A 49,408-nucleotide genomic window follows, 5' to 3' on the forward strand; every position below is an offset into this window, starting at 1 on the left:
TGATCGTCCCGGGCGGCAACCACGGGTGGAACCTCCGGGAGGGCAACCACGCCTTCGACCCCGCAAACCCCTACGAGTCGCCGGAAGAGGTGCCCCGGGTCGGCCGGCGGGGCGATCCCCTGGTCGGGGCGATCATCGAGTACCCGAACGCCAACCAGCCCGGGGGCATCGGGGAGGTCATTATCGGCGGATACGTCTACCGCGGCAGGGCACTCCCCGGACTCTTCGGGCGCTATATCTTCGGCGAATGGAACCGGGCGGGCGCCGACGGCGACGGGATCATCTTCGCCGCGACACCGCCGGAAAACCCCGGAGAGATGTGGGCGTTTGCGGAGGTCGAGGTGGTTGGGAGCCGAACCGTCGGGGCTTATATCCTCGCGTTCGGGCAGGACGCGGAGCGTGAACTCTACGTCCTGACCGCGGAGAACCGGGGGCCGGCCGGGAGGACGGGCCGCGTCTACCGGATCGTCCCCCCGCCGGAACCGACCCCGTCAACCTGGTCGGAGTGATCTTCCGAAACGCTCACGTCCGGGATTTCCATTACTTCGCGAGATCTCTCTGGAGATCCTGCATGGTCGCTCTAAAATCCCGCATCCGTGCGAAGTCCGGCGTGGTGAATACCAGGCGATACCAGTAGAGGTCACGCACCACGACGTCGCGGGTGTTCCAGGGGCGATTCACCGACCCTTTGAGGCTGCGGCCTCGGCCTGCGCAATCCGTTCGGCGAAGGCGTCGAGAGCAGTGCTCGTCTGCTTCCATGCGCGTCACTCTGTTCTCAATCGAACCATGCCCGGCACGTCAGGATGCGCCGGAGCACAAGGGGCGAAACCCCCTGAACTCCGTCGGTTTCCCGGCCGGTGCTCCCCGGTACGGTCGGCACCGGGCCGAACCACTCCGTCCTTTGCGTCACCTGGAACGGGATCGGTCCCCTAGGGTAGCACACCCGCGGTGTCGGAAACGTTCAGAGTGGTGACGTTTTAGTGTATGTTCGAAACTCTACGACCAAATTCCTCATACCGGCATCCAACGCCGCGATAGATTTCCAAATATTTAAGCCTGTATTTCAACAACAGACTCTCTGCAAAGGAGTATGTATTGTGACACAGCAGAGTATCCTGACCGGATTGATCATCGGCATTGTGGCCCTGGTCATCGTTGCAGCAGGGGTTATGGTTGTATTTACACCGGGAGAGACGGAACCGGCGCCCGGAACGACGGTTCCGATCTCGAAGACCCCCACGCTGGACGAGATGAAGGCCCTCGCGGCGGAGATTGCGGGCACGATCGACGGCGACGCTCTCGCCGCGCTCAAGCCGGGCGATGAGAATACATCGGCATATATCGCCATCCACGACCAGTTCAACGCCGCCCGGGCCGCAAACCCGAATATACTCTACATCTACACGATGCGGAAAGCCGGGAACGCCACCGAGTACGTCGTGGACGCGGACTACGGCAGTGGTAACGGAGTCCCGATAGGCTATGCCTACACCCCCACGGACGCGGATACCGCGTTTCTTGCCGGGTTTACCGAACCCTCCGCAGAACCGTATTATGTCGACGACTGGGGCGACACCGTCTACACCGCCACCTCCGGGTATGCCCCGATCAAGGACGCAAGCGGCGCCGTCGTCGGGCTGGTGGGTGTCGACGTGGGCAGCGTGATCACCGAAGAGACGCTCAAGGCCCTCGCCGCGGACGCTGCCGCCCGGATCGACGGCGACGCCCTCGCCGCGCTCAAGCCGGGCGATGAAGACACCCCCGGGCACATCGCCGTCCGCGACCAGCTCAGGGCCTTCAGGGCGGAAACCCCCGGGGTCCTCTACGTCTACACGATGCGGAAAGCCGGAAACGCCACCGAATACATCGTCGATGCCGACTACGGCAGCAGCATTGCGGCCGCGATAGGCGAGGTCTACGTACCTACGGAGGAGGACACCGCGTTCCTCGCCGGGTTTGTGGAGCCCTCCGCTGAACCTGGGATCTACACCGAAGAGTGGGGCAGCGAGATCGCCACTATTATCTCCGGGTATGCCCCCGTGAGGGATTCGACCGGCGCCATCGTCGGGATGGTGGGTGTCGACCTGGGGAGTGCGGAGACGATCGCGAAGACGCCGGCGGTGCCGAAAGTGCCCACGCTCGACGAGATGAAGGTCCTTGCGGCTGATATTGCGGCCCGAATCGACGGTGACGCTCTCGCCGCGCTCAAGCCCGGCGACGAGTCAACACCGGCGTTCACCGCCGTCCGTGACCGGCTCAACGCTTTCCGGGCATCCAACCCCGAGATCGTCTATGCCTACACGATGCGGAAAGCCGGGAATACCACCGAGTCCGTCGTGGATGCAGACTACGGCGAGAGGAGCGATGCATACGCGATTGGCGAGGATTACAGCCCTGATGACCAGGATACGGAGTTTCTCGCCGGGTTCGCGAGACCCTCCGCTGAAATAGAATCCTACATCTATGGGTATGCTCCGATCAGGGACGCGAGCGGCTCCGGCGTCGGGATGCTGGTGTGCATCGGGTCGGGAATCCCGATCGGACAGGAGAGAATGGAGGCCCTCGCTGTAGAGGTTGCAGGCACGATCGACGGCGACGCTCACGCCGCGCTCAAGCCGGGCGACGAGAAGACGCCGGCGTTCATCGCTATCCGCGACCGGCTCGCTGCCTTCCGGACGTCCAATCCCGAGATCGCCTACATCTACACGGTGCGGATGGTCGGGAACGACACCGAGTACGTCGTAGATGCAGACTACGGCAGCGATAACGGGGTCGCGATAGGCGGCGGGGATTACACGCCTACTGACCTGGATACCGTATACCTCGCCGGGCTCACGGAGCCTGCGGCCGAGATATACAGCCTCATCGTCGGGTATGCTCCCGTGAAGAATTCGGCCGGTGCCGGCGTGGGGCTCGTGTGTATCAACGCAGGCAACCCGATCACGCCGGAGAGAGCCTCCGCTCTCGCCGCGGACGCTGCAACCCGGATCGACGGCGGCGCTCTCGCGGCGCTCCGACCGGGGGACGAGAACGCACCGGCGTTCACCGCCATCCGCGACCAGCTCAGGGCCTTCAAGGCGGAAACCCCCGGGGTCGTCTACGTCTACACGATGCGCAAAGCCGGGGAGTCCGTCGAATACGTCGTCGATGCCGACTACGGCAGCGGCAACACGCCCGGGATAGGCGAGGTCTGCAACGACACGAGCACCGTGATGTTCGCCGGGTTCACGGAACCCTCCGCAGAGAGCAAATTCTACGTCGAGCAGTGGGGCAACGAGACCGCTACCGTCCTCTCCGGGTATGCCCCCGTCAGGGACTCGACCGGCGCCGTCGTCGGGCTGGTGGGTGTCGACCTGGGGATACTGCACTGATCTGTTTCCATTTTACGACGCAGCGGGGGCTCCTCCCCCCTCCGCCGCCCGCAGTCAGCAAGCCGCGGCATCCCGGAGGGCCCCTCTCACCCGCCGGTGGGGCGCCGGGCCTGCACGGGTACGGACAGGATGATCTGATATCCTCGCACGTCGATACCTGTATGCTGCACCGTGTGTGCACGGGCTGACGTGATCGAAACGACCTGGCAGGACATCGCTATAACCGTCATCACAATCCTCTTCGCGGTCATGCTCCTGCCGCAGCTCCGCGACGTGATCTCGCGCGGCGCCGTGCTGAACTTCTTCTCGGCGCTCTGCACGAGTCTCCTCAGCTACATCATGGCCCTCGTCTTCGCCACCCTCGAACTCTGGATGTCGATGGCCGGCCAGGCACTCGTCGCATCCACATGGATGCTGCTTGCATACTTCTCGCTCCGGAACGTGCGCGATCATATGTTCCCGGAAGAGACGCTTGCATTCGTCGTTCAGGACTTCTTTACGGTGTGGGTGCAGGGAGTGGCCTTCATCGTGGCAGGAAGCGTGAAGGGGATCTTCTCGCGGATCAAGCAGGATTGACTGTTGCCTCCTCGCACACCGGACCGGGCTTGCACCCTATGATGGCGAGCTTCTCGGCAGGGTCGGGTACATCAAATGAGGGATGCTCCCACCATGTCAGGCACCTGGAACCTGCCGCAACCTTCCGTGAGCGGTACCTCTACAGCAACGTCGGTTACTTCGTCGCCGGTGGGGGGGCGAACAGGGAGGTTGTAGTTTCCTCCCCCGGCAGGAGCGACCATCCGTAACTGTATCCGTTAGAATCGTCCTTTCCATTCCCAGAGTCTCGAATGGGTGTTGCCATCGGCGTCAACGGTATATTCGACCATGACAGCGGTCCCGTTGAGGCGGCTCCACTTCGGGGTGGACGAGCGGAACAGGATCATTCCGTGAAAACTGGTTTCAGGACTTCCCGGACCCCCTATGCCAATGCCGGATCCGGTGTACATGGCCATCTCGCCGTCTTTTGATGTGGTTACTCCGATACCCTCTGCATAGAAGATATCGGGAGAGCGCCACACACTCCAAGCGGTTGATACATCCTGGGATTCGATATCCAGCAATTTTCCGGTCGATTGGTCTGTCGTCTCGATCTTCGGGCCGGTCTCAAGAAGTTCGACGACTCTCGTGCCGATGATCTTCCCTCGCGACTCACCGATCAGTTCACCTGACATCTTCAACTCCTCCTGGTCTGCATCATGGTACACCCCGCACCTTGACAGGGGGTCAGGACCGTACCCGTTCCTGCCATGTGGGAGCACCGGCCCATCATACCCGTGATGAGATAAAAATGTACGAGATCGAGTCGTAGCGTGCAGCGACCCGGGGAGGGACTGAGGTTTTACGGCTTCAGGGCTGCGTAGAGCGTGCCGATGCCCTCGAGGGTCTTGTGGCCCTTCTCGGTGATGATATAGTCTCCCCGATCGTGCCGTTGCAGGATCATCCCGGCATCCTGGAGTTTCTTGAGGTGAAAGAGCAGGTTTCCCCCCCGGAGACCGGTCAGGTTCGAGAGAGCCGAGAACGTCTGCGTCTCGGCAGCGAGCGACTGCACGATCCGGAAGCGGTGCCGGTTTGCAAGCGGTTCAAGGATCTCCTCGACCACGATCTCGTCTGAGAGGTCTGCGACGGACGACGAAGCCTCCCGGCTGCTCCGGTAGATCCCGAGCGAGCGCATCAATTCGATCTGCTTCTCGAAGAGACGGTTCGTCTCGGAAAAGCAGGTGGAGCAGTTCTCGAGCTTCCCACCCTTGCGCATCGCTGCGAGCCGGTCGCGGTAGGACTGGATGACCTCTTCGCTCACCTCCCCGTCCCTGATATGCTCTGCAGAACTCTTGAGAAACTCATAGAATGCGGCATAACACCGCTCGCGCATCGGGCACTCCCGGATCATCCGCTCCTGGAGCCTCTGGTCGGCGTCGGAGAGGTGCTGCTCGACGAAGACCCCCCCATACTCCTTGCGGAGGCCGCCGAGGAGCGTATCGACATGCTGCTTGTTCGCCTGCTCGATGAATCGCCGGAGTTCATTCCTGAGGCCCGCAATCTCGGATTGGACCTCCCTGATATCCTGTTCGTAGTGTTCTGCCCTGTCAGCCATCGGATCTCCCTCATCTGTTTTATGGTCCGGTCGGGATCATACCTATTGCGGTTATAAGAGTGTAGCACGAGAACTATGTATAGTTTACTGACTGGAATCTATATTATTATGACTGTTCAATAGGATGATCGGTGAGATCCATGCCTGAATGGTGTTACACCGGAACGTCCGTATCGGACGAAAAGGTAGAGCAGGCGCTTACTGCAGTGAAGAGCGCCTGCTTCGGCTGTGCCGAGCACAGCAGCGACTGCCCGCTGGCGAAGGCCGCCGGGGATATCGCCCGGATGTTGGAGGAAAAACCATGACCGTTAAAGAAGAGATCCGTGCCCAGATTGTCGGCGCCCTCGCCGGCGCGAAGTTCCCGATCAAGACGCCTGAAGACCTCCTTGCCGCGTTCCCTGCGGGAGCCGCGACCAAATGCAAGGCAGGTGATGTGGAGATGACCGCCGGTGAAGCGGGAACCCTTCTGAAGCCGGAAGATTTCCCCTTCACAAGCGCGGGGCAGGTGGCCGATACCATCCTCTCCCGGGCGGGGATGTAACCTTTTGTGACTGCCGTCCCGAACCGGGGATTGGGTTCCTCAGGGATGAAGGTCGTCACCGGCCCCCGCTCGGGACCCCCCTCACCCCTTCCGCTTTCTCCCCACTGAGTCCATGATCGGTCCGGGCTTTCCGTCTACCGTCGTCTCCGACCGGATGCGGACGGTATCGGGGGATTCCCAGGTGGCCGTGACCGTCTCTTCGACCTTTCTTCCCCCCTCTCGGCCCCTCCAGTGGAGTTCCAGGGTGCCGGCATCCTTCCACCTGCCGGCGTGGTCGTGCACGGTCCCATCGGAACCCACCCCGATCATGTGGATCGTCTCCTCCCTGGGTTCATACCGCCAGTTATCCGTCTCCGTGTAGGGTTGCCCGTCGAGCGTGAACGCAAGATCGCTCTGGATGCCGTCCCCGCCGGCCGCCTCCCGTACCGTGGCCGTGCCCTGGCCCTTCATGGCGCTGCCGTCGGGCATAGAGAGGTTCACCTCGATATCCCATTCCCCCAGGAACCGGGCCCCGAGCCGGTCCATCTCCGTCAGTTGTTCCATGCCATACTCCCCCGGCAGGCTCCTGACAGGCACCGCGATCCCAAATACGTTTCCGTTCACCGCTTCACCACGCCCTTGAGAGGTCGATGGGGGCGGGAATACAGCATCCGGGAGTATAACTCCGGGGTCTACACCTACCGGAAGCGCGTCTCCTCCCACTACCACATCCTCTCCTACGAGAGGCCCGGTGCCGAGCAGGATCCACGGGATGAGGTGCCAGGCCGCCCCGGGAGGGTGGCTGCTGCCGGTTAATCGTGCCGGCGCCGCAACCTGCGAAACCGCCGGAGAAGAGTGTGGTTCAAGAGATCCCGGTCCCGTATTCCGGCTCGATGCCCGAATTTCGGGCGGAACCCGATCGGATAACCTTATGGTATCTTGCTCCGATCAGGCATAGTGTGGTGACAGACCATGCCGAAATGCTACAGTTGCGGTGCAGAGATAAACCCGAAGAAGACGCGATGCCCGAAATGCGGGGCGAAAGTTGAAGCAGGGAGCGGAGATCAGCCGAAAGCCGGAGTTACCGGGGGGCGACGGTAAAGATCCCGAATACCCCCTCCCCGGACTTCTCTTATCCTTCCTGCTCCTCTTTTACAGCCGCCCGGTAGCGCGATGACGTGCGCCGCCAGTAGTAGATCTCGTAGACGAAGAGCGCGAGCAGCACCGCGCAGGCGCCGAAGAAGAACCCCATCACCAGGTCATGGACCGGCGGCGCCCCCCCGGCGGCATCGAGGACAGGGCTCTTGAGCGTCGTGACCTCTTCGCCGACCCCCCCGGCGGTCCTCGATGCAGGCAGCATCTCGGGGGCCGGCAGGAGCAGCGGAAGAAACGTCGCAAGGCTGAGGCTTGCGAAAACGACGATCGCAAAGAGCGTCGTGTACTTCTTCAGCACCGACCGGAGGTCGCTTACCGGCGGTGCGATGATGAGCACCTGGTTCGCAAGGCCGTAGACCTTCACCTCGCGCCCTTTCTCGCTCCAGCGGGTCTCCATAACCTCAAGAAGCCCGGCGTCGAGGAGGTTCTCGATGTGGTAGGAGGCGGTGGTGATCGGGATCGCCATCCGCCGGGCAACCTCGGACGACGTCAGCGGCCCGCTGCCGAAGGCCTGGATGACCGCGTTCGCCGTCTGGCTCGCCATTGCCCGGGCGATCTTCTGTGCCCGCTCATCGCCCGGCTGGATAACTACCACATCGTCAGCCATGGAGTGCTACAAGGATCTCGTTACGTCCGTGCTCGAGCGCCTCATCGAGCCGGGAGGCGTCCGTTCCGGCGCCCTGCGCAAGCGCCGGCTTGCCACCGCCCTTCCCGCCGAGGATGCCGCAGACCGTTCTCACGATCTCGACGGCGTTCACCGCAGGCGTGCCGGAGGCCGCTACCACCCTCATGTTCCCGTCTCCCGAGACGAAGAGGGCCACGCCGCCTTCCTCCGAGACGCCGTTCGCAAGAGCGACGAGTTCTTTCTGGGCCGCATCCACCTGCCTGACGACGACCCTGACCCCGTCGACCAGCTCGCCCTCGAGGTGCTGCATCTGGAGATCGACCACGCTCTTCTGGAGCCGCTCGATCTCCTTCTTCTGCTCCTTCCATTCCGAGAAGAAGCGGGCTACCGCCGCCGGCAGGTTCTCGGGCTGGACGCTCAGCACATCGGCGGATGCCTGGAGGAGATCCGCCATATGCTGCACGGCATGCACCCCGGCGGTGCCGGCCGCAAAGACCAGCCGCTCAACGCCGTCCTGGATGTGCTCGATGCCGATGATCCGGATGAAGCCGATCTCACCGGTCGTTCGGACGTGCGTGCCTGCACAGGCCTGCACGTCGCTCCCCACCTGGACCGTCCTGATATCCCGGCCCGGCGGGACACCGCCCTGGTAGAGGTCGAACCCGTACTTCTGCTCGGCCTTCGTCCGCTCCTCGATATGGATGTAGACCGGCGTATCGGCCATGATCAGGCGGTTCGCCTCGATCTCGATCCGCTTGAGTTCGTCGGGCGTGATATGTTTGTAGTGCCGGAGATCCAGGCGCGATGTCTCGCTCCCCTTCTGGGCGCCCGCCTGGTGCACGTGGACCCCGAGCACCTTCTTTGCGGCGTGCAGGAGGACGTGGGTCGCCGTGTGGTGGCGCATCAGCGACCGCCGGCGTTCCTCGTCCACCATCCCCTTCACCCGCTCGCCGCGCTTCAGGGGGCCTCCCGTGACCCGGTGGAGGATCACCTCTCCGACTTTCGTCGCCTCCTCCACCCGGACCATCCTCTCGGACGCCACCAGAGTGCCGGTGTCGGACGGCTGGCCGCCGCCCTCCGGGTAGAAGAGCGTCTGGTCCAGCACAACCATGCCGTCGAAGTAGTCGAGGACCACCGCCTCGAACTCGACCTCACACGGCAGTTCGTAGAAGAGCTTCTTCGTCGGAGGGAGCGTCTTCGCCCGCTCACGGTATGGGGCAAGCAGGTCCTCTCCTTCCGCCGCCTTCTGCGCCTCCGAGTGGATGTCGGCGATCAGCGAGTAGAAGTTGTCGGGGATCTCCACGACCGCCCCTTCCGCGGCAGCGACGTCCTTTATCATCTCGGGCGGGATGCCGTGCGAGTCGTAGAGGGTGATCACCTCCGCGAGAGGGACGCGGGTGCTCTGCGCCTTGTAGTTCCGGGCAAGTTTCTGGACGATCCGGGTCCCGCGTTCGAGGGTCGCGGCGTACCGCTCCTCCTCGCTCTCCACGATCTCCCTGACCACGTCGACGCTCTGCCCGAATTTCTCGGTCCCGACGACCTGCATCTGCGCCTCGATCAGGTCGGCCAGGTCCTCGTCCATCGAGAGGTCGTTCATCATCCGGAGCGTCCTGCGAAGGACCAGCCGGGCGAGATACCCCTCGCGGACGTTTGAGGGGACGATGCAGTCGCCGAGCATATAAGCGAGGCAGCGGGTGTGGTCGGCGATGGAGTAGACCTTCTCGATCGGGACGACGATCCGTTCGAGCCGCTCGACCGGGACGTCGATCGCCTCGGCGACCTTCCGCCGCAAATTGTAGAGGTTCGTCCCGGATATGTCCATCACCCCGGCGAACCGGGCGCTGAGCCCCATGATCTTCGTGAACTCCGGGCTGTCCAGGAGATGCTCGAGGTGAGACGAGCGTGTCAGGCGGCTCACCATCTCCGGGAAGACCGCATCGTAGATCGTCGGCGAACCCTGCGAGGCCCAGACGAACCGCTCAAGCCCGTAGCCGGTATCCACGATCTTCAGCCGCATCGGGTAGTAGGTCTCGCCGTTCACATCGACGGGAGGCTGATCGGTCTTCTGCTTCCCGAGGTTCATGAAGACCAGCGTCGCGACCTCAAGGCCGCCGATCAGCACCTCGACAGAGGCCCCGGCGTTCCCGCCGCCGTACCAGGGGTGCTCTTTATAACTGACCTGGTTGAGGTCGCCGCCGATTGACGCGATGAACTCGTCGCAGTAGGCGAGCGTCTCCTCCTTCCAGTAGATCTGCTCTTCGGGGGTGTTGAAGGCGTGGTGGGCCATCATCTCAAAGAGCGTCAGGTGGCGTCCGGATCTCCCTACCGAGTCGAGGTCGTTCAAGCGGATGCAGGGCTGGGAGATGGTCAGCGGGTTTGCCGGCGGGGGGACGACGCCGCTCGTGACGAACGGCTGGAAGTCGGCGATGGAAGCTATCGTGAGGTAGATATCGTCTCTCCACCGGGCGGCTACGGGGTAGCGTTCAAGGCGTGTGTGGCCGTGCCGCTCAAAGAAGGAGAGGAACGCCTCTCGCATCTCATCAACGGTATGGGGTTTGAAGACCGGGTTGCCGATGAAGTTATACGTCACACACGGAGCGTCGCCGCAGAGTTCCTGTTCAGGGTCCCGGGTCCAGAAAGCAGCACCGCAACTCTTGCAGATCTTCCGCACAAATCCCTGAGATCGGAAATAATCGAGCGTATATTCTTCTTCGAGCATTGAAAATCACGCAGTATGATCAACGTATGACTGGAACCGATATAGTTGTTTGTGCTATACCGTTAACGTTTCCATACGTCCTGATACCAGAGGTCATAGGATTCATAGAATCCCGTTCGCTCGGCGATGCGTACCGCAAGAATGTGCCAGCATTCGCATCCCCGGAAGAGAAAGTCGTTGCAGGTGCAGAAATCTTCCTCCACGATGTACTCGTCGCTGTGGCCCACCACGACGAAGAAGTCCAGGTAGCGCTTCACCCGCCTCTCATCGACGGCTTTGAGCGCCTTCCTCCCTCGCTCCCCGTAGACCTGCTCGATGCAGGCGCGAAATTTCGGCGTCAGCGCCTCATCCTGCTCCACTTTCTGCCAGATGCCGCTCATGGAACTACCACTACGAGTGGGGGGTCGGGGATATAATGCCACCCCATGCGAGAGGAGAGCGCCTCCATCGCCGGGGCCTCGAGGGCGTAGTGGGTGGCCTCGAGGCAGGGGATGGGCGACGCACGGGCGACGTTGTGCTTCAGTTCCGCCGAGAGGAAGGCCTCCGCACCGAGGGCGACGGCCTCCTCGATCAGGTCCGGGTCAAACCCGCTCCCCCCCACGAGCGCCAGGCGCCGGATCGTCTCGATCTCACCGTAGACCCGTATCCCTCCGCCCGGGAGGCGGCGGGCGATCTCGGTCGCGTCGAGGGAGCAATCGCCGACGAGGCCGGCGGTCATCCGTTCGCACCGGAGGAGGCCGAGTTTCGCCGCCAGGACGTCGTTGACGCCGCCTTCGGCATGGTCGAAGTTCGTGTGCATGACGTAGAGGTTCATCTCGGCGGAGAGGACGGCCCGGAGCAGGTGGGAGATCGGGCCCCGGACCGCCGTGATCGGGTTCCAGATGGGGGGGTGGTGGACGACCAGCATATCCGCTCCGGCACGGACTGCAGCCTCCACCACCCTCTGCGTGGCGTCGAGCGCACAACAGACGGTCTCGATCTCGTCCTTTCCCTCGACGACGAGACCAATCTTGCCGGCGTCATACTCCTCGGCGAGTGTGGGTGGAGCGACCTGCTCCATTGCGGTGATGAACCCCTGGATATCCATGCAGTACTCATTGTCGTGCGGGGTAAAAGAGTCAACGAAGGTGCTCCGGAGGCCGGGAGAGAGTCCTTATCCCCGATCTCCATGCTTCGTTCCTGGCCCCGGGGTTTCCCCGCCCCCCTGCCGGGTTTGAGGATTCTCCACGGAAGAATCACTCATATCACTCAAAAACCCTGGATTTCTGAATTATATAATGGAAAGGGATAAATCCCGAAAAAAAGATATTCCAGATTGTTTTATCGGAGACAGAACATGCTGAGGAAATTAATCATCGGAATCGCGCTCCTCGTTCTCTGCGCCGGCATCCCGGCCGTCACTGCAATTGGAGGAGATGAAGGGTGGTACCGCGTTCACTGCAACGTCGACGGGGCCTCCGTTTACTTTGACGGGCAGTACCAGGGTGCCACGTCCGGGGGATCCCTCTATGTGCCGGTCTACAGCACCGGGACGCCCTACAGCACCATCCGGGTTGAGAGGAACGGCTACAAGGCCTACTCCGGCAGCCTGCCCTCGGGACCCGCGGCGGGCGAGACCAGAGACGTCTACGCGACGCTGCAGCCGGTCGAGACCTACGGTTCGATCTATGTCACGTCGAACCCCTCGAATGCGGCGATCTACCTGAACGGGAACTATCGTGGTGTGGCCCCGCTCACGATCACGGACCTCACCCCCGGCACCTACTCGCTCACTGCCGATCGGTCCGGCTACCAGTCCGACTATACCACCGTGACGGTCCGGGCGGGGCAGCAGTCGAACGTGCAGTTCACCCTGACGCCCTTCGAGCAGTACGGGTCGATCAAGGTCACCTCGAGCCCCTCCGGCGCGTACATCTACATGGACGGGGTCTACAAGGGCAGGACGCCCCTGACGCTCTCCAGCGTCTCGGCAAAGAACCACAACATCGAACTCGATCTTGCCGGCTACTATGACTGGAGATCGACCGTATCCGTCTCCTCCGGCGTGACCCGGTACGTCGACGCCCGGCTCACGCCCGTCTCCTCGACGACCACCGGGGCCATCGACGTGGTCTCCTACCCGGCAGGTGCGAACGTCTACCTCGACGGCGCCCTGAAGGGGCTGACCCCCTCGGCGGGAGTCTACACGATCTCGAACGTTGCGGTCGGCTCTCACACCATCAGGGTCGCTATGGACGGTTACCTGGACTACACGACCTCGGTCGAGGTCTCCGGGGCGACCACGAGCCACGTGACCGCGACCCTCCGGCCCGGCCAGGGGAGCACGACGGGCTTCATCGCGGTCACCTCCTCACCCGCAGGCGCTGATGTCTACATCGACAACGCCTACAAGGGCATCACCCCGCTGAACGTCGACGGCGTTGCCGCCGGCACCCATGCGGTCAGGGTGGCGCTCGCCGGCTACAGCGACTGGTCGACCAGCGTCCAGGTAGCCGCCGGAAGCACTGCCTCTGCCTCCGCCGTGCTCGCGGCAGCGCCGACCCAGGCACCCGCGGCGGGCATGGCGCCCTTTGCCGTGATGGGGGCGCTCGCCGCCCTCGGGCTCTTCGTGGGCCTGCGCAAGCGGGACTGAACCAAAAAAACCATCTTTTTTCGACCCGGCCACTCCGTTTCGGCAGCCCCTCCCTCCGGGCTGGATATTACTAAAAGTAATAATCAACACCTATAAATATTCCAAAATGAATATACGTTCATGGAAAAGTCCCTTGACCTCATCAATGCCCGGATACGCGACGGTAGTGCACGAGTTGTCACCGCCGACGAGATGCCGGGGATTGTCGACGAGTTAGGAGAGGAAGGGGCACTGGCGGAGGTCGACGTCGTCACGACCGGGACGTTCGGGGCAATGTGCTCCTCCGGTGCCTTCTTCAACTTCGGGCACGCCGACCCCCCCATACGGATGGAGCGCGTCTGGCTCAACGACGTGGAGGCCTACGGCGGCATCGCCGCGGTCGACGCCTACCTGGGCGCAACCCAGGAGGCCGAGTCCAGGGAGCAGGTCTACGGCGGCGCCCACGTCCTCGAGGAACTCGTCGCCGGCGGCACCGTCGAGCTGCGGGCAACCTCTCACGGAACCGACTGCTACCCGCGCCGGAGCATCACCACGGACCTGCTGCTCGAGGACATGAACCAGGCGATCATGGTCAACCCGAGGAACGCCTACCAGCGCTACAACGCGGCGACGAACGCCACTGATCGGACGCTCCAGACCTACATGGGCACCCTCCTCCCGCGGTGCGGCAACGTCTCCTACTCCGGCGCAGGAACCCTCTCACCGCTCGTAAACGACCCCGACTTCCGGGTCATCGGGAGCGGCGTCCCGATCTTCCTTGCCGGCGGGGAGGGCATGATCGTCGGCGAGGGGACCCAGCACTCCGCCGGAGGCGGATTCGGGACCCTGATGGTGACCGGGGACATGAAGCAGATGAAGCAGGAGTTCCTGCGTGCGGCGGTGATGAACGGCTACGGCGTGACGCTGTATCTCGGCGTCGGCGTGCCCATACCGGTGCTCGATACCGGCATCGTCCGGAGCACCGCGGTGCGGGACGAGGATATCCTGACCGATATCATCGATTACGGCACTCCGCGGCGTGACCGGCCGTCGCTTGCGAAGGTCAGTTATGCCGACTTAAAGAGCGGGTCTGTCGAGATCGGCGGTGAGACCGTCAGGACGTCGTCGCTCTCCAGTTACCGGCGGGCAAAGGCGGTTGCGCAGGAGTTGAAGACCTGGATCGAGGCGGGGAAGATGGAACTTGCCCTTCCCACCCGGAAGATCGATCCGGCAAAACGCGCAAAACCCATGCGGGAGACGGCCGTCGCCCCCCGCGTCCGCGAGATCATGAACCGGCAGGTGATCAGCATCACCGAGGACGAGGAGATCCGGGTGGCGGCAAAGCGGCTTCTCCGGGGCGAGACGAACCACCTCCCGGTCCTCGACGGAGACGGCATCCTGGTCGGGATCATCACCACCTACGACGTCTCGAAGGCGGTGGTGAACGACGGTAAACTGCGGCAGGTCAAGGACATCATGACCCGGAAGGTGATCAAGACGACCCCCGACGAACCGGTGGACATAGCCGCGCAGAAACTGGAGCGCAACAACATCAGCGCGCTCCCGGTGGTGGACGCCGCGAACCGGGTGGTCGGGATCCTCTCGGCGATCGATCTCGGGAAACTCTTCGGCGGGAGGCGGCGGCGATGAAACTCCTGCTCTCCTTCTCCCGGAAAGGGCAGCACGACCCGGGACGGGAGCCGGTGATCGCCCGGGTGGTGAAGGAGACCGGCGTCCTCATCAACGTGGAGAAGGCGAACATCGACTCGATGGCAGGTGAGGTGCTGATCGACGTTCCGGACAGGGACGCGGACCTCGTCCGGCGGCGTCTTGAGGAGATGGGGGTCGTGGTCGGCGTGATGGAGGACGCCGTCGCTCTTGACGAGGCGGAGTGCGTCGACTGCGGGGCCTGCATCAGCATCTGCCCGCAGGGGGTCTTCTCGTTCGATGATGAGTGGCGCCTCCGGGTGAGCGCCGAACGGTGCGTCCTCTGCGGCAAGTGCATCCGGGCATGCCCGCACGGCGCTCTCTCGCAGCAGGGATGATCCGGGAGCACTTCGAGTACCGGCAGACGATCGCGACCATCCTTGCCGGGACCCCTGACGAGGTCGCGGCGGCAAAGTCCGGGATGCTGGCCGCCCGGCAGGAGGTCGAGCGGCAGATCGCCCTCGACCCCTATTTTTCAGCCACCTTTGAGCCGTATACACCGGCGTCCCCGGGACGGACCGTCGGGCGGATGGCCCGGGCCGCAACAGGGGCCGGGGTGGGGCCGATGGCGGCGGTGGCGGGCGCGATAGCCTGGGCCGGGGTAGAGGCGATGGTCGCGGCCGGGGCAGCGTTCGGCCTCGTCGACAACGGGGGGGATATCGCTCTCGTGAGCGACCGCGAGGTGAAGATAGGCGTCTATGCGGGCACATCACCCTTGAGCGGGCATATCGCGTTCCTGCTCCCACCCCAGAGCGAGATCCTCGGGATCTGCACCTCATCGGCGACGGTGGGTCCGTCGATCAGTCTCGGCATCGCCGACGCCGTGACGGTCTTCTCCCCCGACGTCGCCGTCGCGGATGCCTGGGCGACGGCGATCTGCAACCGGATTCGACAGGACGACACCTCCGTCCTCGACGCCCTCCCCGGGACCGGGGTTACGGGCGTCCTCGCCATCATCGGGGACGCGGTCATCCGCTGGGGGGACCTTCCGGCGGTCGTGCGGGCGAAGGTGGACGAGCGGCTGATCACCGCCGGTCTAAAGTGACTCGTCCAGGTACCTGACCATAGCCGCGTATGCCCCCGGCCCCCGGTACCGGGCGAGCGTCGTCTCGCCGTCGGTGAGGAGAAGGAGAGGCTCCCCGTCGTCGAGCGAGAAGATCAGGTCGTAGATATCGACCTCGTCGACGGCGATCCCCCGGGCGAGATCCGATGCCGCATGGAGTTGCAGCCGCTCCATCACGAGGTCATCAGGCGTCTCCCGGAAGAAGTAGTAGAAGACCTGGTAGGCGTTGAGGAAGTCGGAGGAGATCAGCGCTCCCCGGGTCTCTTCATCAAGCGTGTCCAGCCTCTCCGCAAGAAGTTCGTCGTCATCGCCGCTTGCCTCGAAGAGGGCGTCGGCAAGGTCCGCCAGTTCTGTGTAACCACCCATCGCTTGGTTCCCCACGTTTTTGTCTATCGCCCTGCGCCTTCTTGAGATCCGCCCGGATAGCGGCGGGCGGAGCCGGAGCGGTGCAGGCGGCACATGAATAACTATATCGGTCTACCCGGAAAAAAGAATAGGGTGCGTGAGGAAGATCTGGATTGGGCCATATATCATCAGATTCCTGCAACCGACAGCATAACGGTCGAAGACCTGGCAACGGCCACCGGTCTTGAAGAGGGTGTTATCACGGGATCGCTTGAGCGGCTCGAGCACGCTCTTCTGGTCCGGCGATCCGGGGAGATGGTGCGCCTCCTCTCTATCCAGGAGTCGTTGATCGAGTGCCAGTGCCGGCATACCACGGAGGAACTTCCGTTCGTCATCGAGAACGGCGTTATCAGGGCGAAGAAGAGGGACGAGTGAGATGCCCGAAGTAGCGGTACTCAGGATAGGCCACCGGCCCGAACGCGACGCGCGGGTGACGACCCATGTCGGCCTCGCGGCGCGGGCGCTCGGTGCGCGGGGGATGTACCTCGCCGCGGACGACCCCGGCGTGGCCGCGAGCATCGAGGATGTGGCCGACCGGTGGGGCGGAGACTTCTATGTGGAGAACGACGTGAAGTGGCGGCGGTGCATCCAGGACTGGAAGGCCAGCGGCGGCAAGGTCGCCCACCTCACGATGTACGGGCTCCGGATGACCGACGTCATCGACGAGGTTCGAAGCCAGGAGCGGGTTCTCGTCGTGGTGGGTGCGGAGAAGGTGCCGGGCGAGATCTACGGCCTTGCCGACTACAACGTCTCGGTGACGACCCAGCCCCACTCCGAGATATCGAGCCTCGCCCTCTTCCTCGATCACCTCTTCGAGGGGAAGGAACTCAACCGGGAGTACCCGGACGCGAAGATCCGGATCGAGCCGACGAAGGTCGGGAAGAAGACGGTGGAGCGGTGACGGGTCGGGTGCTGGTTGCAGGGTTCGCCACGCGGCACGTGGCGCAGTCGGCCCGCCGGGCCGGCTACACGGTCTACGCCGTCGACCACTTCTGCGACCAGGACCTCACCTGGTGCACGGATGAGTGCCTCGGGTTCGCCGACCTCGCCGAACTCCCGGAGAAGATCGCCGAACTCGCCGCCCGCCACCCGGTCGACGCGCTCGTCGTCACCTCGGGCGCCGAGACGATCGGGACGGCGGTCCCGCTCTGCGGCACGCCGCCCGCGAAGGTGGAGCGGTTCCTGGACAAACTGGAGATCCAGCGGTTCTTCGAGGGGCTGGAGGTCCCGGTCCCGCCGCTCGCGGGGACCGGCGACTACCCGGTGATGGTCAAGCCGCGCAGGGGAGCGGGAGGGTGGCGGAACGCCGCCGTAAAGACCGCCGAAGAACTCCGCCGGTGGGAGGAGGCCTGGCCGGACGTCCCGTATGTCGCGCAACAACTCGTCGACGGGATTCCCTCGAGCGTCTCCTGTGTCGCCGACGGCCGGCGTGCGCGGGCCGTCGCGGTCAACCGGCAGATCCTGCGGGGGGAGGGCGAGAGCGCGCACGGGTTTGCCGGCTCGGTCACCCCGTTCTCCCACCCGCTCGCCGGGGAGATGATCGCGGCGGCCGAGCGGATCGCTGCCGCGAGCGGGTGCGTGGGCTCGGTCGGGATCGACTTCATGGCAGGGGAGAAACCCTGGGCGATCGAGATCAATCCCCGGTTCCAGGCGACCGTGGATACGGTCGAGATGGCGACCGGAAAGAGCGTCTTTGGTCTGCACATGGACGCCTGCCGGGGCGTGATCCCGGAGGCGATGCCGCAGGCCCGGCAGGTCGCGGTCCGGCGGATCCTCTTTGCGGAGCGGGATATGCGGCTCGATGCAGACCTCGCGCCGCTTGCTCCCCGGATCGCTGACATCCCCTGGCCCGGGACCGAGTTCGAGGAGGGGCATGCCGTCGTGAGCGTCTACGGCTGCGGGAAGACCGAGACGGCGGCCTTCGAGGACCTGGAGCAGAAGACCGCGGCGGTCCGGAAGTTGATCGGCAGGTGACCGGCGGGCACGGTTGAATACCCGCCGGCGAGGGCTGCCCCCGGGAACCGGAAAACATATTAATGATTGAGAACCCAATGTAGTGCGAATTGATCCTGAAACCCTATCTATTATACAATATTATCACTCACGGGGGAGAATTGAGCAATGGTATCCGTCACTGAATTGTTAAACGATCCGGCGATCAACGCCTATGTCCTGCGCATGATCGGGGAGGGGGGCATCGAACTCATCAGAAACTTCCCCGAGGGGGAGGAGCACAGCGACGAGGAACTCGCCGAGATAACCGGGGTCAACCTCAATACCGTTCGCCATACCCTCTACACGCTCTACGAGAAGCGTCTCGCCGAGTACCGGCGGCTGAAGAACACCGAGACCGGCTGGCTCACCTATCTCTGGCACCTCCGCCTGGACCGCATCCACGACGTGCTCGAGGAGGAGATCCGGGACGTGCTCGAGCACCTTGATGCCCGGGTCACCTACGAGGAGAAGAACGACTTTTATATGTGCAAGAGCTGTGGCGTCGTCTACACCTTCACGGATGCAGCGAACTGGAACTTCGAGTGTCCGAGCTGTGAGGCGATGCTCGAGCACTTCGATAATGAGCTCATCGCCACCGCCCTCAGAAGAAGGGTCGACAGGATCAAGGAGAGCCTCGGGAGTGCGTGAAGAGGACTGCATTGCTCTTCTCCGGAGCACGGGGTGCTCCGAGGGGGTCATCGCCCACTGCCGGGCGGTGCGTGACCTTGCACTCACCTACGCAGCCGATCCCATCATCGACCGCGACCTGGTCGCGGTCGGCGCCCTCCTCCACGACATCGGCCGGGGCGTGACGCACGATATCCACCACGCCGAGGTGGGCGGTGAGGTATGCCGGTCGTACGGTCTTGACGAGGCGATCGTCGCCATCGTCGAGCGGCACATCGGCGCCGGGCTGACGGCCGACGAGTGCTCGCTCCTCAATCTTTTGCCGCGCGACTGCATGCCCCGGACGCCTGAGGAGAAGATCGTCGCCCACGCGGACAACCTGGTGAAGGGGACCCGCATCATCACGCTCGAAGAGCGGCTCCTCCATGGAGTCGCACTCCCGGGGAGGCAGAGGGAACGGATCTGCCGTCTCGCACTCGAAGTGGAACTTTTCAGATGATCAGCCGTTTCACCTGCGGAAGCGCACGCAGGTGCTCATAGACCGACGCCGGGACCCCTGGTGTGTCCACGATCATCACGAGTTTCGGCTCTTCTGCGAGGTAGGGGTCGGTGACGAAGATCTGGCGGATGGGGAGGTCGTGATCGACGAGGACGGCGACCGCCGCACCGACGATCCCCTTCTGGTGCGCGTCCTTCGGGTAGAGCGTGATCACCGAGAGGCCAAGGGCCTCGGCGACCCGGGAGAGGTCGGGCGCGGCGCGCATCCGAAGAAAGATCTCCCGGAGCGCAGGGTTGTCGAGGATGCGGCGGGCAGTGGCATCGACGACCCTGCGATCGGTCTCGATCGCCCTGCCGATGTGCGTCGCCGGGATCTCGATGCCGTTGCAGACGATGCGCCCCTCCTCGTTGATGCCGAACCCGTTCTCAAGCAGGAACCGGATTACCCGGTTCTGGGACGGAGAATCGGCGAATTCTCGTGAGATGTCAGCCCACATGCTGGAATATTGGGCCGGAGCAGATAAATATACACCGAAGCCGGTAGCCGGGCGCTGTGGTCCAGGTCTGTCCGGGGCTCGAGGCCGCCGGCGGTTCCCGGCCGTCCGGGTCAGCGGGAAGCCCGGACCCCGGAGAGCAAGTTATTTTATGTCTCCAGTGCGTTGTATAGAGAGGAACAGGGCGAGGGTTGCCAAGCCAGGTCAAAGGCGCCAGGTTGAGGGCCTGGTCTCGTAGGAGTTCGAGCGTTCGAATCGCTCCCCTCGCATTCTACTTTTTCTGGATCTTCGCGGCGACGTGAAGGTCCGTCCCCGGACCGTTCACCGTGCCAGCGTGATGCGGCCTCCTGGCGGAATTTATTTGAGAAACGTTAACCGGGACGAGTCCGATACCTGTACCGGGATACATATGGAACTGCAGACCGAGAGACGGGATGGAATTCTAACGTTCATCATGCAGGGAAGGCTCGACGGCTACGGCGCGGGGCAGCTTGCGGACGCCGTGCAGGCGTCGTTACAGGCCGACGACCGGTCGATCGTCTTTGACCTTGCCGGAGTGAACTACCTGAGCAGCGCAGGCATCCGGGTCCTCATCGCCACAAAGAAACTCTTGAAGGAACGGAGCGGCACTCTGGCCCTCGCCGGCATGCAGGAGTATCCAAAGAACGTCCTCGATATGGCCGGCGTGACAGCGATCTTCTCCCTCTACCCCGGAATCGAGGAGGCGGTCACTGCCTGCAGGGGGCCACTGGACAGCCTCTCGGTCATCAACGAGATCGCCCGGACTCCGGTCACGATAAACGGCGTTGCCTATACCATTGAACCGGCCTCCACACGGAGGGCGTCGCTCCGGGTCACCGGCAGTCTGGATAGGATGTTGCATGCCCGCCTGACCGAAGGAGACATCCGTGCCATACCGTTCTCAGCGCTCCAGTACTCGCTCGGTATCGGTGCACTCGGAGAGAGCGTGACAGGCGCGCTCCCGCTCCTCGGGGAGATGATCACGCTGCACGGCTCGGTGGTCTGGCTGCCGACGGATGGGAACGAGACGCCGGACTTCTTCACGCCGGCGAAGGACACCGGGGAACTCCCCATCTACTCCGGGTATAACGTAGCACTCGACGGGCCGTTTCACGAGATCGTCACGATCGACGCGGGCGATGAGGGCAGCATCACGCTCTCTGAAGTATACCGCGCGATCTTTGACATTGCCCGGGAACAGAGGCGCGATTTTGCCGGCATCGCCGCGATCGCCATGTGGGCGGTCGTCGATGGGGTCTATAGCCTGGGAGTGAAGCGATCGCCCATTGCGGCATCGTCCCCGGGAAACGGCCTCCCCATCAATGCCGCAGAGAACGCAGGGGAATGGCTCGAAGACAATGACGAGCCGAAGTACCGCGGCGATACGATGGTCAGCTTCGGGTTCGGGATAGACTACTCTGCCTGCAACGACGAGCACCTCCCGGCCCTCACCGACCGGAACCGTCCAAAGACGCAACAGCTGCAACTTCACAACCACGGTGTCATCTTCCGCGGGATGCCGTGGGATGCAACGCTCGACCTCTCCCGGCAGATCGTGCGGATCGTCTCCGAGGGCGAGTTCGTCGATATGCGGCACCTCAAGGACAGCACCCGGGTGCGTCGGGCAAAACTCGCGGTGGCGTATATCTCGGAGATCGCGGTCGACGCATAAGCGGGGTTTGGGGGCTTACAACCCGAGGTCGGACAATCCCGGGTGGTCATCCGGGCGCCGTCCGAGCGGCCAGCGGTACTTCCGCTCCTCCTCTTTGATCGGCAGGTCATTGATGCTGGCATGGCGAGTGCGCATCAGGCCGAGCTCGTCGAACTCCCAGTTCTCGTTCCCGTAGGAGCGGAACCAGTTGCCCGAGTCGTCGTGCCATTCATACGCGAACCGCACCGCGATACGCGCCTCATGAAATGCCCAGACCTCCTTAATAAGGCGGTAATCGAGTTCTTTTGCCCACTTCCGCTCCAAAAATGCGACGATCTCCTCACGACCGTTCACAAACTCCGCCCGGTTGCGCCAGACGCTGTCGGGGCTATACGCGAGCGAGACCTTCTCGGGGTCACGGGAGTTCCATCCATCCTCGGCCATACGGACCTTCTGCACCGCCGTCTCATACGTGAACGGCGGCAGTGGGGGGCGACTCTTCTCAGCCATACGTCCCCCCAACTCCGTATGGAGTGATAAAGGTGTGGGCACCCGGGCGTGACTGCGGGGGTATGCCTGCTCCGGCACGACGATGTCGTACTACCGTACAGAAGATACGGTTGTATGTGCAAAAGCATATCCGGCATAAATTTCTGACGATAACCCCGGTACGACACGCTCTTCGATCAGGACAATTCGCCAAAATATATATGGATCCGGCTCCTTATACCTGATTAATATTCCCGTCTCGATCTCTAGAAACATGCTGTGTCGCATATGATCCAGAGAAACCAGCTTGACCTGAGGAAATTTGTCGCCCCGGAGTTCATCTGCGGATACGGCGCGCTGCACCTTGCGGGCCGGTATGCACGCAACTTCGGGATGAAACGGGTGCTCCTCGTCACCGACCGGGGTGTCCGGGCCGCAGGCTGGGCGGACGCGGTTGGTGAGAGCCTGGCCGAAGCAGGGGTGTCGTTCACCATCTTCGATGCCGTCTCCGTAAATCCCCGTTCCCGGCAGGTGATGGCGGGCATGGAGGTGTACCGGTCCGAAGAGTGTAACGGCATCGTCGCCGTCGGCGGAGAGAGCCCGATGGACTGCGCCAAGGGGATCGGGATTGCGAGTTCCAACATGCGGGATATCCTCACGTTTGAGGGTGTCGACCGGGTGCTGGTCCCTGGCCCGCCGCTCATCTGCATCCCGACGACCGCCGGGAGTTCCGCCGACGTCTCCCAGTTCGCCATCGTCACGGACGAGGAGAAGAAGCGAAAGATTGCCATCATCTCCAAGACGCTCGTTCCCGACATCTCCCTGCTCGATCCCGAACCCCTGACGACGATGTCGCCGGAACTGACCGCAGATACCGGTATGGACGCCCTCACCCACGCGGTCGAGACCTATGTATCCAACGCCAGTTCCCCGATGACCGACATGCATGCCCTTGAGGCGATACGGCTCATCCAGAGTGCGCTGCCTGCGGCGATAGAGGAGCCCGGAGACCTGGACCTGCGGTTCTCGACCCTCCTTGCAAGCCTTCACGCCGGCCTCGCGTTCTCGAACGCCAGCCTCGGGGCCGTGCACGCAATGGCCCACGTCCTTGGAGGGGCCTGCGATCTTGCGCACGGGCGGTGCAATGCGCTTCTCCTTGAGCATGTGATCTCGGCCAACTACGAGGCGGCACCGGATCGATACGACCGGATACGGGAGATCTTCAGCCCGGAAGCGGGCGACCGGAGTTCTCTTCCAGAGGGGATTGCGGCGTTCCGGAGATCGCTCGGGATCACGGGGACCCTTGCCGGGTTCGGCATCAATAAGGAGATGATCCCCGCCTTTGCCCGGCAGGCGTATGCCGACCCCTGTATGGTGACAAATCCGCGCAGGCTCACCTGCGAGGAGATCGAACGGATCTATGAGTCTGCATCCTGAACCCCCTGATGACCGGAACCTGCTGCGGGAGAAGATCATTGGCCTCGGCGAGGTCTCCCTGCACAAGAGTTACTATCCGGAGCTGCAGAGCCGGCTTGCGGAACTCGAACGGTTCAGGGCCATCCTCGACCAGACACACGATGCGATCTTCCTGATCCATACGACGACCGGGAGGCTTGCGGACGTGAACGCATCTGCAGGGACGTATCTCGGCTACTCGAAGGAGGAGCTGCTTGCGATGCCGCTTGCCAGTCTCCTCTCTCAGCAGAGCGTCCGATCGGTCGATCTCGTCAAGGAAAGTGCTCGGCTATCCGGATCCCGGCAGACCTGGATCGCAGCACTTCTGTCGCGTGATGGAACGGAGATCCCCGTGGAGATCACCGCCCGTTCCGTGACCTTTGGCGACGAGACATACACGGTAGCGATTGCGCGGGATATCACGGACCGGATCCTTGCCGAGAAGGAACTCATGATAAAGGAGAGCGCTCTTGAGTCCTCGATCAACGGCATCCTCATCGCCGACCTCGTCGGGACCATCATCTATGCCAACCCGGGCTTTGCCTCAATCTTCGGGTACGAGCGCGGGGAAGCAATCACAGGGAGAAACATTGAGACATTTTTCGCGGATCCTACCCTCGGCAAAGAGATTACAGGTTATCTCCTCGAGAACGGCGCCATCGTGAACGAGGCGCTCGGGCTCCGGGGCAACGGGTCTCTGTTTCATATCCAGCTCTCGGGCAGTGTTGTCGAGAACGATGCCGGGCAGCCGCTCTGCATCATGCTGATCGTCATGGATATCACCGAGCGGATACTCGCCGACCAGATGAAGCGGGAGACATACGCGCAGCTCGGCAAGAACATCGAGCAGTTTGCTATTCTCGGGGATCATATCAGGAACTCGCTCCAGGTGATCGTCGGGTATGCCGAGATGATCGATGACCCGCTCATCAAGAAGATCCTCGATCAATCGGTCCGGATTGACGAGATCGTCACGCAGCTCGACCAGGGATGGATGGAGTCGGCGAACGTCAGGCGGTTCCTGCGGAGGCGTGGGGACGATGCGGATCCCCCGGGCGAGACGGGCACCGGTTCATCGACGACGATGGAAGAGTCCTGAGATGCGCTTCTAAAGGGTCCAGGTTTTCAGCACCGTTGCGCCCCGTTATGGGTAAAACACATAGAAAACGGTGCCGTCTCAGCGGTCTTGCGTTGCGCGATGGAACTGAGGATCGTAAAGCGGATTGGGGTTTAACCCCGGAAAGGACGCCCCGGCCGGGATTTGAACCCGGGTCAAAAGCTCCGCAGGCTTCTAGGATATCCACTACCCTACCGGGACACGAGAAGAAGTGCCTTTCCCCTAATTACTAGGTTGTTCTCCTTAAAAAAGGATTGCTCGCCGGAAGGGCGGGGCCCCCCGGGGAGGTGGACGGGAGCCGGCAGATGCCCGGGGAAAACCTGGTAAGAACCGGGCTCCCGGCGTATTCACCTCTCAGGGTATAGTGGTGCTGGTCTGGTTCAGACCGCTCCTGCACGCATCAGCACGTGCACCTTCGCATCGTTTCCGGCGAGCTCGATCAGGTAATCGCCGCGCTCGCCCACGAAGACCCGTTTATGGGTATCTGCGCTGTAGAGTTTCCCGAACCCGTCCTCCCGGAAGATCCTGCCGGACTCGCGGTCCCTCACGGTCACCGTAAACCACGACGTCTCGCTCGGGAAGGTCTGTTTGACCATCCCGCTCTTTATATTCGTATGATCACTTGTAGCATACTTCTCCCGCGTGATCATCTTCGGCTCCACCTGGAACTCGATGATGAGGGGTGGTTTGGTCAGGTTGAAAGAGTATGCTTCCCTCGTATGCGTGAGGTTGAACTGTGTCGTCTGGTTGTAGATGGTCACGTAGGGATCCGGCGTCGGCGTGACCGCCGGCAGCGAGCTGAGCGTGGGGCCGGCCGCACTCTTTGTGGGGGTGGGGTACGGGGTTGCCGGGGTCAGGTATCCCGGGTCGGGAGTCGACACGCCCGGCGTCTCCTGCGATTCCGACGGTGAAAAAAGGCCGGACCAGCCGGATTCTCCCTCCGGCGGCAACTCTGCGCATCCGGCGGATGCGAGGAGCAGGACCATTGCTGCAACGATGAAGAACGATCTATACACCCTGGTCATCGTAGTGGGATTATGCAAAGGGGTATTTATGCTTTTACTCACGGCATCATGGAGAATTATTCTACACTCAGAATATATATTCAAACTGCATATATGGCCTGGATCTCTGGCCGATACAAATAATCTGTCTTTCGGACACCTGACACAGTCACCCAGAACGAAGATGATGGCGATGGTCTGTGGGGGTTGTTCGGCAGCAGGAATTGACCCGCCTCAGGCCTCGTTCCGGGAGATCCAGTAATGTATATCAGCGCTTGCGGTCAACGATTGATGATAACGATGGGTAAAAAGCAGGGCAAAGAGGCAAAACGCGGGGCGCATACGTATGACGACGGTGGGGATCTCGATGCCGGTGTGGAGGTCCCGGCACACCCGGATACGTTCACCCTCGATACACTTGTGGCGTCCGTCAGGGCCAGCAGGTACCTGCAGGTCCTCATCGGGCTGACACTCGCCGGATTTCTCCTCCGGTTCTACAACCTCGGCGGGAACTCGCTCTGGCTCGACGAGGCCTCGACCCTCACATTTGCCCGGCAGTCGCTCATCGGCATATGGGAGAGCACCGCCGGCGGCGAGTTCAACCCGCCGCTCTTCTACTGGCTGGAGCACGGCATGCTCCTCTTCGGCGCGAGCGAGTTCGTGCTCCGCTTCCTCCCCGCGCTCCTCGGTGTCCTGACGATCCCGGTCATCTACCTCATCGGGACAGAGTTCCGGGACAGGAACGTCGGGCTCATCGCTGCCGCTCTCCTCACGTTCTCGCCCTTCCACATCTTCTACTCCCAGGAAGCCCGGGCATACGCCCCGATGCTCTTCCTCTTCTCGCTCGCGCTGCTCTTCTACGTGCGGGCGAGCAGGTCGGACGACGTCCGCTCCTGGGTCCTCTTCGGGGTCTTCTCCGCGGTCTCCTTCTGGATGCACTTCTACGCCATCGTGCCGGTCGCCGTCCTCATCCTCCACGCCCTCGTCACCCGTGCGGGCGGAGTCCTGAGCGACCCCCGGAGCGCGAGGAACCTGGCCCTCTCGGTCGTGGCGTTCGTCGTCGCAAGTCTCCCCCTGCTCATCGTAACCGTGAACCTCTTTATGGTGAGGACCTCATCCGCCCCGACGTTCGGCATCCAGGGGCTCGATGTCATCTACCAGACTCTCCTCCAGATATCGGGGTTCAGCGACCTGATCCTGACACTCTTCGTCATCCTCTTCGTGATCGGCGTTGCGTACACCTGGCGAAAGGACCGGAACGGGGCGCTCCTCCTTGTCTTCATGATGGTCCTCCCGCTCGCGGCAAGCCTTGTCCTCTCGTCGAGGATGCCGATGATCCCGCGCTACCTCATCTACCTTCTCCCGGTCTACTTCATCGGGATCGCTGCGGCGTATCCCGCACTCTACGCCCTCGTCCGGGACAGGCGGGCGGTCTACGCCGTCGTCGCGGCGGTGTTCCTCATCAGCACTCCGTTCCTCTCGACCTACTATACAACACCCCAGAAGACCGACTGGCGCGGGTTCTCCACGGACCTCGCAGGGATGACGGGAGAAACCGACCTCGTCGTCGTGCTGCCCCCTTACATGGCGCAGCCGCTCGACTACTACTACAACAACGCGACCGACGGAACCCTTGAACTCGGGGCGACGACCGGGGAGGATCTCGCGGCGATCCGCGGCATGCACCCCGGCAGGCAGACATTCTATGTGGTGACCTCCGATATCTTCGCTGCGAACCCCACCGGGGATGCAGTGACCTGGCTTGAAGGGAACACAGAGTTTGCCGGGCAGCATACGGGGATCTTCCTCTTCAGGTCGGCTTAAGGAGGGGAGTGCAACGACCGAGACCTATGACCTGACGGTGATCATCCCGACCTTCAACGAGGAGGAGAACATCGCCGCAATCATCGAGGCGGTCAGCGGAGTCTTCAGAGTGAACGGCATCCGCGGAGAGGTCCTGGTGGTGGACGACGACTCGAAGGACCGCACGATCGAGATCGTGCGAGCAATTGCCGGTCAGCGTGATGACGTCCGGCTGATCGTGCGGAGGGAGGACCACGGCCTCTCCCAGTCGGTCGTCGAAGGGTTCGGGGCGGCGCGTTCGGGTATCCTCCAGGTCATCGACGCTGACTTCTCGCACCCGCCCAAACTCATCCCCCGCTTTTACGAGGCGATCCGGGGCGGGGCCGACGTTGCCATCGGGAGCAGGTACATGCGGGGGGGCAACATCGAGGACTGGCCGATCAAGCGGAGGGTCATATCGCTCGGTGCCACGGCGTTTGGGCGGATGCTCTTTCCCGAGATCACCGATCCCGTGAGCGGGTTCTTTTCCGTGCGACGCGATGTCGTCGCCGGCGCCCCGCTTGCCCCCCGGGGGTACAAGATACTGATGGAGGTCCTTGGCAAGGGCCGGTGGGAGACCTTCGTCGAGATCCCGTTCGTCTTCAAAGACCGCGAGGAGGGGGAGAGCAAACTCCGGGTCGGCACGATGGTCGAGTACCTCAAACAGTGCGCCGGCATCGTCCGCTTCGCGGTCGCGCGCCGGACAGGTCCGGTATGGACGGAGTGGACGAAGATCGTCCGGTTCGGGCTTGTCGGGCTCTCCGGGATCCTCGTCAATATGGGGCTCCTCTACGCCCTGACCGAGATTGCCGGCCTCTACTACCTCGTCTCCGCCGTGATCGCGATCGAACTCTCGATCGTAAACAACTTCATCTGGAACGATCTCTGGACGTTTCAGTCTGCACGGGGCCTCAGGTTCGGACGGAGGATCCAGCGCTTTCTCTCGTTCCAGGCGGTCTCGATGGGCGGGCTCGTCATCAACATGGGGGTCCTCTACCTCCTCGCGGATATTGCCGGGGTCTATTATCTCGTCGCGAACCTGGCCGGGATCCTCATCGCGTTTGCCTGGAACTACGCGGTGAACCGGCACTTCACGTGGGTTGGAGCATAGTAACGAACTCGCCAGGAAGGCCAGAGAGGAGCTTCTCCGTCAGGATGCGGGAAAAAAGCGGTTGCGGGTGATATTGCCGGTCCGGACACCCGCTCATGAAGCATAGTCCCGGATAACGCCCCGGTAGACATCCACCGCTCGCTCAAGTTGCGCCACGGAAACCCGCTCGTCAACCGCGTGCAGCGTCGGGATCTCTCCCGGTCCGTACTCCACGACGGCGAACCCCTCATCGCGAAGGTACTTCGCGTCGCTTGCGGCCCACTGGAGGAACGGCACCGCAGGTCTGCCGTAGACCCGCTCCACCTCGTGAGATATCGTCCGGACAATCCGTGCATCCGGGGGGGTCAGGGTCGGTTCGGCGACGTCTGTCTCGCGTATCGTGGCGTCCGGGGCGTGCTCGGCGATGCCCCTCCGGAGCCCCTCAAGGGAACAGCCCCAGGGCACCCGGACATCGAGCTCCATCCGGCACTGCTCCGCGACGATGTTCGCCTTCTCGCCGCCCTCGATCTTTCCCGGGTTGAACATCACCCTGGTGAGGATCTCGTCCCCGCCCTCGATCCCGAAGACCTCGGAGAAGACCCGGGCGGACTGCTCGACGAGCGGTTGCAGGTCCTTTCCGGCCGGGAACCGGTGTGCGTGGACCTCCCGCAGGTAGCCGATGAGATCGACCGCCGCCATGACGGCGCTCTTCCCGACCAGGGGATAGAGCGAGCTGTGGCCCGGCCTGCCACGGAAGGCGATGTCGACCCGGTAAAGGCCCTTCTGGCCGACCGCCGGGCTCATCTCCGGGGTCGGTTCGGCTATCAGGCAGTCCCGGGGCGTGAGCAGGTCCTGTGCCAGCAGCGACCGGATACCATGTTCTCCGCCGGTCTCTTCGTCGCAGACGAAGGCGAACTGCACCTTTGGCTCCACCCCGCTCTCGATGAGGTCCTGGTAGGCAACAAGAAGGGCTGCGCACCCGCCCTTCATATCGGTCGTGCCCCGCCCCCAGACGTAGCCGTCGACGACCTCCCCGCCGTAGGGGTCATGTGTCCAGTCGTCGGGGATGGCCGGGACCACGTCCACGTGGCCGCAGAGGAGGAGCCGGGGGTCTGCCTCGGTCGTGACGAGGTTGTCCCGCCCGCCCGGGCAGGAGACGATGCGGTTCTTCACCCCGAGCGAGTCGAGGAACTCCGCGATGAACGCGATGAGATCGGCGGTGCTCCCCGGCGGGTTCTCGCTCCTGATCCGGACGAGCGATGAGGTGAGACGGGCGACGTCCATACCTGCCTCCTTATGCGGATCGGGTTCTCGCGTACTCGTCGAAGAGCCGGGCAAGCGACGACGTCGTATAGAGTTGTTTGATGAATTTCGGGTCAAAGAACTCGTCGATGAACGTCGAGAGGTACCCGGCCGGGAACGCAGACTTCTGGTCGGGGTCGAGCACGATGCGGAAACTCCGGTACTGGGCAGGGTCGTCGCTGTCGTAGATGCCGGACCAGAGCAGCGGGAGTTCGTCGAACTTCTCCGGGTGCTCGGCCTTGAGCCAGTTGATGAAGTCGGGGAAGAGTGCCCGCTCGCCGACCTTCGCTTCATCCACCCGCCACCGCAGGTACTCCATGCTCATGATGTTCCGGGGGGACATGGGGCTATACGAGAGGACGGTGAGGGTGTAGTCGATGTGGGAGAGGGCATCGATGAAGTAGAAGTACAGAACCGGGTGAAACTCGGAGGGGTTCTCCAGGATCAGTGATTTCCCGTAGAGTTTCTGCATCACACGGGTATACTCGTTCGCTTCCAGCATACACTTCTATTGGGAAGGGCGGGACAAAAAGTACTCCTTCACCACAGTGGGGATGGGGGCGACGGGCCGAAGGGTGCGACTGCCGGAGCATGAGAAGCCATCAGGCTTCGATTCCGGAGCAGGCGCACCGCCAGGTGCAAAAGGTGGGGCCGGGTGGTTAAAGGAGGGTGGGCCGGGCAGGGGTCGCCGCTCGGGCTTGATGGTGCGTGAACCTCGTTCGACCCTGTTGGGGCACGCATCGCCACTCGCACCTCCGGTGCTCCTGCTCCGGTTCTACGAACCGTCGCCTTCGAAAATTGCTGCGCAATTTTCTCAAACTCCGGTCGGTCCTGCGGACCGACCATCGTTAGGTGAAAAACGGTTCCCGCCTGCTTACGGCTTCCCTGAATGCGTCTTCCAGATCCTTGCCGTGTTTGCCCCTGGTATCGACCAGGTTGTCGCTCCGCAGAAGGCAGGGCTTGAGTTTTCCGTCGGAGGTCACGCGCAGGCGGTTGCAGAACCCGCAGAACTCCGTGTTGTGGAGCGGCCGGACCACCTCGACCTCGGCGCCGTCGAGGCAGTACTTCTTCCGGTGGTGCATCCTCCGGGTGACGACCCGGGTTGCCCGCTCGTTCAGGTCCTGCTCGACGCTGTCCACATCCCCGTGGAACTTGCACTCGTTGAACTCCATCAGCTCGATTACCTGCAGGATGAGATCAGGTTTGTTCCGGACGAACGCCATGAAGTCGTCCAGCTCATCCTCGTTGATCCCTTCAAGGAGCACCATGTTCAGCTTGACCGGGGTCAGTCCGACCTCGATCGCGGCATCGATCCCTGCAAGGACATCCGCGAGGCAGTCCTTCCCCGTGATGGCCCGGTATCGCTCGGGACGGAGAGTGTCGAGGCTGACGTTCACCCGGGCAAGCCCGGCCTCTTTGAGTTCCGCAGCCTTTGCCGCGAGGAGCGTCCCGTTCGTCGTCAGGGACGACTCGACGCCCGGCGGCACGGAGCGGATGATATCGGCGAGGTCACGGCGGAGGAGGGGCTCCCCGCCGGTGAACTTGATGCTTTTCACGCCGAACTGCACGCCCACCCGCATCAGTTCGGCGATATCCTCAGCACTCATCTGTTCCTGTGGTTGCACCTCACCCTCGGCGTGGCAGTAGATGCACCGCAGGTTGCACCGGGGTGTCAGGCTGATCCTGAGATTGGTCACGGTTCGGTTATAGGGGTCCTTCAGCACCATCGCATGTACCTTTGAAGTTTTTTGCAATAATGTAGGTCTCGGCACTCCCCTTCCGTGACGCCTTCGTCCTGTGCCCCCTGACGGAATAGAAGTGTTTTCTTGCTTCGGCGATGAGTTCTCCGAAGAGTTCCCCCTGGAACGATTTTATCACCAGGTTGCCCCCGGGCTTCAGGAGCGTGCACGCAAACGCCAGGGCATCCTCGCCGAGCCCGATCGCCCGGGCCTGGTCGTAACTCTTCTGGCCGGAGAGTTTCGGTGAGGCGTCGGAGACCACGATGTTGACGATCCCGCCGGCCTCCTCGCGGATGCGTTCCTGGACCTCCGGGTCGGTGAAGTCCCCGACGATGGTGGTGACGCCTTCCATGGGCGCGATCGGGTTGAGGTCCACGCCGATGACCTTGCCCCCCGTCAGGTCGCGGAGGACCTGCAGCCAGCTGCCCGGCGCCGCCCCGAGGTCGACGACGTTGTCGCTCGGCCTGATGATCTCGTTCTTCTGCTGGATCTCCAGCAGCTTGTAGGCTGCCCGCGCCCGGTATCCGGCCTTCATCGCCTTTCTATAGACGCTATCTTTTGTCCATTGAGAACCCATTGCGAAATTACCCTCCGCTTGAGGCTGATAGACGGTTACCTGTACGTCATCAGCATGTTCAGGAGATTATGTATGGTATTTGATGCAGTTAACTATGAATGTATAGGGTTCCACCCGGTGCCGGCAGACGGGGCGGTTGGGGCATATCGTAAAGCACTATAATGTATAACGCGATTATATACTTTCAACGAGAGTTTAATAAGGGGTCACAAATGTTAAAGGCAACGATTGATGCAGATATATTTCGGGAATCCATCGACGCGATCGCCGCACTGGTGACTGAGTGCCGGCTGCATACGGCCGAGGACGGAATACGGGCGCGAGCCGTCGATACCGCAAACGTGGCCATGGTCTCCCTGGAACTCCAGAGCACGGCGTTCAACACCTTTTCAGCGACCGCCGGAGAACTGGGCCTGGATATCGCCAAAATGAAGAACATCCTCGGGATGATGGGGAAGGGCGACGCGCTGACCTTGAGCCTGCTCGATGAAGAGCGGAAACTTGAACTGAGTTTCGGCGGCTACCGCTACTCGGTCACCCTCCTCGATGTCAATACTATCCGGAAAGACCCGAACCCGCCCGGGATCGACCTCCCGGGGAAGGCGGTCCTCTCGGGCGATGCGCTGAACAGCGCCATAAAAGCGGCTGCCGTCATCTCCGACAAGATTGCTCTCGGGATCGACCCCGATGCCATGACCTTCTACATGGAGGCGGAAGGAGACACCGACCACATCAAACTCGCGCTCGGTGAGGACCAGCTTGTCGCCCTCAACCCCGTCCGGGCCCGCTCCCTCTTCTCGATCGACTACTTGAAGGATATGGGCCGGGTCATGGCACGCGCAGAGAAGGTGGAGGTCTACCTCGGCATCGATCACCCGGTACGGTTTGTCTTTGACATTGCGGACGGCAACGGCCGTGTCGATTACCTCCTTGCCCCTCGGATCGAGGCTGATTGATGGATGTTGTACTCGACCGCAAAGAACTCACTAAGTACCCATTTTTAAAAGAATCACAGCAGCTGGCTCGCCAGCACGTGGAGTCGCTCGAAGCATTTCTCGCAAGCAGCCCGGGCGCTGTTGCGCTCGAGCGGGCAAAGGAGCGCGTCATTGCTGCCCTCTCTCCAAAGAGGGATTTCTCGGATGAGAGAACGCAGAAGATCAAGCCTGAACTTGAGATTGCAAGTTATGCGCTTGCGCGGATGCTGGTCTCCTGTATCAGCGACCGGTCCCTCATCGACCGCCTTGCGCGCTACGAGGCCGAACGCGCCTCCTTCTTCCTTGCGACCGAGGATCCTGAGATACGGCGGTTCGTTGCCTGGAGTATCGGCATCAGCACCGGGACAACGACCCTGCCGGTCACCGACTATATCGAACTGGTGCCGCACCTGCGCGATAAGCGCTGGCGGCTCGTGAACAGGGACGTGCGACAGGGGGTGGTGAGCCTTGAAGCCGGCGAGATCGACGAGCTCATCCGGGAGCGGATCCGGGTTATCCTCGTCGATCAACTTCCGCTCCGGGTCCCGCCAGGGATCTGCGAACGCCTTGAGCCGGCTACGAGCGAGATATCCGCGCTCCGCCAGCAGCAGATCCTTGAAGAGTTCGGCGAGATCAAGGAGGAGGCGTTCCCACCCTGCATCAACGCGCTCATCCAGGCCATCACCGCGGGAACGAACCTGACGCACATGGGCCGATTCGCCATCACGTCGTTCCTTCATACCGTCGGGATGAACACAACCGGCATCGCGGAGATCTTCGCGCGGGCGCCTGACTTCGACCTGGAGATGACGATGTACCAGGTGGAACACATCTCCGGCCGGGGCGGCACCGAGTATACCCCTCCGTCGTGCGCCACCATGCGCACCTTCGGGCTCTGCGCGAACCGGGATAAAGACTGCGAGCGGGTCAACCACCCCTTGAGTTACTACCGGTTCAAGAAGAGCGCCAAAAAGAAGCGGGGTTAAGTGACCATTTTATCGATCGAATAGCCCGCCACACTGAGCGCGGCGATGAAGATGATCAGCGCGAGGATGTATGCCGCCCCCTCACTTCCTGCCATAAGCCCGGGCAGCATCACCAGAAGCGCGATAAACAGTATGAGGGACCCTAATCCGGCCAGCACCTCAAGAACCCGTAGATTCATGTACAGGGGTAGGATATGGGCAGGTATATCTCTATCCCCGGGGCGGGGGACCCACATGCTTATGATGCGCGCCCGACAATCCATCTCGCATGGAGAGAGACGAGGCACTGGCCCTGCTCCGGCGTTACGTAACGTCACCGTCCCATATCATTCACAGTCTCGCAACGGCGGCCATCATGAGGAAGGTTGCCGGGCGCCTCGGTGAGGATGCCGGGACGTGGGAGGTCATCGGCCTCCTGCACGACATCGACTACGACCTCGTTGACGGGGATATGGAGCGGCACGGCATCGAGGGCTACCGGATCCTCATCGAGAACGGTGTCCCGGAGGAGGTAGCGGGTATCGTCCGGCGGCATAACCACCTGCTCACATCAGGCTATGAGCGGCCCGTCGAGGTCGCGCTCCAGGCGGCCGACAGCGTATCGGGCCTGATCCTCGCCTGCGCCCTGGTGAAGGGCGGGGCGATCGACGAGGTCACGTCCCGGACGGTGAAAAAGAAGTTCAAGGAGAAGTCGTTTGCCGCCGGGTGCGAACGCCATCGGATCCGGATGATCGAGCCTCTCATGGACCTGGAGACGTTCTACCGCCTCGCGATAGACGGGTTCAAAGATGTTCGCGGCGATATTGGCCTCGCCTGAACAGGACTGCTATCGTCCCGGAGGAGAGGAAGAAACCATGATACAGGAAGAGCGCGCGAGGGTGGTCAGTCGCCTGGAAGAGGCCGTAATGCTCCTTGTCGAGCGGATGGATGCCCGTCTCGTCCCGGAGGGCGGGATGCAGATCGTCTACGCCCTGCCCGACGCGCGGAGCCGGGACGATGTGGCGGGAGTCGCCGGCCGGATCGTCAGGCTCGGCGATGAGGTCCGCCCCGCCGGGGAGATCGCGTTCGGGGCAGGCGAAGAGGTGACCCGGTTCGTCCTCACGACCATGCGCTTCGATTCGGAGATCCGGAGCGCGGCAACCATCCGCTTCTCTGAAACGGTCCTTATGGAGATGGAGAACCTCCTCTTCGAGGTCTGCTCCTTTGACCGGGCAAAAGAACCGCCGGGGGTGCAGACGATGGACTGGGGCGTCGCCTCGTGCTGCAAGGAGGGCGTGCCCGACGTCGTCTACGACCGGTGCGCCGTGGGGGTTGAACTGATCTTCCGGGTGTTCGGGGAGGATCCGGTCAGGGTCGCACACAATCTTCTTAAACTGTCAAATCGCATAACCTATGCACAATTATAAGGGAAGGTCCACATGGGAATCAAGCCATCATATATCAAGAACCTCGGCGAAGAGCTCATCGTCAAGCATCGCGACAGATTTAGCGGAGATTTTGAGGAGAACAAACATGCCGTTGCTGAAGTTGCCGTGATCGACAGCAAGGGCGTCCGGAACAGGGTTGCCGGCTACATCTCAAGAAAGATTAATACAAGGAAGCGGTAAATCCTCACTATATGTTTGAGGGAATCCTTCCAGCAATCATCACTCCTTTTCACCGGGATTCCGGGTCGGGTCTCGATATTGAAGGATTACGGTCCAACATCGAGTTCCTGCTGCAACGTGGGGTCCACGGCATCGTCCCTTGCGGGTCGACCGGGGAATCCGCGACGCTCACGTTCGAGGAGCACGAGCAGGTGATCGGTGAGACCGTTGAGGTCGTCAACGGACGGGTGCCGGTTCTTGCCGGGACCGGATCGAACAACACCGCAGAGGCGATCCGCCTGACCCGGTCGGCAAAAGACGCGGGTGCGGACGGCGCGCTCGTCATCAGCCCGTACTACAACAAGCCGAACCGCTCCGGTCTCGTCAAGCACTTTACGAAGCTTGCCGATCTCGATCTCCCCGTCATCCTCTACAACGTCCCCGGCCGGACAGGGCAGAACCTCCAGCCCGACCTGGTGATCGAGCTCGCCCGGCACCCGAACATCGTCGGGATCAAGGAGGCGAGCGGCGACATCACCCAGATCTCCCGTATCATCGAGGGGACGCGGGACGAGGACTTCATCGTCCTCTCGGGCGACGACGCGATGACACTCCCGGTCCTTGCGCAGGGGGGTGCGGGAGTGATATCGGTGGTCGCGAACGTCGACCCCGGCCGGATGGTGCAGATGTACGAGGCCTTCCGCGCAGGCGACCTATCTCGCGCGCAGGACCTGCATTACGAACTCGCGCCGCTCATGCGGGCGATGTTCATCGACACGAACCCCATCCCCGTGAAGAAGGCAGTAGAACTCCTCGGGATGGCCGCGGGATCGGTCCGGCTGCCGCTCGACGAGCTCGATGGTGCGAAGACGGAACAGTTGAGGAAGGTGCTCGCGAACTATGACTAGGATAGCGGTAGCCGGGGCCCTGGGCCGTATGGGCACCAACATCGGTCGCCTCGTGGACGAGGCTCCCGACCTGGAACTCGTCGGAGGCGTCGATCTTATGGAGGGATCGTTCTTTGGGAAGACCGTGGTCCCTTCGGCCCGGCTGGATGCGTTCCTCAAGGAGAAGAAGCCTGATGTCCTGATCGACTTCACTGTTGCGGCAGCTGCGGTCGAGAACATCAAGGCGGCCGCCGCAAACAACGTGGCGCTCGTCGTCGGGACGACCGGGTTCTCCCCTGAACAGAGGGATGTGATCCGGGGTGCCGTCGAGGGGAACGTGCCCGCGGTGATATCGAGCAACTTCTCGGTCGGCGTGAACATCTTCTGGAAGCTCGTGCGGGAGGCCGCCCGTCAGCTCGGCGACTACGACATCGAGGTCACGGAAGCCCACCATCGGCACAAGAAGGACGCCCCGAGCGGGACGGCAAAGACCATCCTTGAGATCCTTGACCAGGAACTCGGAAACCGCGAGAAGGTCTACGGCCGCGTCGGGGATGCCCTCCGGAAGGAGGGCGAGATCGGTGTCCACGCCGTCCGCGGCGGTGACATCGTCGGCGATCACTCCGTTCTCTTTGCAGGGAACTATGAGTGTATCGAGGTCTCTCACCGCGCCTACGACCGGGCGGTCTTTGCGCAGGGAGCGGTCCGGGCCGCACGCTGGGTCGCCGGCAAAGAACCACGCATCTACTCGATGCAGGAAGTTCTCGGACTGTGAAACGGAAGAACGAAATTTATTTTTTACTACACGCATAACGTATGTACATTCGGAGGAACAAAGTTGCCAGCAGTTGTTGATATCGAGAAGTGTACCGCCTGTGAGACCTGTGTTGATGTCTGTCCGGCTTCCGCCATTCAGATGGAAGACGGCAAGGCAAAAGTTGACGTCGATCTCTGCGTTGATTGCGAGACCTGCGTCGATGAATGCCCGTCTGAGGCAATCTCGATGGAATAAAGAAACATACTCTTTTAATACCACCAACACTACAGATATTTTTGTCTATGATCAATGTAGGAGTGCTTGGTGCCACAGGAGCGGTGGGACAGCGCTTCGTTCAGCTTTTAGCGGATCATCCCTGGTTTCATCTCCAGGCATTGACCGCTTCGGAACGGAGTGCCGGAAAACCCTATGGAAAGGTGGTCAACTGGCGCCTCGATGCGCCGTACCCGGATAACGTCAGCGATCTCGTTGTCACTCCCACAACCCTCAAGAGCCTGAAGGACTGCGACCTCGTCTTCTCGGCGCTGCCCGCCGAGGTGGCGACTTCCCTTGAGGCGGAGATCGCTGATGCAGGCATCGCCGTCTGCAGCAACGCCCGGTCGCACCGGATGGACCCCGACGTCCCGCTGGTGATCCCGGAGGTCAACCCCGATCACCTGGGCCTGATCGACGTCCAGCGGGACCGCGGGCGCGAGGGGTTCATCGTGACCAACCCAAACTGTTCGACTATCGTCCTTGTACTGGCTCTTGCACCCCTCAAGTCGTTTGAATTCCACGACGTGCGTGCGGCAACCATGCAGGCAATCTCGGGAGGGGGATTTGAAGGTGTCCCTGCCATGGCGATCTACGACAACGTCGTTCCCTACATCGGCGGCGAGGAGGAGAAGATAGAGACCGAGACCCTGAAGATCATGGGGACGTTCAACGGGGCCGAGGTGATCCCGGCACCCTTCAGCGTGAGTGCAAGTTGTCACCGGGTCCCGGTTACTGACGGGCATACCATCGCGGTCTGGATCGACGTGAACGAATCAGTCGCTGAAGTGAAAAAAGCTTACGCAACCTTTAAGTCACCTTTCAGCAATCTACCCTTACAGCCGGCAAGGGCCGTTGAGCTCCTCGACCAGTCCGACCGTCCGCAACCCAGGCTCGACCGTAACCGGGGGCGGGGGATGACGGTGTCAGTTGGGAGGATCCGTGAAGGATTGCGATTTGTTGCGCTCGGGCACAACACCATCCGTGGGGCTGCAGGCGCATCCGTCCTCAACGCAGAGCTGATACACTCGATGAAGTATCTCTAGACGAGGTGGGCTAATGATAAAGGATAACACAGTATTCGTGGGAAACAAACCAGTCATGAACTACGTGCTTGCGGTGGTCACTCAGTTCAACAACGGAGCGGAGGAAGTTGCGATCAAGGCCCGGGGAAAAGCGATATCTCGTGCAGTCGATACGGCGGAGATCGCGCTCAACCGGTTCTTAGAGAACGTGAACAAGAAAGAGATCTTTACGTCGACCGAGATGATCGACACCGATACAGGGAAGACGAACGTCTCAAGCATCGAGATCGTCCTCACTCATGCAAAGTGAGGTCTCGACAGCACTTTTTTGGACGTTCTCCGGGGAGCGCGAAGGGCGGTTCCGCCTGCTTTCCACCCGGTTTCGGCGATTCCGCTATCCCCAGGGCGCCTCTTGTGTATCTCCTGCAGGCTGCCGGTATATCGCGGTACTCGCTTTTATCCGGGCTATTCGGCCGATATTCCATTATACTGCCATTTGCGTCCAGGATCGACCATAAAGGTTTTATGAGTCCCCCCATAACCATTAGTGGTATGAGGTGGGTGGCGGTCGGACTGGTACTGATGCTGGTATCTGCTCTCGTCGCTCCTGCGGTGGCGGCGGGCGAGGAGCGGTACAGTTACATCACGGTCGAAGATGTCACCATCCGGCTGGAGAAAGCGGATGCCGTCGTCACGATGAATTACACGATCGACGGTGGTATCGGGTTTCTCGTTCTCCTCCTCGGGAAATCCGACCTGAAGCAGAAGGCGCTCAATATCCTGAGCTTCGAGAACGCCGAGGTTCAGCGCCTCGATCTCAAGCACGCCGAGGTTCGCGTGAAGAATATCTCCAACGATTACGGAGGCGGATCGTACTGGCTGCCGGCGCACACGTTCGGCGTGGTCGTACCTTCCCTCACGATCATCACCCCGCAGGACGTCAAGCATTACGAGAACGTCAGTGACTTCCCTGACGGACTCGGCTATTTTGTTTGAATCGATTCCGCTCTCTCCGCTCTTTGAAGATTCAGGGAGACGAGAGGATCCTGCTTCACCCGGGAAGAGTTGTTTCCGGCATCAATCGTGGGTGGGTGCCGCCGCCTTCAGCATGAACCGGAGCGCTGCGCCTTTCTCCGGGCGCCCGATCCTCGATCCATACCCTCCGCCGTAATGCTCGATGAGCGTCTGGATGAGGTGGAGAGGTCGGGACCCTGTCCTCCCCCCGTGTCATGCCGCGTTTGAACTGGTGGAAGGGCGCTCTCTGGACCTCGTCGGATACGCCTTTTTCGAACTCTCATCAACAGGGGTGCCGTCCGCGCGGCAGGTCCTGCACGATGACGACGGGAGCGTTGCACCGGTGATGCGGCTTTCTACGAGGTCGGATCCTGCGGGTTCGCGGCATATCGGCAGGTCACCGGTGTGTCACAAAGAGATGACGCCGGGGTTCATCGGTCCCCTGTAGCCTTATGCTTCTCTCTTCAATGCGACGGGCTTGCGCTCATTGCTCCACCTGCCCAGGAGCGACTGGAGGTAAACGCCGAGGAAGGCGCAGAAAAGGCCTCCGAGTGTAGCGAAGATGATGTACTTCACGCCATCCGTACCCGATATGGGGAACCCGACAATCTCGCTGATCGAGAGGATGTAGGTGCTTGCCCCGTAGGCGATGGCCCCGATCGCCAGCACGAAGAACGGCAGGGCGACCACCCGCTGGATTGCCTCCCGCTCGTTCAAGAAGACGTCGATGATCTTTCCCACCGATGCAACGAGACCGGCGGCGGTGAACCAGGCGATAGAACCGTAGATGAACGCCAGGATCTGGAAGAAGATGCCGAACGCGGAGTAGTACTCGAGGAGGCTGATGAGCCCGAGGACGATCCCGACGATACCGAGCAGTATTGCGGCGATGTAGGAGACGAAGGTGAACCTGCCGCCATGCAGCGATGTCCGGAGCGAGTTGATCAGGTAGCCGAAGATCTCGTCGATCCCGATGCCCTTGAAGAGCAGATAGGTTCCGACAACACCGACGACGACGATGGTTGCGCCCTCAGGGTATCCCAGCAGGTATCCCACGGCGTAGAGGAGCATGGCAAGACCGAGCGGTACAAGCACGATCTTCGAGACCTTCGGGTCGTCGAGGAGCCTCTTGAGGATATAATACGTCCCCTCAAGGTTCGGCATCTGGTTGACCACGACCCTCCGCACGCTGCTGACCGGCACCCGGGACTGGATGATCGGCAGGACGTACTCGTCTTCGGCGCCGTCCGTCACCAGGATGCAGTTGGTCGAGCCTGTCGCCGAGAGGATCGTATCGAGACTGGAGGCCACCCGCCGATCGCCCTCGAGCAGGTTCATGTGGTTGCCGCAGATGACCGCGATGGCAACCTCTTCCCCCCGCCCGATGAGTTCGTCGTAGAGTTTGATCGTCTCGAAGATCGCGTTGAGGTCGGAGTCCTCGGGATCGCTCAGGGCGAGAGCGGTCGCTGCGTGGAGGCATGCCTCCCTGCCCACGATAGGGCCGTCGATCCGGGCTTTAAACCCGAGATCGTCATCCCGATCGACACAAAGGACGAGCGTCCGCTCTTTTGCCATTCAATAAGAATCTCCTCGAATCTATTAAATAATTTGCAGCGAGGAAGGAAAAAAGTATTAAATAAGTTTTGCACGCTGAAGCAGGAGCAGATCGTCGGTCGTGATCTTTTCACCGTCGCGGAACTGCTGGAACACACGTTCCGCCTCTTTCCGGACAGCCTTCTGCTCTTTGGTGACTTTGGTCTTCTTGGTCTTCTTCCGCAGGCCCGAGATCACCTTATCGTAATCGCGGAGTTCCTTCTGGCAGGCGATGAACTGCTTGTGCTCCTCGTCTGCCGATTCCTGAGCCTCAACGAACTGCTGGTGAGCCTGGTCGGCCTCCTCGCGGGACTTGTCGGCTTTCCGGTAGGACTCCACCATCAGGTCATGGTGCTGCTGGGCGGCCTCGGCCTTCTCGGTGACATCCTTGTGGATCTCCGAGGCCAGCCTCCGAAACTCACGAGCATCGGTGAGTTTCGTCCGCATCTCCTTGTTCTGCTCGAATTCGGCTTCCTGGTCCTTGGCCGCCGCCTTCAGCTGCTTGATCTTCTCGATCAGTTCGCGCTCTTTATCGGTGCTGTAGACCTCGGTCTGCTGCTTGAACTCCAGATGCTCTATCTGCTTCTGGATCTCCTTGATGCCCCGGTTTTTGAGGTTACCGTGATCCTTCTTGAAGGACTCGATCTCCTCGAAGAGCGCGTTCGCCTTATCGTTGTACTCGTTCCTCTGGTCCTTCAGCGCTTGGACTTCCTCGTTGATCGCATCCCGCTGCTCTTTATGCTGCTGCGCCTCCTCGACGAACTCGCGGGTCTGGGTGTTTAAGGTGTTGCGTTCGCGTGCATTTTTGCTGGCAAGCGCATTCAACTCGTTACGCCGGTCTTTGTGCTGTTCAGACTCCGCAAGGACTTTTTTTCTCTTCTCAATCAGATCGTTCAGCATTCTCTACCAATCCTCGACATTCGGTACCTGTCTCATATCCCACCAGCGGAAGCCCGCTCCCATGCGAGGGATGCCGGAGGCTTATGTAGTTGGCTACACCACAAGAAAAGACGTTTCCGGACTCGATGATCGAGGCCGTCGTTCATCTGTCTGCTCATGTGTTCAACCCCGGTACTTGGCAACCGCAGACCCGCAGGTTCTGCGCCCTGCACAATACACCCCGTGCTGGAGGGATTATACAAGAACGTCTATATTTCAAACGTCATCCGTACTATTAAGTATTTCGTAGAGGGCCGGGGAGGCACGCCCGCCGCCGGCCGACCCTCGTGAAAAGATGTAAAGGGGGTATGGGTTATTTAGAGGAAATCGATGAGGTGCCCGCTTGGGGCGTCTCCGGCCATGCGCCTGCCGGCAGGTGCGCTGGACCGCTGTGTTGCCGGTTCGTAGGCACGGTGGCTCCCGAGGATCTGTGCACTTTTCACGCCGGTCATGACTGCCATGACGCGAACTCTCCCCTCATAATCGCTGTTCACCCGCGCTCCCCAGATGACGTCCGCGTGCGGGTCGAGTTCGTAGGTCAGGGAACTCGCGATCTCTTCGGCGTCCTGGAGGGTCAGGTCGTTCCCACCCGTGATGTGGATGAGGCTCCCGGTTGCTCCCCGGTAGTCGATGTCGAGCAAGGGGTGGTTCAAGCACTCGTGGACGACGCTCTCAGCCTTGTTCTGCTGTTTGCTCTCTCCGACGAGCATCACGGCGACGCCTCCCTTGCTCATGATGGCACGGACATCTGCGTAGTCGATGTTGATGAGCGAGGGTTCGGTGATCGTCTCACTGATGCCCTTGACGGTCTCCGCGATGAGCTGGTCCATCACCGAGAACGCCTGGCCGAGCGGCAGGTTCGGCACGAACTTGATGAGGCGGTTGTTGTCGAGCACGATCACCGAATCGGCAGCAGCAGAGAGTTGTTCAAGTCCTTCTTCCGCGCGGAGAAGGCGGGCTTTCTCGACCTGGAAGGGGTAACTGACCATGCCGACGACGATTGCGCCCTGTTCTTTTGCGATCTGTGCAACGACCGGGGCCGTTCCCGTACCGGTACCTCCACCCATACCGGCAGTGATGAAGACGAGGTCCGCGTCCGCGAGCAGGGTCTCCAGGGTCGGCCGGGCCATCTCGGCTGCGCGCCTGCCGACGTCGGGGAACCCACCGGCGCCAAGGCCTTTGGTGAGCGACTTGCCGACAAGAACCCGCTTGTCCGCCTGGATCATGTCAAGGTGCTGCTTGTCCGTGTTGATCGCGATCGTCTCCGCACCGCTGACCTGCATGTGGTAAAGCCGGTTGACCGTGTTGTTGCCGGCGCCGCCGCACCCTACGATGACGATCCGTGGCTGACCGAGGATGTCGTCCTCATCGATCGAGTCTGTCTTGAGGCACCTCTCACGTTCTGCGTGTTTCAAAGCCTCATTGATGATTGTCTGCATTGAATACCTCCTAAACCTGGAATGAAATCTGATCGGCCTCACGCAGGACACGGTCTCCATGCCTTTCGAGAAGCGCCCTGACGGAATACCGCACAGCCTCCGATACCGTGGGGAACTCGCCGGCTTCCACCAACTTCTCGAGCATTTCAACCTGTTGCCGTGGTAATCTGATAGTTATCCGATCCATCATTTCAATCACTCATATCTGACATTTAGCAGCCGGATGTCTGCTATTTGTCAGACAATCGTTATCTTTTTGTCTGACCGTATCAGATAAGGCATAATAACATTCGTATTGTATAAATATCTTCTGAAACGACTCCACGTCTGACATAACGGTTTTATGGATAGCAGCCGACAACGTACCTCCATAGGATTGCCACGAATATGAGAGAAGATCTCCCCCCAAAGATGGAACATGGTGGTCGGGTGCGCTGGCATCGCACCCGAGAGAGAGGCGAACTGCTGGACTTCAGCGCTAATGTGAACCCGTATCCCCCCCGGATACCCTGGACACCGGATCTCTCGGTGCTGAAAGATTACCCCGACGACCGGTATGAGACGCTCAAAGAGGTGATCGGCAGGACATTCGGGCGCGATCCGTCAGAAATCACCGTCGGGAACGGATCCGTTGAACTTATCCGCGCGTTCTGTTCTGCCATGCTCGGAGACGGGGATACCGCCTGTATCAGGCCCCCGACGTTTGCCGAGTACGAGATGGCGGTGAGGCTTGCCGGTGCCCGGTGCACCGCCGATGAGAACGGGGCTGCCGTCCGGTTCCTCTGCAACCCGAACAACCCGACCGGTCTGCTGAAGACCCGCCCGGAACTCCTCAGGCTGCTTGAGAGGACCGCCGGGCAGGGGGCGTGCCTCTTCCTCGACGAAGCCTTCATCGAACTCTCCGACCCTCGCCAGAGCCTCGCCGACGTCTCCCACGAGAACCTCTTCGTCCTGCGCTCCCTGACGAAGAGCTTCGCCGTGCCGGGCATACGGTTCGGCTACGGGTTCGGCGAGCCCGAACTGGTTGAGAGGGTGGAGACCGTACGCCTTCCCTGGACGGTGAACGCGTTCGCCGAGGCCTTTGCGATCGAGGCTTTCCGGCACTACGAGGACCTCGAATGCTCTCGGGAGAGGCTCGCCCGGGAGCGGAGCTGGCTCTCCGGCCGCCTGGAGAACCTCGGCCTCGCCTATGAGCCTCCGTCCGCGAACTACATCCTGATAGAAGTCCCGATGGAGGCGGAGGTGCTCGCGGAACGGCTCTTCTCGCGCGGCATCCTTGTCAGGGACTGCCGGTCGTTCGGGCTTCCCCGGCACATCCGTGTGGCTGTGCGGACCCGGGAGGAGAACCACCAACTCATCGAGGCGCTTGAAGCATGCTTGCCCTGATCATGGCCGGGGGACAGGGGTCCCGGCTCCGGATGGGCGAAAAACCGCTCGTCACGGTCTGCGGACGGCCGATGCTCTCCTACGTCATCGATGCCTTCTCGTCGGCAGGTCACGAGGTGGTCGTGGTCGCCTCGCACCGGACGCCGTTCACCAGGAACTGGTGCCGGGCAATGGGGATCACGCTCTACGAAGCCGAAGGGCTCGGCTACGTCGAGGATATCGGTGCGGCGGCGGAGGTTCTCGGGGAGAGGGGAGCACCGTTCTTCACCTGCGTCTCCGACCTCCCCTGCCTTGCGCCCGATATCGTCGCCGCCGTCGAAGATGCATGGCGCCGGGCGGGGGTGCCGGCATGCTCGACGTGGGTGCCCCGCGACCTCTGCGAAGAGCATGGCTGCCGTACACAGTATGAGGAGGTTGTCGACGGCACGCCGGCCGTTCCTGCCGGGATCAACATCCTGACGGCAGGCGATCTCGACGCCCCCCAGGAAGAACTGTGGCTCCTCCTGCACGACCGGAGGCTCGCCTTCAACATCAACACGCGCGAAGAACTGGCGCTGGTGCAGGAGTATCTCCGCCGAAAACGGGTTTCGTAGCAACCGGCAGGTTCTGGACTCACAGACCTCCGGTCTTCTCGTGGTTCTCTTGCGGGTGCATCGTTTTCCACACCTCCTTTCCCGGGAGAAACTGTATTATCGGACTATCACCAACTCTTATGCATGGAATTCTGCCGGGAAATCGAACTAGAGGGCCATATCATCGATTCAGGCGTTATGACCCTGGTGTTTGATAGGATCATGGATATGGGGGGCGAATTCGAGATCCTCACATTCGATGTCGGGAAGCAGAAGACGGACACCAGTTACGCGCGGCTGCGCGTGGCGGGACCCACTGAACGGCAACTCGATGCTATCCTCTCCGAACTGCACCGGCTCGGCGCACGCACCCCCGAGATCAGCGACGTCACCCTCGTACCGGCAGAGGGCGACCGCATCCTGCCGAAAGGATTCTACTCGACGACCAACCACCCGACCTTTATAAAATACCGGGACGACTGGCTGCCCGTCGAGCGTATCGAGATGGACTGCCATATCGTGGTCGACGAGAAGGAGACGCGGGCGGTCTGCACCCCGATATCGAAGATCAAGGCCGGCGATCTCGTCGTCGTCAGCGAGGCCGGGGTCAGGGTGGTCTACCCCGAGCGGCCGAGGCAGGTCAGCACGTTCGAGTTCATGCACGGGACCGTTTCATCGGAACGGCCGAGCGAGGCGATCATCGCCAAGATCGCCCGCGAGATCCTGGAGATGAAGAAGACCGGGGAGAAGATCGCGCTCGTCGGCGGCCCGGCCATCGTCCACACGGGAGCGGCCGACGCCCTTGCGAAGATGATCCGTGAGGGCTACATCGACGTGCTCTTTGCGGGGAACGCGCTTGCCACTCACGATATCGAGTCGAACCTCTTCGGCACGTCGCTCGGGATGAACGTCAGGACAGGCACGCTCGTCACCGGGGGGCACAAGCACCACATCTATGCCATCAGCGAGATCATGCGTGCGGGCTCCATCAAGAACGCGGTCGACCAGGGCATCGTCACCGGGGGGATCATGTACGAGTGCGTGAAGGCAGGTATCCCGTTCGTGCTCGCCGGCTCCATCCGGGACGACGGACCGCTCCCCGACACGATCACGGACGTCGTGGTGGCGCAGGACACCATGCGTCATCACCTCCACGACGTCGGGATGGTGGTGATGGTCGGAACGCTCCTCCACTCGATCGCCGTCGGAAACTGCCTCCCCTCATACGTCAAGACCGTCTGCGTCGATATCAATCCCGCATCGGTGACGAAACTGATGGATCGGGGCACGACCCAGGCGATCGGTGTCGTGAGCGACGCCGGAACGTTCCTCCCGCTGCTCGCCAAGCAGCTGGAGGAACAGAAAGGGTGTTAGCGGGTAAGCGGCATACAGAACGGCTCTTCGTGGTCCAGCACGAACTCCCACTCTTCTTTGCACCCACACTCCGTCTCGGCGAGGGCGCGCAGGAGCCCGACGTCTTCGGTCAGCGAGTAGTCGCCGATCCCCTTCACGATCGGGCCGTCGCAGGAACCGCAGTTGTGCGGCCCCCGGGTCTGGCCGCCGCCGACGGGGTCGCAGAGAACGTGCACTGGTGAAGCGATCAGCACGTCGAGGACGCTCCAGAGGTACGGCGGGCGGTAGGCGTGCTGCTTCCAGAGGCGTTCGACCTCGGTCCTGCTCTGGACGGTGCAGAGGTTCATGGAGATGCTGTCGGCAACGGATGCGACGTCCCTGATGGAGCGCACCATGTCGTCGCGGGCCTCGCGCTCGGTCAGGAACGGCGGTTTCATTAGCAGGTAGGCCTTCACGCCGGCCCCGGCCGCGTGCGCGACCCCTGCGGCGTTGAGGAAGTCGGCATACGTGAATCCCTTGTCGATGCTCTTCTCCCGGATGGCGTCGTTCGTGGTCTCCAGGCCCACGGCGACGGTGAGCGCTCTGGCCCAGTCGCCGGTGTCGATCCCCTCCCGGAACTCCTCGAGCGGCTCGTGCTCGACGTATTCGGGCCTGGTCTCGGCGATCACCATCTTGCCCCGGAACGCCTCCGCGACGGCGCGCCGGGCGGCGGGAGGAACTTCGTCGGGATCAAAGAAACTTCCCGATGTGAAGACCTTCAGGACCTGGTAATCATCGTCCCGGAAGTTCTCTTTGACCCAGCGGACCTGACGGATCAGCCGGTCGGCGAGTTCGTCTGAGGGGAGGTCCGGGTAGCGCTCGTGCCGGTAACCGCACATCCGGCATCGGTTCCAGGAACAGCCCCCGCTCCGGAAGATTACCGTCAGCGTATCGAGGACCTGCCCCTCGTAGCGGTCTTTCCCCCGCCAGGACGCCAGCGGCTTCTCAATCGATTTGGATAGCATTATACCTCATATTCGTTGATGTACTGATATGAAAAGGATCGCATGGCTGACACTCATCGCTGCGATGGTGCTTGTCAGTACGGCATCGGCCGCGTATGTCACATTCAGTGCTCCACAGACGGTGTACGTCGGCGACTCGCTCGAAGTCACCGGCACCACGGTCATAGCGGGTCTCCCCGGTCCCACGCTCAAAGCCGGGTTCAGCACGGAGATCGTCCTGTACTATGCCCAGCACACGAAGAGCCAGATAGCCCGACAGACCATCGTCGTCCAGGAGGACGGTTCGTTCTCCGCGAAGTTCGATACCGAAGGCCTGAAACCAGGGACCTACTCGCTGGAACTGATCGATCCCACGCAGACCACCTTCGGGGGCAGTTCGAAGAGCCGGCAGACCGTCACCCTGGTCGACCGATCTGAGAGCGTCGTGATGCAGTCCCCGACCAGCCAGAACTTCGACGGCAGCCTCGATCTTCAGGGTACGGTCAGCGGGATCGGCGATGCGGGCGTCCGGGTCGAGGTCAAGCATAATGCCGCCACCGTCTTCGGGCCGGAGTATATCCGGACCGATGCGAACGGAGCGTTCTCCAGGGCGGTCCCCATACCCGAAGGAGGCTCTTATGAGGTCGTCTTCTCCGATGCGAAGGGTTACATCGACACCGTGACGTTTGTGGTGGCGGGCTCGCCGGATCCCACGCCGACGCCGGCGATGATCTCCGCCAGTGCCCCCGCGACACGCTCCGCCCCGGCATACTTCGAGATCGACACCAGGAGCGGCGCCGTGATGATTGCGACGTCGGCCGGGATCGACTGGGTGGTCGAGTACATCGACGAGGAGAACGTCTCCCACAAAGTGAACAACAAGGGTATGCTTGAGGCGGAGACCGCGGAGTTTGCCGCACATGGTGGGACGGTCTATGTCAAGGTCTATCCCATGAGTTACAACGACAGCGGAACGGTCCAGGTCTCGGCCTCGAATGCCGACTCGGTCAGGGTGAGCCAGGCCGCACCCGGTCTCTTCGGGGACGCGACCCCCACCCCCGCCCAGGCCGCACCGATCCCGGCGGCGCTGGCATTGCTCGCGCTTCTCGTCGTCGTCCTCGCGCGCCGGGGATGAACAACCTTTTTTATCCGGCGACCCAATAGATAACGACGAGCCGGGATAGTCTAGTCCGGGAAGGCGGGGGCCTTGAAAGCCTCTGGTGCCTGGCACCTCGGGAGTTCAAATCTCCCTCCCGGCGTCATCTGTTTTGTTCATAACCGCCGTCTCACTCCTCCCTGATCCAGCCCGCCCGCACCCAACGCTCGTAGTCGTCCGGCCGCCAGTCGCGGTTCGCCCGCACGATCTCGGCAAAGTACTCCCGGTTCTCTGCCATTCCGGCCTCCTGGTCCGGGTA

57 protein-coding genes, 3 tRNA genes and 1 pseudogene are annotated in these 49,408 nt (G+C 61.8%); 38 read left to right on the forward strand and 23 right to left on the reverse strand.

All coding sequences use genetic code 11. From position 1 onward, the window contains the following. Window positions 1–509 (forward strand): annotated as a pseudogene (locus tag V6K60_RS04285) (PQQ-dependent sugar dehydrogenase); the annotation flags it as partial. Window positions 510–540: 31 nt separating this feature from the next. Here the strand turns inward: V6K60_RS04285 and V6K60_RS04290 are convergent. Next, window positions 541–681, reverse strand: coding sequence for a hypothetical protein (locus tag V6K60_RS04290; RefSeq protein ID WP_332449279.1), 141 nt, complete (start codon window positions 679–681; stop codon window positions 541–543). Window positions 682–1,097: 416 nt separating this feature from the next. Between V6K60_RS04290 and V6K60_RS04295 the strand changes: the two genes are divergently transcribed. From V6K60_RS04295 to V6K60_RS04305, 3 genes are all read left to right on the forward strand, one after another. Further along, window positions 1,098–3,371 (forward strand): hypothetical protein, encoded by a 2,274-nt coding sequence (locus V6K60_RS04295; protein WP_332449280.1) that lies wholly within the window; start codon window positions 1,098–1,100, stop codon window positions 3,369–3,371. A gap of 189 nt (window positions 3,372–3,560) precedes the next feature. After that, on the forward strand, window positions 3,561–3,947 hold the full coding sequence (locus V6K60_RS04300; RefSeq protein WP_332449281.1) for a hypothetical protein: 387 nt from the start codon (window positions 3,561–3,563) through the stop codon (window positions 3,945–3,947). Between the two features lie 38 nt (window positions 3,948–3,985). Then, complete coding sequence (locus tag V6K60_RS04305; RefSeq protein ID WP_332449282.1) at window positions 3,986–4,174, forward strand: hypothetical protein; 189 nt, start codon at window positions 3,986–3,988, stop codon at window positions 4,172–4,174. A gap of 9 nt (window positions 4,175–4,183) precedes the next feature. Here V6K60_RS04305 and V6K60_RS04310 read toward each other — a convergent pair whose 3' ends face one another. Beyond that, window positions 4,184–4,687: a hypothetical protein gene (locus V6K60_RS04310; protein WP_332449283.1), complete on the reverse strand. Its 504-nt coding sequence runs from the start codon at window positions 4,685–4,687 to the stop codon at window positions 4,184–4,186. Between the two features lie 80 nt (window positions 4,688–4,767). Next, window positions 4,768–5,520: a winged helix-turn-helix domain-containing protein gene (locus V6K60_RS04315; protein ID WP_332449284.1), complete on the reverse strand. Its 753-nt coding sequence runs from the start codon at window positions 5,518–5,520 to the stop codon at window positions 4,768–4,770. Between the two features lie 140 nt (window positions 5,521–5,660). Between V6K60_RS04315 and V6K60_RS04320 the strand changes: the two genes are divergently transcribed. Then, window positions 5,661–5,825 (forward strand): hypothetical protein, encoded by a 165-nt coding sequence (locus tag V6K60_RS04320; RefSeq protein ID WP_332449285.1) that lies wholly within the window; start codon window positions 5,661–5,663, stop codon window positions 5,823–5,825. Next, entirely contained in the window at window positions 5,822–6,061 is a 240-nt protein-coding gene (locus tag V6K60_RS04325) for an MTH865 family protein (protein WP_332449286.1), read from the forward strand. The genes V6K60_RS04320 and V6K60_RS04325 overlap by 4 nt, the downstream gene beginning before the upstream one ends. 81 nt (window positions 6,062–6,142) lie before the next feature. Here the strand turns inward: V6K60_RS04325 and V6K60_RS04330 are convergent, their stop codons facing one another. After that, window positions 6,143–6,604: a hypothetical protein gene (locus V6K60_RS04330; protein WP_332449287.1), complete on the reverse strand. Its 462-nt coding sequence runs from the start codon at window positions 6,602–6,604 to the stop codon at window positions 6,143–6,145. 75 nt (window positions 6,605–6,679) lie between these two features. Here V6K60_RS04330 and V6K60_RS04335 point away from each other — a divergent pair, with 75 nt between their 5' ends. Beyond that, on the forward strand, window positions 6,680–6,856 hold the full coding sequence (locus V6K60_RS04335; RefSeq protein ID WP_332449288.1) for a hypothetical protein: 177 nt from the start codon (window positions 6,680–6,682) through the stop codon (window positions 6,854–6,856). Window positions 6,857–7,172: 316 nt separating this feature from the next. Here V6K60_RS04335 and V6K60_RS04340 read toward each other — a convergent pair whose 3' ends face one another. From V6K60_RS04340 to V6K60_RS04355, 4 genes are all read right to left on the reverse strand, one after another. Then, a complete protein-coding gene (locus V6K60_RS04340) occupies window positions 7,173–7,802 on the reverse strand; it encodes an ArsR/SmtB family transcription factor (protein WP_332449289.1) in 630 nt (209 codons plus the stop codon). Next, a complete protein-coding gene (gene alaS / locus V6K60_RS04345) occupies window positions 7,795–10,539 on the reverse strand; it encodes an alanine--tRNA ligase (protein WP_332449290.1) in 2,745 nt (914 codons plus the stop codon). Before alaS ends, V6K60_RS04340 begins: the two co-directional genes overlap by 8 nt. A gap of 62 nt (window positions 10,540–10,601) precedes the next feature. Next, on the reverse strand, window positions 10,602–10,919 hold the full coding sequence (locus V6K60_RS04350) for an SWIM zinc finger family protein (protein ID WP_332449291.1): 318 nt from the start codon (window positions 10,917–10,919) through the stop codon (window positions 10,602–10,604). Next, a complete protein-coding gene (locus tag V6K60_RS04355; protein ID WP_332449292.1) occupies window positions 10,916–11,626 on the reverse strand; it encodes a Nif3-like dinuclear metal center hexameric protein in 711 nt (236 codons plus the stop codon). Before V6K60_RS04355 ends, V6K60_RS04350 begins: the two co-directional genes overlap by 4 nt. 249 nt (window positions 11,627–11,875) lie before the next feature. On the opposite strand from V6K60_RS04355, the gene V6K60_RS04360 reads away from it, so the two are divergent. From V6K60_RS04360 to V6K60_RS04375, 4 genes are all read left to right on the forward strand, one after another. Next, a complete protein-coding gene (locus tag V6K60_RS04360; RefSeq protein ID WP_332449293.1) occupies window positions 11,876–13,171 on the forward strand; it encodes a PEGA domain-containing protein in 1,296 nt (431 codons plus the stop codon). A gap of 120 nt (window positions 13,172–13,291) precedes the next feature. Further along, the gene (locus tag V6K60_RS04365) at window positions 13,292–14,800 is read left to right on the forward strand and encodes a homocysteine biosynthesis protein (protein ID WP_332449294.1); all 1,509 of its coding nucleotides are present in this window, start codon (window positions 13,292–13,294) and stop codon (window positions 14,798–14,800) included. Beyond that, window positions 14,797–15,195, forward strand: a complete 399-nt coding sequence (locus V6K60_RS04370) for a 4Fe-4S binding protein (RefSeq protein WP_332449295.1) — start codon at window positions 14,797–14,799, stop codon at window positions 15,193–15,195. The genes V6K60_RS04365 and V6K60_RS04370 overlap by 4 nt, the downstream gene beginning before the upstream one ends. Further along, complete coding sequence (locus V6K60_RS04375) at window positions 15,192–15,902, forward strand: UPF0280 family protein (protein WP_332449333.1); 711 nt, start codon at window positions 15,192–15,194, stop codon at window positions 15,900–15,902. The genes V6K60_RS04370 and V6K60_RS04375 overlap by 4 nt, the downstream gene beginning before the upstream one ends. Here the strand turns inward: V6K60_RS04375 and V6K60_RS04380 are convergent. Continuing rightward, on the reverse strand, window positions 15,894–16,286 hold the full coding sequence (locus tag V6K60_RS04380; RefSeq protein WP_332449296.1) for a hypothetical protein: 393 nt from the start codon (window positions 16,284–16,286) through the stop codon (window positions 15,894–15,896). The genes V6K60_RS04375 and V6K60_RS04380 overlap by 9 nt on opposite strands. Before the next feature lie 132 nt (window positions 16,287–16,418). On the opposite strand from V6K60_RS04380, the gene V6K60_RS04385 reads away from it, so the two are divergent. The 5 genes from V6K60_RS04385 (at window position 16,419) to V6K60_RS04405 (ending at window position 19,446) form a co-directional block, all read left to right on the forward strand. Next, window positions 16,419–16,700: a MarR family transcriptional regulator gene (locus V6K60_RS04385; RefSeq protein ID WP_332449297.1), complete on the forward strand. Its 282-nt coding sequence runs from the start codon at window positions 16,419–16,421 to the stop codon at window positions 16,698–16,700. Between the two features lies 1 nt (window position 16,701). Beyond that, the gene (locus V6K60_RS04390; protein WP_332449298.1) at window positions 16,702–17,226 is read left to right on the forward strand and encodes a tRNA (cytidine(56)-2'-O)-methyltransferase; all 525 of its coding nucleotides are present in this window, start codon (window positions 16,702–16,704) and stop codon (window positions 17,224–17,226) included. Then, a complete protein-coding gene (locus V6K60_RS04395; RefSeq protein WP_332449299.1) occupies window positions 17,223–18,299 on the forward strand; it encodes an ATP-grasp domain-containing protein in 1,077 nt (358 codons plus the stop codon). The genes V6K60_RS04390 and V6K60_RS04395 overlap by 4 nt, the downstream gene beginning before the upstream one ends. Before the next feature lie 147 nt (window positions 18,300–18,446). Then, entirely contained in the window at window positions 18,447–18,968 is a 522-nt protein-coding gene (locus tag V6K60_RS04400) for a transcription factor (RefSeq protein WP_332449300.1), read from the forward strand. Then, the gene (locus tag V6K60_RS04405; RefSeq protein WP_332449301.1) at window positions 18,961–19,446 is read left to right on the forward strand and encodes an HDIG domain-containing metalloprotein; all 486 of its coding nucleotides are present in this window, start codon (window positions 18,961–18,963) and stop codon (window positions 19,444–19,446) included. The genes V6K60_RS04400 and V6K60_RS04405 overlap by 8 nt, the downstream gene beginning before the upstream one ends. On the opposite strand, the gene V6K60_RS04410 is transcribed toward V6K60_RS04405, so the two are convergent. Further along, window positions 19,439–19,942 carry a regulator of amino acid metabolism, contains ACT domain protein gene (locus V6K60_RS04410; RefSeq protein ID WP_332449302.1) on the reverse strand — a complete coding sequence of 168 codons (504 nt, stop codon included), beginning with the start codon at window positions 19,940–19,942 and terminating at the stop codon, window positions 19,439–19,441. The genes V6K60_RS04405 and V6K60_RS04410 overlap by 8 nt on opposite strands. A 181-nt stretch (window positions 19,943–20,123) precedes the next feature. Here V6K60_RS04410 and V6K60_RS04415 point away from each other — a divergent pair. Both V6K60_RS04415 and V6K60_RS04420 read left to right on the forward strand, forming a co-directional pair. Continuing rightward, window positions 20,124–20,208: transfer RNA gene (locus V6K60_RS04415), tRNA-Leu, on the forward strand. Window positions 20,209–20,348: 140 nt separating this feature from the next. Further along, window positions 20,349–21,632: an STAS domain-containing protein gene (locus V6K60_RS04420; RefSeq protein ID WP_332449303.1), complete on the forward strand. Its 1,284-nt coding sequence runs from the start codon at window positions 20,349–20,351 to the stop codon at window positions 21,630–21,632. Between the two features lie 15 nt (window positions 21,633–21,647). Here the strand turns inward: V6K60_RS04420 and V6K60_RS04425 are convergent, their stop codons facing one another. After that, window positions 21,648–22,121, reverse strand: a complete 474-nt coding sequence (locus V6K60_RS04425) for a nuclear transport factor 2 family protein (RefSeq protein ID WP_332449304.1) — start codon at window positions 22,119–22,121, stop codon at window positions 21,648–21,650. A gap of 267 nt (window positions 22,122–22,388) precedes the next feature. On the opposite strand from V6K60_RS04425, the gene ercA reads away from it, so the two are divergent. Both ercA and V6K60_RS04435 read left to right on the forward strand, forming a co-directional pair. Then, complete coding sequence (gene ercA, locus V6K60_RS04430; RefSeq protein ID WP_332449305.1) at window positions 22,389–23,537, forward strand: alcohol dehydrogenase-like regulatory protein ErcA; 1,149 nt, start codon at window positions 22,389–22,391, stop codon at window positions 23,535–23,537. Then, the gene (locus V6K60_RS04435) at window positions 23,521–24,654 is read left to right on the forward strand and encodes a PAS domain-containing protein (protein ID WP_332449306.1); all 1,134 of its coding nucleotides are present in this window, start codon (window positions 23,521–23,523) and stop codon (window positions 24,652–24,654) included. The genes ercA and V6K60_RS04435 overlap by 17 nt, the downstream gene beginning before the upstream one ends. A 147-nt stretch (window positions 24,655–24,801) precedes the next feature. Here the strand turns inward: V6K60_RS04435 and V6K60_RS04440 are convergent. Next, window positions 24,802–24,873 (reverse strand) — tRNA-Arg (locus V6K60_RS04440). 179 nt (window positions 24,874–25,052) lie between these two features. Continuing rightward, on the reverse strand, window positions 25,053–25,697 hold the full coding sequence (locus V6K60_RS04445) for a hypothetical protein (RefSeq protein WP_332449307.1): 645 nt from the start codon (window positions 25,695–25,697) through the stop codon (window positions 25,053–25,055). A 279-nt stretch (window positions 25,698–25,976) separates the two neighbouring features. On the opposite strand from V6K60_RS04445, the gene V6K60_RS04450 reads away from it, so the two are divergent. Continuing rightward, window positions 25,977–27,500: a glycosyltransferase family 39 protein gene (locus tag V6K60_RS04450; protein WP_332449308.1), complete on the forward strand. Its 1,524-nt coding sequence runs from the start codon at window positions 25,977–25,979 to the stop codon at window positions 27,498–27,500. Further along, window positions 27,457–28,629 (forward strand): glycosyltransferase family 2 protein, encoded by a 1,173-nt coding sequence (locus tag V6K60_RS04455; protein ID WP_332449309.1) that lies wholly within the window; start codon window positions 27,457–27,459, stop codon window positions 28,627–28,629. The genes V6K60_RS04450 and V6K60_RS04455 overlap by 44 nt, the downstream gene beginning before the upstream one ends. Before the next feature lie 93 nt (window positions 28,630–28,722). On the opposite strand, the gene V6K60_RS04460 is transcribed toward V6K60_RS04455, so the two are convergent. The 4 genes from V6K60_RS04460 to V6K60_RS04475 form a co-directional block, all read right to left on the reverse strand. Continuing rightward, entirely contained in the window at window positions 28,723–29,892 is a 1,170-nt protein-coding gene (locus tag V6K60_RS04460; protein WP_332449310.1) for a M20 family metallopeptidase, read from the reverse strand. 10 nt (window positions 29,893–29,902) lie between these two features. Continuing rightward, window positions 29,903–30,412, reverse strand: coding sequence for a hypothetical protein (locus tag V6K60_RS04465; protein ID WP_332449311.1), 510 nt, complete (start codon window positions 30,410–30,412; stop codon window positions 29,903–29,905). Window positions 30,413–30,758: 346 nt separating this feature from the next. After that, window positions 30,759–31,637: a GTP 3',8-cyclase MoaA gene (moaA, locus tag V6K60_RS04470; protein WP_332449312.1), complete on the reverse strand. Its 879-nt coding sequence runs from the start codon at window positions 31,635–31,637 to the stop codon at window positions 30,759–30,761. Beyond that, complete coding sequence (locus V6K60_RS04475; RefSeq protein ID WP_332449313.1) at window positions 31,615–32,226, reverse strand: RlmE family RNA methyltransferase; 612 nt, start codon at window positions 32,224–32,226, stop codon at window positions 31,615–31,617. The genes moaA and V6K60_RS04475 overlap by 23 nt, the downstream gene beginning before the upstream one ends. Window positions 32,227–32,438: 212 nt before the next feature. On the opposite strand from V6K60_RS04475, the gene V6K60_RS04480 reads away from it, so the two are divergent. Together V6K60_RS04480 and priL are read left to right on the forward strand one after the other, a co-directional pair. Next, window positions 32,439–33,182, forward strand: coding sequence for a DNA polymerase sliding clamp (locus tag V6K60_RS04480; protein ID WP_332449314.1), 744 nt, complete (start codon window positions 32,439–32,441; stop codon window positions 33,180–33,182). Next, a complete protein-coding gene (gene priL / locus V6K60_RS04485; protein ID WP_332449315.1) occupies window positions 33,182–34,186 on the forward strand; it encodes a DNA primase regulatory subunit PriL in 1,005 nt (334 codons plus the stop codon). The genes V6K60_RS04480 and priL overlap by 1 nt, the downstream gene beginning before the upstream one ends. Here the strand turns inward: priL and V6K60_RS04490 are convergent. Continuing rightward, window positions 34,183–34,365 (reverse strand): hypothetical protein, encoded by a 183-nt coding sequence (locus tag V6K60_RS04490; protein ID WP_332449316.1) that lies wholly within the window; start codon window positions 34,363–34,365, stop codon window positions 34,183–34,185. The two genes, priL and V6K60_RS04490, sit on opposite strands and share 4 nt — an antisense overlap. 89 nt (window positions 34,366–34,454) lie before the next feature. On the opposite strand from V6K60_RS04490, the gene V6K60_RS04495 reads away from it, so the two are divergent. From V6K60_RS04495 to V6K60_RS04535, 9 genes are all read left to right on the forward strand, one after another. Then, window positions 34,455–35,003, forward strand: a complete 549-nt coding sequence (locus tag V6K60_RS04495; protein ID WP_332449317.1) for an HD domain-containing protein — start codon at window positions 34,455–34,457, stop codon at window positions 35,001–35,003. A gap of 37 nt (window positions 35,004–35,040) precedes the next feature. Further along, on the forward strand, window positions 35,041–35,592 hold the full coding sequence (locus V6K60_RS04500; RefSeq protein ID WP_332449318.1) for a thiamine-phosphate synthase family protein: 552 nt from the start codon (window positions 35,041–35,043) through the stop codon (window positions 35,590–35,592). Between the two features lie 12 nt (window positions 35,593–35,604). Beyond that, on the forward strand, window positions 35,605–35,793 hold the full coding sequence (locus tag V6K60_RS04505) for a 30S ribosomal protein S17e (RefSeq protein ID WP_332449319.1): 189 nt from the start codon (window positions 35,605–35,607) through the stop codon (window positions 35,791–35,793). A gap of 11 nt (window positions 35,794–35,804) precedes the next feature. Continuing rightward, the gene (gene dapA, locus V6K60_RS04510; protein ID WP_332449320.1) at window positions 35,805–36,680 is read left to right on the forward strand and encodes a 4-hydroxy-tetrahydrodipicolinate synthase; all 876 of its coding nucleotides are present in this window, start codon (window positions 35,805–35,807) and stop codon (window positions 36,678–36,680) included. Further along, the gene (gene dapB / locus V6K60_RS04515; RefSeq protein WP_332449321.1) at window positions 36,673–37,434 is read left to right on the forward strand and encodes a 4-hydroxy-tetrahydrodipicolinate reductase; all 762 of its coding nucleotides are present in this window, start codon (window positions 36,673–36,675) and stop codon (window positions 37,432–37,434) included. Before dapA ends, dapB begins: the two co-directional genes overlap by 8 nt. Window positions 37,435–37,497: 63 nt before the next feature. Then, complete coding sequence (locus tag V6K60_RS04520; protein ID WP_292386052.1) at window positions 37,498–37,671, forward strand: 4Fe-4S binding protein; 174 nt, start codon at window positions 37,498–37,500, stop codon at window positions 37,669–37,671. A gap of 47 nt (window positions 37,672–37,718) precedes the next feature. Next, the gene (gene asd, locus V6K60_RS04525; protein ID WP_332449322.1) at window positions 37,719–38,735 is read left to right on the forward strand and encodes an aspartate-semialdehyde dehydrogenase; all 1,017 of its coding nucleotides are present in this window, start codon (window positions 37,719–37,721) and stop codon (window positions 38,733–38,735) included. A gap of 13 nt (window positions 38,736–38,748) precedes the next feature. Continuing rightward, window positions 38,749–39,024: a DNA-binding protein Alba gene (gene albA / locus V6K60_RS04530; protein ID WP_292386048.1), complete on the forward strand. Its 276-nt coding sequence runs from the start codon at window positions 38,749–38,751 to the stop codon at window positions 39,022–39,024. Between the two features lie 242 nt (window positions 39,025–39,266). Continuing rightward, window positions 39,267–39,710, forward strand: a complete 444-nt coding sequence (locus tag V6K60_RS04535) for a hypothetical protein (RefSeq protein ID WP_332449324.1) — start codon at window positions 39,267–39,269, stop codon at window positions 39,708–39,710. A gap of 468 nt (window positions 39,711–40,178) precedes the next feature. On the opposite strand, the gene V6K60_RS04540 is transcribed toward V6K60_RS04535, so the two are convergent. From V6K60_RS04540 to V6K60_RS04555, 4 genes are all read right to left on the reverse strand, one after another. Beyond that, window positions 40,179–41,303 (reverse strand): DUF373 family protein, encoded by a 1,125-nt coding sequence (locus V6K60_RS04540; RefSeq protein ID WP_332449325.1) that lies wholly within the window; start codon window positions 41,301–41,303, stop codon window positions 40,179–40,181. A 57-nt stretch (window positions 41,304–41,360) separates the two neighbouring features. Continuing rightward, the gene (locus V6K60_RS04545) at window positions 41,361–42,221 is read right to left on the reverse strand and encodes a coiled-coil protein (protein WP_332449326.1); all 861 of its coding nucleotides are present in this window, start codon (window positions 42,219–42,221) and stop codon (window positions 41,361–41,363) included. A gap of 356 nt (window positions 42,222–42,577) precedes the next feature. Beyond that, window positions 42,578–43,699 (reverse strand): cell division protein FtsZ, encoded by a 1,122-nt coding sequence (gene ftsZ, locus V6K60_RS04550; protein WP_332449327.1) that lies wholly within the window; start codon window positions 43,697–43,699, stop codon window positions 42,578–42,580. A 10-nt stretch (window positions 43,700–43,709) separates the two neighbouring features. Next, on the reverse strand, window positions 43,710–43,886 hold the full coding sequence (locus V6K60_RS04555; protein WP_332449334.1) for a ribbon-helix-helix domain-containing protein: 177 nt from the start codon (window positions 43,884–43,886) through the stop codon (window positions 43,710–43,712). A 341-nt stretch (window positions 43,887–44,227) separates the two neighbouring features. Here V6K60_RS04555 and V6K60_RS04560 point away from each other — a divergent pair, with 341 nt between their 5' ends. From V6K60_RS04560 to V6K60_RS04570, 3 genes are all read left to right on the forward strand, one after another. Further along, window positions 44,228–45,085, forward strand: a complete 858-nt coding sequence (locus tag V6K60_RS04560) for a pyridoxal phosphate-dependent aminotransferase (RefSeq protein ID WP_332449328.1) — start codon at window positions 44,228–44,230, stop codon at window positions 45,083–45,085. Continuing rightward, on the forward strand, window positions 45,073–45,678 hold the full coding sequence (locus V6K60_RS04565; protein WP_332449329.1) for an NTP transferase domain-containing protein: 606 nt from the start codon (window positions 45,073–45,075) through the stop codon (window positions 45,676–45,678). Before V6K60_RS04560 ends, V6K60_RS04565 begins: the two co-directional genes overlap by 13 nt. A gap of 123 nt (window positions 45,679–45,801) precedes the next feature. Beyond that, entirely contained in the window at window positions 45,802–47,031 is a 1,230-nt protein-coding gene (locus V6K60_RS04570; protein WP_332449330.1) for an ornithine cyclodeaminase, read from the forward strand. Here V6K60_RS04570 and V6K60_RS04575 read toward each other — a convergent pair. After that, window positions 47,028–48,014: an archaeosine biosynthesis radical SAM protein RaSEA gene (locus tag V6K60_RS04575; protein ID WP_332449331.1), complete on the reverse strand. Its 987-nt coding sequence runs from the start codon at window positions 48,012–48,014 to the stop codon at window positions 47,028–47,030. The genes V6K60_RS04570 and V6K60_RS04575 overlap by 4 nt on opposite strands. Window positions 48,015–48,042: 28 nt before the next feature. Here V6K60_RS04575 and V6K60_RS04580 point away from each other — a divergent pair, with 28 nt between their 5' ends. Then, window positions 48,043–49,128: a hypothetical protein gene (locus V6K60_RS04580; RefSeq protein WP_332449332.1), complete on the forward strand. Its 1,086-nt coding sequence runs from the start codon at window positions 48,043–48,045 to the stop codon at window positions 49,126–49,128. 39 nt (window positions 49,129–49,167) lie between these two features. Beyond that, window positions 49,168–49,252 (forward strand) — tRNA-Ser (locus V6K60_RS04585). The last annotated feature ends 156 nt before the right edge of the window (window positions 49,253–49,408 follow it).

Source organism: Methanoculleus sp. (genome assembly GCF_036677455.1).
GTDB lineage: Archaea > Halobacteriota > Methanomicrobia > Methanomicrobiales > Methanoculleaceae > Methanoculleus.

Bases quoted from the DNA above. Each gene is read 5' to 3' on its own strand.
- V6K60_RS04305 (WP_332449282.1), top strand. From the start codon at position 3,986: ATGATGGCGAGCTTCTCGGCAGGGTCGGGTACATCAAATGAGGGATGC.
- V6K60_RS04315 (WP_332449284.1), bottom strand. From the start codon at position 5,520: ATGGCTGACAGGGCAGAACACTACGAACAGGATATCAGGGAGGTCCAA.
- V6K60_RS04320 (WP_332449285.1), top strand. From the start codon at position 5,661: ATGCCTGAATGGTGTTACACCGGAACGTCCGTATCGGACGAAAAGGTA.
- V6K60_RS04325 (WP_332449286.1), top strand. From the start codon at position 5,822: ATGACCGTTAAAGAAGAGATCCGTGCCCAGATTGTCGGCGCCCTCGCC.
- V6K60_RS04330 (WP_332449287.1), bottom strand. From the start codon at position 6,604: ATGGAACAACTGACGGAGATGGACCGGCTCGGGGCCCGGTTCCTGGGG.
- V6K60_RS04340 (WP_332449289.1), bottom strand. From the start codon at position 7,802: ATGGCTGACGATGTGGTAGTTATCCAGCCGGGCGATGAGCGGGCACAG.
- alaS (WP_332449290.1), bottom strand. From the start codon at position 10,539: ATGCTCGAAGAAGAATATACGCTCGATTATTTCCGATCTCAGGGATTT.
- V6K60_RS04350 (WP_332449291.1), bottom strand. From the start codon at position 10,919: ATGAGCGGCATCTGGCAGAAAGTGGAGCAGGATGAGGCGCTGACGCCG.
- V6K60_RS04355 (WP_332449292.1), bottom strand. From the start codon at position 11,626: ATGGATATCCAGGGGTTCATCACCGCAATGGAGCAGGTCGCTCCACCC.
- V6K60_RS04360 (WP_332449293.1), top strand. From the start codon at position 11,876: ATGCTGAGGAAATTAATCATCGGAATCGCGCTCCTCGTTCTCTGCGCC.
- V6K60_RS04365 (WP_332449294.1), top strand. From the start codon at position 13,292: ATGGAAAAGTCCCTTGACCTCATCAATGCCCGGATACGCGACGGTAGT.
- V6K60_RS04370 (WP_332449295.1), top strand. From the start codon at position 14,797: ATGAAACTCCTGCTCTCCTTCTCCCGGAAAGGGCAGCACGACCCGGGA.
- V6K60_RS04375 (WP_332449333.1), top strand. From the start codon at position 15,192: ATGATCCGGGAGCACTTCGAGTACCGGCAGACGATCGCGACCATCCTT.
- V6K60_RS04380 (WP_332449296.1), bottom strand. From the start codon at position 16,286: ATGGGTGGTTACACAGAACTGGCGGACCTTGCCGACGCCCTCTTCGAG.
- V6K60_RS04390 (WP_332449298.1), top strand. From the start codon at position 16,702: ATGCCCGAAGTAGCGGTACTCAGGATAGGCCACCGGCCCGAACGCGAC.
- V6K60_RS04400 (WP_332449300.1), top strand. From the start codon at position 18,447: ATGGTATCCGTCACTGAATTGTTAAACGATCCGGCGATCAACGCCTAT.
- V6K60_RS04410 (WP_332449302.1), bottom strand. From the start codon at position 19,942: ATGTGGGCTGACATCTCACGAGAATTCGCCGATTCTCCGTCCCAGAAC.
- V6K60_RS04420 (WP_332449303.1), top strand. From the start codon at position 20,349: ATGGAACTGCAGACCGAGAGACGGGATGGAATTCTAACGTTCATCATG.
- V6K60_RS04425 (WP_332449304.1), bottom strand. From the start codon at position 22,121: ATGGCTGAGAAGAGTCGCCCCCCACTGCCGCCGTTCACGTATGAGACG.
- ercA (WP_332449305.1), top strand. From the start codon at position 22,389: ATGATCCAGAGAAACCAGCTTGACCTGAGGAAATTTGTCGCCCCGGAG.
- V6K60_RS04435 (WP_332449306.1), top strand. From the start codon at position 23,521: ATGAGTCTGCATCCTGAACCCCCTGATGACCGGAACCTGCTGCGGGAG.
- V6K60_RS04445 (WP_332449307.1), bottom strand. From the start codon at position 25,697: ATGACCAGGGTGTATAGATCGTTCTTCATCGTTGCAGCAATGGTCCTG.
- V6K60_RS04450 (WP_332449308.1), top strand. From the start codon at position 25,977: ATGGGTAAAAAGCAGGGCAAAGAGGCAAAACGCGGGGCGCATACGTAT.
- V6K60_RS04460 (WP_332449310.1), bottom strand. From the start codon at position 29,892: ATGGACGTCGCCCGTCTCACCTCATCGCTCGTCCGGATCAGGAGCGAG.
- V6K60_RS04465 (WP_332449311.1), bottom strand. From the start codon at position 30,412: ATGCTGGAAGCGAACGAGTATACCCGTGTGATGCAGAAACTCTACGGG.
- moaA (WP_332449312.1), bottom strand. From the start codon at position 31,637: ATGGTGCTGAAGGACCCCTATAACCGAACCGTGACCAATCTCAGGATC.
- V6K60_RS04475 (WP_332449313.1), bottom strand. From the start codon at position 32,226: ATGGGTTCTCAATGGACAAAAGATAGCGTCTATAGAAAGGCGATGAAG.
- V6K60_RS04480 (WP_332449314.1), top strand. From the start codon at position 32,439: ATGTTAAAGGCAACGATTGATGCAGATATATTTCGGGAATCCATCGAC.
- priL (WP_332449315.1), top strand. From the start codon at position 33,182: ATGGATGTTGTACTCGACCGCAAAGAACTCACTAAGTACCCATTTTTA.
- V6K60_RS04490 (WP_332449316.1), bottom strand. From the start codon at position 34,365: ATGAATCTACGGGTTCTTGAGGTGCTGGCCGGATTAGGGTCCCTCATA.
- V6K60_RS04495 (WP_332449317.1), top strand. From the start codon at position 34,455: ATGGAGAGAGACGAGGCACTGGCCCTGCTCCGGCGTTACGTAACGTCA.
- V6K60_RS04500 (WP_332449318.1), top strand. From the start codon at position 35,041: ATGATACAGGAAGAGCGCGCGAGGGTGGTCAGTCGCCTGGAAGAGGCC.
- V6K60_RS04505 (WP_332449319.1), top strand. From the start codon at position 35,605: ATGGGAATCAAGCCATCATATATCAAGAACCTCGGCGAAGAGCTCATC.
- dapA (WP_332449320.1), top strand. From the start codon at position 35,805: ATGTTTGAGGGAATCCTTCCAGCAATCATCACTCCTTTTCACCGGGAT.
- dapB (WP_332449321.1), top strand. From the start codon at position 36,673: ATGACTAGGATAGCGGTAGCCGGGGCCCTGGGCCGTATGGGCACCAAC.
- asd (WP_332449322.1), top strand. From the start codon at position 37,719: ATGATCAATGTAGGAGTGCTTGGTGCCACAGGAGCGGTGGGACAGCGC.
- albA (WP_292386048.1), top strand. From the start codon at position 38,749: ATGATAAAGGATAACACAGTATTCGTGGGAAACAAACCAGTCATGAAC.
- V6K60_RS04535 (WP_332449324.1), top strand. From the start codon at position 39,267: ATGAGGTGGGTGGCGGTCGGACTGGTACTGATGCTGGTATCTGCTCTC.
- V6K60_RS04540 (WP_332449325.1), bottom strand. From the start codon at position 41,303: ATGGCAAAAGAGCGGACGCTCGTCCTTTGTGTCGATCGGGATGACGAT.
- V6K60_RS04545 (WP_332449326.1), bottom strand. From the start codon at position 42,221: ATGCTGAACGATCTGATTGAGAAGAGAAAAAAAGTCCTTGCGGAGTCT.
- ftsZ (WP_332449327.1), bottom strand. From the start codon at position 43,699: ATGCAGACAATCATCAATGAGGCTTTGAAACACGCAGAACGTGAGAGG.
- V6K60_RS04555 (WP_332449334.1), bottom strand. From the start codon at position 43,886: ATGGATCGGATAACTATCAGATTACCACGGCAACAGGTTGAAATGCTC.
- V6K60_RS04565 (WP_332449329.1), top strand. From the start codon at position 45,073: ATGCTTGCCCTGATCATGGCCGGGGGACAGGGGTCCCGGCTCCGGATG.
- V6K60_RS04570 (WP_332449330.1), top strand. From the start codon at position 45,802: ATGGAATTCTGCCGGGAAATCGAACTAGAGGGCCATATCATCGATTCA.
- V6K60_RS04575 (WP_332449331.1), bottom strand. From the start codon at position 48,014: ATGCTATCCAAATCGATTGAGAAGCCGCTGGCGTCCTGGCGGGGGAAA.
- V6K60_RS04580 (WP_332449332.1), top strand. From the start codon at position 48,043: ATGAAAAGGATCGCATGGCTGACACTCATCGCTGCGATGGTGCTTGTC.